This is a genomic window from Streptomyces sp. NPDC007905 (assembly GCF_042959345.1).
Classification (GTDB): domain Bacteria; phylum Actinomycetota; class Actinomycetes; order Streptomycetales; family Streptomycetaceae; genus Streptomyces.
This window is the reverse complement of the sequence record NZ_JBIBKS010000009.1, coordinates 113098-168028: the sequence shown is the minus strand read 5'-3', so window position 1 is coordinate 168028 and position 54931 is coordinate 113098. Positions and strand designations below refer to the sequence as shown.

The following is a 54931-nucleotide window of genomic DNA, read 5'->3' as shown; positions in this document are numbered from 1 at the left end:
GCGCTCTCCGCGTTCGGTGACGGCGTCGGCCACCTGCTCTCCCCCGCCAAGGCGGCGCAGGACGTGCCCGAGCTGCGCACCGAGAACCTCAGGGCCGTGGCCGTGTACGGCGACGACCAGATGAACGACGCGCGCATGGCGCTGATGACGGTCCGCGCGGCCGTCGAGTCGGGCGCGGTCGTCCTCAACCACGCCGAGGTCACCGGCCTGCGCTTCACCAAGGGCCGGGTCACCGGTGCCGACCTCAGGGACCGGACCTCCGGTGACGAGTTCGGCGTCAACGCCCGCCTGGTGCTGAACGCGACCGGCCCCTGGGTCGACCACCTGCGCCGGATGGAGGACCCGAACGCGGCTCCGTCCATCCGCCTGTCCAAGGGCGCGCACCTGGTCCTCAAGCGCACCTCTCCCTGGAGGGCCGCGCTGGCGACCCCGATCGACAAGTACCGCATCACCTTCGCCCTCCCCTGGGAGGACATGCTGCTGCTCGGCACCACCGACGAGGAGTACGAGGGCGATCCGGCGGACGTCGCGGTCAACGAGAAGGACATAGCCCAGATCCTGGACGAGGCCGCGTTCTCCGTCCGGGACCAGCAGCTGCAGCGCGACCTGATCACCTACGCCTTCGCCGGCCTGCGCGTACTGCCGGGCGGCCCCGGCGACACCGCCAAGGCCAAGCGCGAGACCGTCGTCACCGAGGGCAAGGGCGGCATGCTGTCCGTCGCGGGCGGCAAGTGGACCACCTTCCGGCACATCGGCCGCACGGTGATGCAGAAGCTGGAGGTGCTGCCGGGCCACCCGCTCGGCGACGACTTCGAGCCGATCTCCTCGCTGCCGAAGAAGCTCCCGCTGCCCGGTGTCGCCAACCCGCGCGCGGTCGCCCACCGCCTCCTGGTGGACCACCCGGCGCCCGGCCCGCGCATGGCCGCCGACACCGCCAAGCACCTGGCCACCCACTACGGCTCCCTGGCCTTCGACATCGCCCGCCTGGCGAACGAGAGCCCGGAGCTGGCCGAGCGCGTCCACCCGGACGCCCCGGAGATCTGGGCGCAGGTCGTGTGGGCCCGCGACCACGAGTGGGCCGAGACGACGGACGACGTGCTGCGCCGCCGTACGACGCTGACCATCCGGGGCCTCGCCACGGACGAGGTCCGCGCCAAGGTCCAGGACCTGCTCGACAAGAAGTAGGTCCCGGCCGGCCCCTTCCCCTGACCGGGGCCGGAACGGATGAGGGACGGCCCCTCCCGCACGAGGGGCCGGAGGAACGAGAGGGGCGGCTCCACGCCGATGGAGCCGCCCCTCTCGGGTGCTCGGCTGTCGGTGGCGGCTGATATCCATGGCCGTACGAACAACGATCACGCGTGTTCCAGTGCACTCGAGGCCCTGCGCGAGGTGTTCGGCGTCGACGACGGCGGTGCGTCGGCGCTCGGCCGGGAGACGGTGCGGGCACTGGTCCACCGATTACCGCTCCTCCTCGCCCGACAACCCCCTCGGCCTCCCCCCGCCAAGTCCTGCGCCCGCCGCCACTTCGGCTACCGCACCTACGAGGCGCCCGGCACCTTCAGTGCCAACAAGTCGCCTCGACAGCGCCCTGCACAAGGACCTCAAGGACGTCTGCAACACCTACGGCGGCGCCACGGGGACCGCCTGCAACAGCACGGCGTGGACGTACTACCAGGCCGTCAGGGCGTTCGGCTGACGAACCGTCACCTGCTGCGGCCGACCGGCCGGCCCGTGTGCTCCCCCGGATAATGTGCTGAGACATCGGATGTCTGAGCACATCATGCGGGCGACAGGGAGGCCGGTCATGGCAGTCACCGACGAGGCGATCGAAAAGATCAAGGACATGATCGTCTCCGGTGCCCTGCGCCCCGGCGACCGGCTGCCCAAGGAGAGCGAACTCGCCGCCGAACTGGGCCTGTCCCGCAACTCCCTGCGGGAGGCCGTACGGGCCCTGTCGCTGATCCGGATCCTGGACGTGCGGCAGGGCGACGGCACGTATGTCACCAGCCTCGATCCGCAGCTGCTGCTGGAGGCGTGAGCTTCGTCGTGGACTTCCACCGCGACGACACGGTGCTGGAATTCCTCGCCGTGCGCCGGATCCTGGAGCCGGCCGCGACGGCGATGGCGGCCTCGCGCATCGGCGAACCGCAACTGGACGCGCTGTCGGCCCAGTTGGACGCGCTCGGCGCCGAGCCGTCGGTGGAGGAACTGGTCGCCTGCGACCTGGAGTTCCACCGGGGCATCGTACAGAGCGCGGGCAACTCGGTGCTGTGCTCCCTGCTGGACGGTCTGTCGGGGCCGACCACCCGGGCCCGGATCTGGCGGGGGCTCACCCAGGAGGACGCGGTCAGCCGCACCCTGCGCGAGCACCAGGCGATCCTCGCCGCCCTGCGCGACCGGGACGCGGAGGCGGCCCGCTCCTGGGCCACCGTCCACATCGCGAGCGTGGAGCAGTGGCTGCGCAGCACGCTGTGAAGTGCCCGTGCCCGGCAGGCCGGCTCCCCGTGGAGGGTGGGTGTTCCGAGGTGGCGAACGGGGCAGTGATCCGGGCATCCCCGGGCAAGGGGGCTGCGGGCGCCCCCGTCGGACGCCGTAAGGTTGGGACGTCAGGCGAGGGCACGTCGGAAGGAGGCACTGGGTGATCGAGCTGGAGGGGGTTCCCGAGCTGATCGACCCAGTCATGGTGGCCGCGTTCGAGGGCTGGAACGATGCCGGCGACGCCGCCTCCACGGCGGTCGCGCACCTGGAACGCGAATGGAAGGGCGAGGTGTTCGCGGCGCTGGACGCCGAGGACTACTACGACTTCCAGGTGAACCGCCCCACGGTGTTCATGGACGGCGGAGTACGCAAGATCACATGGCCGACGACAAGGTTGTCGGTGGTCCGGGTCGGTGGCGAGAAGCCGCGTGACCTGGTGCTGGTCCGCGGCATCGAACCGTCCATGCGCTGGCGGTCGTTCTGCAACGAGCTGCTCGGCTTCGCGCACGAGCTGGGCGTGGAGCTGGTGGTCATCCTGGGCGCCCTGCTCGGGGACACCCCGCACACCCGTCCGGTGCCGGTCAGCGGGGTCACGTCCGACCCCGACCTGGCTCAGCGCATGGACCTGGAGGAGACCAAGTACGAAGGCCCGACGGGCATCGTCGGCGTCCTGCAGGAGGCATGCACGCACGCCGGCGTCCCGGCGGTGTCGCTGTGGGCGGCCGTACCGCACTACGTCTCCCAGCCGCCCAACCCCAAGGCCACGCTGGCGCTCCTCAACCGGCTGGAGGACCTGCTGGACCTGCGCATCCCGCAGGGGGAGCTGCCCGAGGACGCGCGCGCCTGGCAGGTGGGCGTGGACCAGCTGGCCGCCGAGGACAGCGAGGTCGCCGAGTACGTCCAGACGCTGGAGGAGGCCCGGGACACCGCCGAACTGCCGGAGGCGTCCGGCGAGGCGATCGCCCGCGAGTTCGAGCGGTATCTGCGACGCCGGGACGTCAGCCCGCCCGGCGGGCACGCGACGGCCGACGGCGGGGACGGCTCGTATCTGCGGGACAACCCCGGCGGCAGGAACCGGCCGCCCAAGCCGCCCAGGCCGGGAGCCTCCGGGCCCGCGGAAGGCTCCACGGAGGGACCCGCCGAGGGCTCGTCGGGTGGTTCCCCGGGCGGTTCCCCGGAGGGCTTCTCCGAGGGCGGCGACGAGGACACTCCGGACGACTGAGACGACCGGACGACCGCAACGACCGCAACGACCGCAACGACCGCAACGACCGCAACGACCGCAACGACCGCAACGACCAGAACGACTACGACGGCTGGAACGACTGGGGCAAGCCCGGACTGCTGGGACACCGGCCGACCGGGACGACGAACAAGGGGCGGTTCCCGCAGCGGGAACCGCCCCTTGCCGTCGGGGTGCCGGCGGGGCTACAGGGCCACGCCCAGCAGCGCGTCCACGGCGCGGGTCACGACACCGGGGGCACCGGTGTCGGTGCCGCCCTCCGCCTCCTGACGGGCCGCCCAGCGGTCCACCGCGGCCAGTGCGGCGGGCGCGTCCAGGTCCTCGGCCAGAGCCTCACGGATCTCCTCCACGAGGGCGTCGGCGGACGGGCCGTCGGGCCGGGAGACGGCCGCGCGCCAGCGGCCGAGGCGGTCGGTGGCGTCCTGCAGTACCTGGTCGGTCCACTCCCAGTCGGAGCGGTAGTGGTGGGCGAGCAGGGACAGCCGGATCGCGGCCGGGTCGACGCCGTCCCGGCGCAGCTGGGAGACGAAGACGAGGTTGCCCTTGGACTTGGACATCTTCTCGCCGTCCAGGGCGACCATGCCGGCGTGCACATAGGCCTTGGCCATCGGGAACTCGCCGGTGAGCACCTGGGCGTGCGAGGCACCCATCTCGTGGTGCGGGAAGGCCAGGTCGGAGCCGCCGCCCTGGACGTCGAACCCCATGCCGAGGTGGTCCAGGGCGATCGCCACGCACTCGATGTGCCAGCCGGGCCGGCCCCGGCCGAGCGAACCGCCGTCCCAGCTGGGCTCGCCCTCGCGGGCGGCCATCCAGAGCATCGGGTCGACCGGGTTCTTCTTGCCCGGACGGTCCGGGTCGCCGCCGCGCTCGGCGGACAGCAGCCGCATCGCGGCCGCGTCGAGGTTCGAGACCTGGCCGAAGTGCGGGTCGGACTCGACGGCGAAGTAGATGTCGCCCTCCAGCTCGTAGGCCGCGCCGAGGTCGCGCAGCCGCTCCACGAGCGGGACGATGCCGGGTATCGCCTCGACGGCGCCTATGTAGTGCTGGGGCGGGAGCATCCGCAGGGCGGTCATGTCCTCGCGGAAGAGGGCCGTCTCCTTCTCGGCGAGGGCGACCCAGTCGACGCCGTCCCGTTCCGCGCGCTCCAGCAGCGGATCGTCGACGTCGGTGACGTTCTGGACGTAGTGAACCTGCCGCTTGGTGTCGAGCCACACGCGCTGAACCAGGTCGAACGCGTTGTAGGTCGCCGCGTGACCCATGTGGGTCGCGTCGTACGGCGTGATGCCGCAGACGTAGATTCGGGCGACAGGACCGGGGTCGATGGTGACCGGACCGCCGGTCGCGGTGTCGTGGATCCTCAGGTCGCGGCCCTGACCAGGCAGGGCGGGGACCTCGGAAGCGGGCCAGGCATGCATGTACATGAGCCTAACCGGCCACGAGCTGCCTATACGAACGGGATCGCGTCGGATGGCCGGTCATGCGTTCTTGTGGATCGCTCCCGGACGTGCTCACACGGGTGGCCACGGGATCGCCGGCCACTCCCCGCCCGGTTCCGGGTGCCGGCCGGAGGCCAGCAACGCCTCGACCCGCGCGCGCGTGGCGTCGACTTCGGCAGCCGTGATCACTCCGGCCAGCCGCACGGCCAGCTCCCCGCCCTCGGCAAGAGTCTTCCTCAGCCCTTTGAGCACCTCGAGGGCCTCCGGGGTCAGCGGCTCCCCGCCCCAGCCCCACAGCAGCGTGCGCAGCTTGTTCTCGACGTTGAAGCTGACCCCGTGGTCGATGCCGTAGAGCCGGCCGTCCGTGGTGGGCAGCAGGTGGCCGCCCTTGCGGTCGGCGTTGTTGATCACCGCGTCGAGGACGGCGAGGCGGCGCAGCCGCTCGTCGTCGGCGTGCACCAGCAGCGCGGTGCGGCCCTCGCCGACCTCGGCGAACCCGATCGCCTTCCAGCCCGGTCCGGGCTCCTTGCCGTCGACCAGGGCGAGCAGCTCGGTGTCGCCGCCGACGTCGATCCACAGCTGGCACATGCCCTCGCCGTACGGGCCGTCACGCAGCACGGTCGGGGGTACGAGCCCCCAGCCGGTGGCCTCGGAGACCTCGTAGGCGGCCACCTCGCGGCCGGCCAGGGTGCCGTCGGGGAAGTCCCACAGCGGGCGCTCGCCGGCCACCGGCTTGTACACGCAGGTGGCTTCGCGGCCCTCGTACGCGACCGTGCAGAACAGCGCCGCGTTGGACGCCTCGCGGATCCGGCCGCGCACGGACAGCTCCCCGCGGGCGAGCAGCTCGGCGGCGTGCGGGTCGGCCGTCACGCTCCGCGGCGGTATCCGTTCTGGCGCGGACATACGTGTCCTTCCGGATCGAGCGGGAGGCTGCACAGCGGGCACGGCGGCCGCCCGGCGTTGACGACGTCGAGGGCGCGCTTGGCGAAGGCCCGGGCCTGCGCGCCGGTCAGCCGGACCCGCAGCATCGGGGGCCCGTTCTCCTCGTCCTGGAGCAGCCGCTCCTCGGCCTCGGCGAGGTCCTCCTCGGTGTCGGCGTCCAGCTCCACGAGGGCCTGCGCCTCCACGATCATGCGCTGTTCCTCGCCGTCCCAGGCCAGAGCCATGGTGCCGACCCGGAACTCCTCCTCGATGGGGGCTTCCAGCGGGGCGGTGTCGGCGATCTCCGTGGGCGCGACGGCGGGGACGGCCGCGTTGCCGCCACTGCGTCGTACGACCTCGTCGAGCAGTTCGTCCATGCGCTCGGCCAGCGCGGCGACCTGGGTCTTCTCCAGAGCCACGCTGGTCACCCGGGAGCCTGCGGTGGCCTGGAGGAAGAACGTACGGCGTCCGGGCAGTCCGACGGTGCCGGCCACGAAACGGTCCGGCGGATCGTAGAGGAACACCTGACGGGACACGTCCTGTCTCCATGGGATTCGAGGGTTGCTGCGGTGCGGGCCGTGGGTGAGGGCGACGGGGTGGATCGCTTCACCCTACTGCGGCCGACGATCACGGTGCGCCCGCACCGCCCCCGACCGGTGCGTCATCCCCGGGAGGTTCCTCGCGCGGGGCAAGGGAGGCGAAATCGCCGGTGTCGCCGAGGCGAACAAGAAACGGCCTGAGACGGGTGTAACGGATCGCGGTGATGGAACACGGTTCCACGGAGATCCGCTGGAAGAGGTCGAGATGGAGTCCGAGGGCGTCCGCGACGAGGGACTTGATGATGTCGCCGTGCGAGCACATGAGGTAGACGGCGTCGGCGCCGTGGTCGCGCTCCACGCGCGCGTTCCACTCGCGTACCGCCTCGGCGGCCCGGGTCTGCATGGCCCGCATGGACTCACCGCCCGGGAAAGCGGCGGCCGACGGGTGCGCCTGGACGACCTCCATCAGCGACTCGTCCTTCAGCTCCGCGAGCTTGCGGCCGGACCAGTCGCCGTACTGGCACTCCCCGATCCGTTCGTCGGTGTGGGCGCGCAGCCCCGGCCGGGCGTCGAGCAGTGGCCGTACGGTCTCCTGACAGCGCTGCAGGGGGCTTGCGACGACCTCGGAGATCGGCAGCCCCTCGAGGCGTCCGGGAAGCGCGGCGGCCTGTGCGGCTCCGCGCTCGTCCAGGGCGACGCCTGGCGTCCACCCCGCGAGCACGCCCGAGGTGTTGGCGGTTGACCGTCCGTGCCTGACGAGGATCAGCGTGGGCATGCGGCCCAGGGTAAGCGCATCACCACAGGCACTGATGGTCGGACGAAAGGAGAGTGCGTTCTGTGATCGTGGACTGCGCCGTCTACCGGCACGGGCACCGCAGCGAGGGTCCGGAGGATCTGTCCGACGCGCTGGCGGAGGCGCGGGCGGCGGGCGGGTTCGTGTGGATCGGGCTGCATGAGCCGTCGGAGCGGGAGTTCGAGCTGGTCACCCGAGAGTTCGGGCTTCATCCGCTGGCGGTCGAGGATGCCCTCAAGGCGCATCAGCGGCCCAAGCTGGAGGTGTACGACGACTCGCTCTTCATGGTCCTCAAGCCGGTGGTGTACGAGCCGGAGAGCGACACCGTCTCGGCCGGCGAGGTCATGATCTTCGTCGGCGACGCCTTCGTGGTGACCGTCCGGCACGGCGAGGGCGCGCCGCTCGCGGCCGTACGGCGCCGGCTGGAGGACGAGCCGGAGCTGCTGGGCAAGGGCCCGACCTCGGTGCTGTACGCGATCTCCGACGCCGTCGTCGACCACTACCTGGACGTGGCGACGGAGTTGCAGACGGACCTGGAGGAGCTGGAGACGGAGGTGTTCCAGCCGGACGGCGGCGGCTCGCGTCACACCGCGTCCCGGATCTACACCTTCAAGCGGCAGGTCCTGGAGTTCCGCCGGGCCACCGGTCCGCTCACGCCCCCGCTGACCCGGCTCGCCGGCACCGGTCAGTACGGGGGCGGGGTGCCGTTCGTCGACGACAAGGCGCGGCCCTTCTTCCGTGATGTGAACGACCACCTCGCGCGCGTGAACGAGTCCGTGGAGGCCCTGGACCGACTGGTGTCGGACATCCTCAACGCACATCTGGCGCAGATGAGCGTGCGGCAGAACGACGACATGCGGAAGATCTCCGCGTGGGCGGCGATGGCCGCGGTTCCCACGATGATCGCGGGGATCTACGGCATGAACTTCGACCACATGCCGGAGTTGCACTGGCTGTGGTCCTATCCGGCGGTGGTCCTGCTGATGGCGGTCCTGGAGGTGCTGCTGTACCGCCAGTTCAAGCGGCGCGGCTGGCTGTGAGCGCGGCTCAGGCGACCTCGGGGGCGGGGGCGGCGGGGGTGGCGGGGCCGCCGAGCGCGTTGCGGCGCTCGGGCGTGCGCAGGGCCACCATGCGGCGCCAGCCGCCCAGTCGCTCGTAGGCGTACAGGGCGTGGATGCCGGCAGCGAGCACCTGGGATCGGGCCCTGGACCAGCCGAGGATGCGGCCCATGTGGGCCATGACGGCGAGGCTGACGTCCCGGTGGACGCGGATCTCGGCGAGCGCGCACGCGCGCAGGGTGCGCTGGATGAGCCGGCCGTGCCCGGCGGCGGCGAGGCGCAGGAGTTCCTCGTGGGTGTAGGCGAGGTGGTTGGCCTCGTCGGCCGAGATCATGCGCACGGCGCGGCCGACCTCGGGGTGGCCGCCGAACCACTTGCGGAGCATCTCCATCTGGTCGGCGGCGCGCTGTTCGGTGACCCTGCTGTGCGCGAGGTAGACGATGATGTCCCGCCCGGTGAGCGGCTCGTCCCGGCTGAGCTTGTCGTGGGCGAGGCCGATGCCCTCGCGCTCCAGCAGCGTCGTGTAGTCGGTCTCGGGCGGGACGGGCACCGGGGTGAGGCCGCGCTTCCTCATCAGGGCGTCGAAGATGCGCCCGTGCTTGTCCTCGTCGGCGCCGTGGCGGGCGATCTTGGGGGCCAGAGCGCGTTCGCCGCGCGGTACCAGCGCGGCGATCCTGCCGTTCTCCCAGCCGCCCTGCGACTCCCCACGTGCGGCGATGGAGCAGAAGAGCCGGAACGACTCGTCGTTGTCGAGGATCTCCTGGAACACACTCTTGGCCGAAAGCATGGAAGACACCTCTCTGCAGGAATCCGCAAAGAACGAGTCAAATGCGGGCAGAGTGGAGCCGCAACAGCAGGACGGCGCGGATCTGCCGAAAGGGGGAGCGCCGGGGACGTAACCGCGCGGCGCCCGGCGCGTTGTTCCTCGTGACGGCCGTGGCGGGGAAGACCCCCGAGCCCCCACCACGGCCGCTGAAGCCTCCTACGCGAGTCCGGCGCGCTCCAGGGCCTCGCTGCCGGCCCGCAGGGAGGCGATCCGCTCATCGAGCGTGAAGCCGGCGGGGGCGAGGCTGAGGGTGGTGACCCCGGCGGCGGCGTAGGCCTTCATCCGGTCGGCGATGCGCTCCACCGAGCCCAGCAGCGTGGTCCGGTCGATGAGGTCCTGCGGGACCGCGGCCGCGGCGCCCTGCTTGTCCCCGGACAGGTACTTCTCCTGGATCTCGGCCGCCTCCTTCTCGTACCCCATGCGCCGGGCGAGCTGGTTGTAGAAGTTCTGCTTGAAGCTGCCCATGCCGCCGACGTAGAGGGCGGTGTAGGGGCGGAAGGTGTCGGCGAGCCGGGCCACGTCCTTGTCGTCGCCGACGGCCAGCGGCAGGGTCGGGCAGATGTCGAAGCCGTCGAGGGTCTTGCCGGCCTTCTCCCGCCCCGCGCGCAGGTACGTGATCGTGGTGTCCTCGAGGTGCTCCGCCGACGGGAAGATCAGCAGCGCGCCGTCGGCGATCTCGCCGGTCTGCTCGAGGTTCTTGGGGCCGATGGCGGCGATGTAGAGCGGGATGTGCTCGCGCTGCGGGTGCACGGTCAGCTTGATCGGCTTGCCCGGGCCGCCGGGCAGCGGCAGCGTCCAGTGCTCGCCCTCGAACGACAGCCGCTCGCGGGTCATCGCCCTGCGCACGATCTCCACGTACTCGCGCGTGCGCGACAGCGGCTTGTCGAACTTGACGCCGTACCAGCCCTCGGAGACCTGCGGCCCGGAGACGCCGAGGCCGAGCCGGAAGCGGCCCTTGGACAGCGAGTCCAGCGTCGCCGCGGTCATCGCGGTCATGGCCGGCTGCCGGGCCGGGATCTGGAAGATGGCCGAGCCGACGTCGATGCGCTCGGTCTGCGCGGCGACCCAGCTGAGCACCGTCGCCGCGTCGGAGCCGTACGCCTCGGCGGCCCAGCACACGGAGTAACCCAGCCGCTCGGCCTCCTGTGCCACGGCCAGATTGTCCGCGTCCATCCCGGCGCCCCAGTAGCCGAGGTTGATCCCGAGCTGCATGGCGGATTCCCCTTACCCATGAGTAACGTCCCTTGGGCGGAGACCTTAGCGCGCGGGCGGGGCCGACGGGCAGGGCACGCCCGGGTCAAGGGCCGACGGCCCCGGTCAGGCGCGGTCGATCGAGTTGTCCACAGGCAACCCACGGCACCAGTTCTGGCCAGTAATCTCGCGACATGGAGCAGAGGCATCTCGGCCGCACCGGCCTGCGCGTGTCCCGGATCGGACTCGGCACCCTCACCTGGGGCCGGGACACCGACGAGCACGACGCCGCGGACATGCTGAAGGCGTTCTGGGAGGCCGGCGGCACCCTCGTCGACACCGCGGACGTGTACGGCGACGGAGAGGCGGAGTATCTGCTCGGACGGCTCATGGACGGCCTGGTGCCGCGCCGGGACCTGGTGGTCTCGACCAAGGCGGGCAGCGTCCCGGATCCCGACCGCCGCTTCGACGGCTCCCGCGGCCATCTGCTCGCCGCCCTCGACGCCTCCCTGGCCCGCCTCGGCGCGGATTACGTCGACGTGTGGCACATCCACGCCTTCGACCCCGCCACCCCGCTGGAGGAGACGCTCCATGCCCTCGACCTGGCGGTGAGCAGCGGCCGCGCCCGGTACGCCGGCGTCTCCAACTTCTGCGGCTGGCAGCTCGCCAAGGCGGCTACCTGGCAACTCGCGGCACCGGGGGCACGGACCCGGCTGGCCAGCACGCAGATGGAGTACTCGCTGCTCCAACGCGGCGTCGAGCGCGAGGTGCTGCCCGCCGCCCTCGACCTGGGCGTCGGCCTGCTGCCCTCCTCCCCGCTGGGCCGTGGCGTCCTCACCGGCAAGTACCGGCACGCCACTCCCCCGGACTCGCGCGGCGCCTCGGAGCACCTCGCCCCGTTCGTCGAGCCGTACCTGGACGACACCGCGACGCGCATCGTGGACGCGGTGACGACAGCCGCCGACGGGCTCGCGGTCACCCCGCTCCAGGTGGCCCTCGCCTGGGTCCGGGACCGGCCCGGCGTGGCCGCGCCGATCGTGGGCGCGCGCAACGCGCAGCAGCTCACGGCGGCATTGTCAGTGGAGGCCCTTAGTCTTCCTGACGAGATCTGCCGGGCGCTCGACGATGTGTCGGCGCCCGTGCACCGCTATCCCGATCACGACTGGAGCACGCTGTGAGCACGGAGCCGGAGACCACGGAGGACACCGGGCCGGACACCCCGGACGCCCCGGAGAGCCCGGACACCCCGGAGCAGGACACGGCGGCGCAGGACACGGCCGCGAAGGACACGGCGGCCGACGAAAGCCGTGAGGGCGCCGGTGCCGGGACCACCGGTGCGCAGACCGCAGCGGGCGAAGCCTCGTCCGAGGTCTCCGCGGCGGAGGCGGAGCTGGCCGCGCAGCGGATCGAGCGCGAGCGGATCGAGCGGCGCAAGGCCGAGAAGAGGGGGCCCATCGAGAGCGGCACCAAGTTGAGCGGCACGGCGGCCGACCTGCTGGCCGCGGTCCGGGCGGTGGAGAGCGGTGAGAAGCCCGCCGCCCCGGTCTTCGCCGAGCCCGAGCCGGCCCCGCGCCGCCCCGCCCCCGCGCCCGTACGGCAGCCGCAGCCGACTGCGGCCGCGGCCCCGAGCGCGCCCGTCCCGGAGACCGTCGAGGCCGTACGGCGTGTGCTCGCCGAGGGCGGCGCGCCCGAGGCGCTCGCACCCCAGGTGGCGGCGGCCCTCGGCGAGGGCGCGGACGGCGCGCTCCGGGAGGACCCCTGGCAGCTGCTGCGGATCAGCGGCGTACGGCCGGAGCAGGCCGACGGGTTCGCGCGGGCCCTGCTCGGCGCGGCATGCGCCCCGGACGACGAGCGGCGGGGCCGCGCGACGACCGTGTGGCTGCTGGAGCAGGCGGCGCTGGCCGGACACACCGCCCTGGAACTGCCCGCGCTGACCGCGGCGCTCACCCAGCGTGCCGTCCCCGACGCGGACGCCGCCGTACAGGGCACGCTCGCCGAGGGCGAGGCGCTGGTCTTCCAGGACGCCCTGGAGGAGCCGGGCGCCCCGGCCCCGCGGGAAGAGGACGGCGAGGAGGAGCGTCCGGTCCGTGTCCTCGTCGGCCTGGAGCGGTACGCCCTCGCCGAGGAGAGCCTCGCCGACAGCCTGGGCCACCTGGTCAACTCCCCGCCCAAGGAAGCCGCCGAGCCGTGGGAAGCAGTCGTGGCCGGGACCTCGGGCGGTGCGGCCGACCTGGCCCGCGCGGTCGCCGGGCACGGCCTGGTGCTGCACACCGGCGGCGAGGCGGCCCGGGCGGAACCGGCCGCGCTGCTCGGCGCCGCCCGCGCCGCGGGGCTGCGGGCCTTCGCCGTCTGCCACTCCCCCGATGGCCGCCGCCGCCTCGCCGGGCCGCCGCGTGAGACGGGCGACTCCCTGCCGGTCGGCACGGTCGCCGGTGTCCTCTCCGGGGCCGAGGGCCCCGGCCGGGACGCGGACGGCGCGCTGGACGTGGATCTGCTGATCGTGCTGGACGCGCCCCAACTGGACGTGGAGAGCGCCGCGATGCTGGTCGAGTCGCTGCCCGACGGCGCCCGGCTGGTGCTGAGCGGCGACCCGGCGGTGCTGTGGTCCGCCGGGCCCGGGCGGGTCTTCGCCGACCTGCTCGCGGCCCGTGCCTGCCCGCAGATCGCCTCCCGCACCCCGGACCCCGGCCCGCTCGGCGAGCTGGTCTCCGGCATCGGCGTCGGCGAGCTGAACCAGGTCGACGCACCCGGCAAGGAGATCGTCATCGTGCCGGTGCGGGACGCGGGCGAGGCCGTGCACCGGACCGTGCAGCTGGTCGCGGACTCGGTGCCGCGGGCGATCGGCGTACCGCCCGAGCAGACGGTGGTGATCACCCCGGGCCACGGCGGCGCCGCCGGCACCCGGGCCCTCAACTCCGCCCTGAAGGAACGCCTCAACCCGGGCCCCGGCCGCTTCGGCGGCTTCGACCCCGGTGACCGGATCGCCTACTCCCCCGCCCCGGGCCGTACGGTGCCGGGCCGGGTGGTGAACGCGGACGCCGACGGGCTGCACCTGGAGTGCGCGGGCGCCCCCGTCGTCGTACCGCGGGAGCGGGTGGAGCAGTGTGTGCGGCACGGCTGGGCGCTGACCGCGCACCAGGCGGTGGGCGGCCGCTGGCCGGCCGCTGTGGTGGTCCTCCCCGGTGATGCCGCGCAGACGCTCAGCAGGCCGTGGGTGTACACGGCCTTCGGCCGGGCGGAACGCCACCTGTCGGTGGTCCACGGCGTGGAGCAGGCGCTGCCGCAGGCAGTGGCGGAGACCTCGGCCAAGCCCCGCACGACCCGCCTGCAGGCGCTGCTGCGCACGCAGGTCCCCTCGGCGGGCTGATCCGCTCTCCTTTCGTCGCGACGGCGGCGAGCCACGGCGACGGGCTCCGGCGGTGCCGTGACGGCCTCGGGCCCTACGGCACCGCCACCGGCCTCATCGCTCGGCGTCCAGCCGCTCCAGATCCCCGTCCTCGTCTCCGTCGAACTCGACATCGTCCTCCTCGTCGATGTCGTCGGAGACGTCCTCGTCGAACACCGCGCTCACGTCGAACCTGCACACCACCCGCTGGGAATCGACCTGTTCGAACGGCGCCTCAAGCCACTCACCGGGCTCGGCCGGCTCGTCGGCGGCGGTGACCCAGAGCGTGGAGTCGCCCTCCTCGAGACCGAACTCCTTGTGCCGGGAAGCGATCTCGTCCGGCTCGAACTCGCCGAACAGAATGCCCAGCGCCCCGGGGACCGTACCCGCTGCTTCCTCGTCCGCGCCGCCGCCGTCCCCGTACTCCGCCGCCTCGACCCGCTGGGCCTGGGCGAGCAGTCGCTGGGGTTCCGCCACGGCGTAGTCGCGGCGGATCAGCACACTGATCGCGTGAGGTTCCTCGGGGCCCGCGTACGGCGGCAGCGATTCTTCCGCACCGGGGATCTCGAAGGGCGTGACCTCGTCATAACGGTCGTAGAGCAGCTCGTCGTACACCTCGGCGGCCGCGGCCAGCTGGTTGAACGCCTCGTAGACGGCCGGGTCGTCATCCCCCGACCTGCGTTCGACCGCCGCCAGGTGGCGGTCGAGCGCGGTCTTGACCGCCTCGGCGGCGGCGCGTACCTCGGCAGCGGTGGGCTGCGCAGCATCAGACATAGTGCAGACGCTATCCGTACCAGGCACCAGCCCGCACAATAGATGCGATGCCGGAATACGAATTTGTCGACGTGTATGTACCTCGCGGGGTGTCCCGCAAGGACGCCACACGTCTGCTGACGGACCATGCCGAGTACGGACACTGGGAGTTGGACCGACTGAGCCTGCTCCGCGACGGCAGCCGCAGGGTGCGGTTGCGCCGGCGGATCATCCGCCAGGTGCGCGCCACGTGGTGAGGCAGGACGCATGAACGGAGCGGGCCCCGCCACAGCGGCGGGGCCCGCTCCGTTCTTCCGGTTTCCCCGGTTTCCCGTTCCTCCGGCCTGCCGTGCTACGCCGACGCCCGGGCCTTGCGGTACAGCACCGCGCCCGCGAGCAGCGCGCCCGCCCCCACCGGCACCGCGAGGCCCAACGGCACGTCACTGCCGGTGTGGGCGAGCTGGGCGGTACCCAGGGACGGGGCGGAGCGGCCGCCCTGCTGCTTGACCTGGGGCGAGCCGTGGGGAGCGTGGCCCCCCTTGGCGGGCGGGGTGCCCGGCGTTCCCGGGTGTCCCGGGGTTCCGGGCGTGCCCGGGTGTCCCGGAGTGCCGGGGTGGCCCGGAGTGCCGGGGTGGCCCGGCTGACCGGGGTGCCCCGGCGTCCCGGGCGGGTTCCCGGGCCCGCCACCGGGCGGCTGGCTGTGGTCCGCGCCGCCGTTGGCGCAGTCGTTGCCCGTGGTGGCGTTGCCGGCACCGACCACGTTGACGCTGTTGCCGCACACGTTGACCGGGACGTCGATCGGCGCCTGGACGGTGTTGCCGGAGCCGACACCGGGCGAGTCACCGGTGTGGCCGCCCGCGTGCGAGCCGCCGTGGCCGCTCGTGTCGCCCCCGGAACCGCCGCCCTTGTTGGCGCATGTGTTGCCCACGGACGGATTGAGGAGCCCGACGACGTTCACGGTGTTGCCGCAGACGTTGACCGGTGCGTGCACCGGCGCCTGCACCGTGTTGCCGGACAGTACGCCGGGCGAGCCGGCCGCGGCGCCGATCGCGCCCGAGTCGGCCTGGGCGTAGCCGCTCGCCGCGGCGATCACGCCGGTGGCGGCTGCCATGGTCATCAGGCCCTTGCGGGTACTCTGTCGCATTTCTGAATTCCCCCCTGCCTTCGGTTTTCTGTGCGTTCCCGCGAAAAGGAGTTCACGGGAAAAGACCGGTCGGCCTCGGAGCGCATGGCGCGCGCTCCGAGGCCGACGGCTCATAAAAGACGTCTCTCAGAGAGCCGACGTCAGTGGTTGACGCAGGTGTTGCCGAAGGCGGGGTTCAGGAGCCCGATCACGTTGATCGTGTTGCCGCACACGTTCACCGGGACGTGGACGGGGACCTGAACCACGTTGCCGGAAATGACGCCCGGCGAGTGCACGGCGGCACCCTGGGCACCCGAGTCGGCGACGGCCAGGCCCGCACCCGCGAGAACCAGACCACCGGTGGCGGCCGCAGCAGCGACGACCTTCTTGATCATTATTCCTCCTTGTTGGCAATGCGACCCCAAGGTGCGGGGCTCACATCACCTGTAACGAGGAGGGAGTAATGGAGCTACGAGCTTATGGTCGCATTCACTCTTCTCAGTCGATCTCGCACGGGTGCGCGATTGCCTGGGCCCAGGACTTCACGACGCGTCGATGAACCGGTCGAGAACCCGCACGCCGAACTTCAGCCCGTCCACCGGCACCCGCTCGTCCACGCCGTGGAACATGCCGGCGAAGTCCAGCTCGGGCGGCAGCTTCAGCGGGGCGAAGCCGAAGCCGCGGATCCCGAGGTCGTCGAAGGACTTGGCGTCGGTGCCACCGGAGAGCATGTAGGGGATCGCCTTGGCGGTCGGGTCCTCGGCCAGCAGCGCGGACTGCATGGCCTCTACGAGCGCCCCGTCGAAGCTGGTCTCGACCGCCTTGTCGGTGTGCACGTCCTCGCGGCGGACGTGGGGCCCGAGCAGCCGGTCCAGGTCGGTGAGGAACTCCTCCTCGTGGCCCGGCAGGAAGCGTCCGTCGATGTGCGCGGTGGCCTCGCCGGGGATGACGTTGACCTTGTAGCCGGCGTTCAGCTGGGTGGGGTTGGCGGTGTTGCTCAGGGTCGCGCCGATGAGCTTGGCGATGCCGCCGAGCCGGGCGAGGGTGGTCTCCATGTCCTCCGGGTCCAGCTCGGTGCCGAGCGCGTCGCCCAGTTCGTCGAGGAAGGCCCGCGTGGTCTTGGTGACCCGCACCGGGAACGTGTGCCGGCCGACGCGGGCGACGGCCTCGGACAGCTCGGTGATGGCGTTGTCCCGGTGGATCATCGACCCGTGCCCCGCGGTGCCGGCCACGGTCAGCTTCATCCAGTGCATGCCCTTCTCGGCCGTCTGGATCAGGTAGAGCCGCCGCTGCTCGTTCACCGTGAAGGAGAAGCCGCCGACCTCGCTGATCGCCTCGGTGACGCCCTCGAAGAGGTCGGGGTGGCGGTCGACCAGGTGACGGGCGCCGTAGGTGCCCCCGGCCTCCTCGTCGGCGAGGAAGGCGAGCACGATGTCCCGCGGCGGCCGGCGCCCGCTGCGCAGCCGGTCGCGCACGACCGCGAGGGTCATGGCGTCCATGTCCTTCATGTCGACGGCCCCGCGCCCCCACACGCACCCGTCGGTGACCTCGCCGGAGAAGGGGTGGTGGGTCCAGTCGCCGGCGTTGGCCGGTACGACGTCCAGGTGCCCGTGGATCAGCAGCGCGGGCCGGGACGGGTCCTCGCCCTCGATCCGGGCCACGGTGGAGGCGCGCCCCGGGTGGGACTCGAAGATCTTCGGCTCCAGCCCGACCTCCGCGAGCTTCCCGGCCACGTACTCGGCGGCCTCGCGCTCGCCCGGCCCCGAGTGGTCGCCGTAGTTGCTGGTGTCGAACCGGATCAGCTCGCGGCAGAGGTCCACGACCTCGTCCTCGCCGGTGACGCCCTTGGCCGTGTCCGTCTCGCTCACGCTGCTTCCTCCCGCTGTCTGCTGGTGGTCCTTCTCATCCTCTCTCCGGCCCGGCCCCGGGCCCAAGACCGATCCGGCCCCGTCACACGCCGTTCACGCGCGCCGGACCCCGGGGACGGGGTGTGATCAGCCACCCTGGAAAGCCTGGTAATGTTTCCTTCGTCGCCGCGGGGGAAGCCCCGCACGACCGACACCTTGTCCGGGTGGCGGAATGGCAGACGCGCTAGCTTGAGGTGCTAGTGCCCTTTATCGGGCGTGGGGGTTCAAGTCCCCCCTCGGACACCAAGCGAGGCCCCTGTTCAACAGGGGCCTTTTGCATGCGCCCGACGGACGGGGCTTCCTAGACTTGAGGGGTGACCCGGCCCAACGAAGAGGTCGAGGCACTCCTGCAGGAGTACGCGGACCTCATCACGATCACGGGAGGCGACGCCTTCAAGGCGCGCGCCTACGAGAAGGCCGCGCGTGCCATCGGCGGTCATCCCGCCGACATCTCCCGGCTCGACATCGACGGGCTGAGGGAGATCCCGAACGTGGGCAGGTCGATCGCCGAGAAGGTGATCGAGTATCTGCGCACGGGGAAGGTCACGGCGGTCGAAGAACGCCGGGCGGGGATACCCGCCGGAGTGCGGGAGCTGATCACCATCCCCACGCTCGGCCCGAAGAAGGCGCTGCGGCTCTACGAGGACCTGCACATCTCGTCGGTGAACGAGCTGGCCGCGGCCATCGAGGCGGACGCGCTGGCCGATCTGAAGGGGTTCGGCGAGAAGACGCAGGAGAACATCCTGCACGGGATCCGGCTGATGCAGCAGGCGGGTGACCGCATCCCCGTCCATCTGGCGCTGGACACCGCCGAGCAGATCGTCGCCGAACTGTCCGGCATCGCCGGCTGCAAGCGCTGCGCGTACGCCGGATCGCTGCGGCGGATGAGGGAGACCATCGGCGACATCGACGTCCTCGTCGCGGCGAACCGGTCGGCGCCCTTCATGGACGCACTCGCCTCGCTGCCGTCGACCGCGGAGGTGATCGCCCACGGAGAGAAGAAGACGTCGATCCGCACCGCCAAGGGGGTCCAGGTGGACCTGCGGGTGCTGCCGCCCGCGTCCTGGGGCGCCGGGCTGCAGTACTTCACCGGGTCCAAGGGGCACAACATCCGCACCCGCACCATCGCCGTCCACCAGGGTCTGAAGCTCTCCGAGTACGGCCTGTTCGACACGGAGAGCGGCCGGTCGCTCGCCTCCCGTACGGAGGAGGAGGTGTACGCACGGCTCGGCCTGCCGTGGATTCCGCCGGCGCTGCGGGAGGACCGCGGGGAGATCGAGGCCGCGCTGCGCGGCGAGCTGCCCGAGGTGGTGACCGAGCGGGACATCCGCGGTGACCTGCACACCCACACGGACCTCACGGACGGTCTCGCGCCGCTGGAGACGATGGTGGAGGAGGCCGCCGCACGCGGCTACGCGTACTACGCGGTCACCGACCACGCGCCCCATCTGTACATGCAGCGGATGACCGACGAGAAGATCCTCGCGCAGCGGGAGCGGCTGCGGGAGCTGGACGGCACCCGGCACCGGATGCGGCTGCTGCACGGCACGGAGCTGAACATCGGGCCCGACGGCGAGGTGGACTGGCCGGACGACTTCCTGGCCGGTTTCGATCTCTGCGTAGCCTCCCTGCACTCCCACTTCGACCAGGACCGCAAGGCGATGACCAGGCGGCTCGTGCGGGCCTGCGAGAACCCGTACATCCATGTCATCGGCCATCCGACGACCCGGCTGATCGGGAAGCGGCCGGGTGTCGACGCCGACTGGGACGAGGTGTTCGCGGCCTGTGCGCGCACCGGCACCGCGCTGGAGATCAACGCCCAGCCCGACCGCCTCGACCTGCGCGACGAGGACATCCTGCGGGCCCGGCGGCACGGGGTGAGGTTCGCGGTGAACACCGACGCCCACTCCGTCCTCCACCTCGGCCACCTGCGCTACGGCGTCGGTACCGCACAGCGCGGCTGGCTCACCAAGGACGACGTGATCAACACCTGGCCCCTGACCCGCCTGCGCCGGTTCCTGCGCAAGGGCGGGCGGGACTGAGGTTCCGGCTCACCGTGCCGGGCCCGGGCGCAGGGGCCGTACCGTGAGCGTGCCGTCGTCCCCGTGCTCGACCCGGGTGCCGAGGTCCCGGGAGCAGCGGTCGAGGGCGGTACGCAGCCACGCGGTGTCCTCGGCCGACGCGTGCTCCAGGCGCATCCTGCGCGCCTGGAGGGGCACCATCCGCAGGCCGGTCAGCCGGCCGCTGCCGGGCTCGAGCGAGACCAGGTGGAGCAGCCGCAGGTCGTCGCGGTAGCGCTCGTAGCCGCCGATGCCCTCGTAGTCGTCGACGAGGTCACCGCAGCCGTACAGGACGAGCCTGTCGCGGTACACCTCCAGCGGACGCGGGTGGTGGGAGGAGTGGCCGTGGACGACGTCCACCCCGGCTTCCACGAGCGCGTGGGCGAAGCGGACCTCGGCGCGGGAGACGGCGTATCCCCAGTTGGAGCCCCAGTGGACGGAGGCGACCACGAGGTCGCCCGGCCGCGCGACCTGGCGAAGGCGGTCGGCGAAGGCGGCGGCCGCGCCTTCGGTCGGCGCGGCGGTCAGGGCCACTCCGGCCCGCTCGCCGGTGGCGGCCCAGCTGTCCGGGATTCCGCTGGACGGCATCCCGAAGGAGAAGACCAGCACCCGTCCGCCCGCCGGCAGCGGGACGGTCGCCGGGCGGCGGGCCGCCACCATGTCCCGGCCCGCTCCCGCCGTGCGCAGCCCGGCCGCCGCCAGGCAGTCCAGCGTCTCGGCCAGGCCCGGCGGCCCGAAGTCGAGCACGTGGTTGTTGGCGAGGACGCACACGTCGGGGCGCGCCACGACGAGCGAGGGAAGATTGGCGGGATTCATCCGGTAGTGGACGGCCTTGCCGGCGGCGAAGTCGCCGTCCCGGGTGACGGCGGTCTCCAGGTTGATCACCCGTACGTCGGGCGCGGCACGGTCCAGGACGGGCAGCGCCTCGCCCCAGGGCCAGGACGGGTCGACCGGCCGCGGTATCGGGCCGTTCGCCGCCTCCGCCAGGGCGACGTAGTCGCGGGCGTCCCGTACGTAGTCCTCCCGCAGGGCGGGGTCGCCGGGGTGCGGGAGGATCTGGTCGACGCCCCGGCCGAGCATGACGTCACCGGCGAGGAACAGGGTGACGGCCCCCTCGTTCATGCTCCCCGCCTACACGTGCGCGGGGGCCATGTGGTCGGTGAACCAGTCGCGGGCCAGTTCGGTCACCCGCTCCAGCGTGCCGGGCTCCTCGAACAGGTGGGTGGCGCCGGGGACCACCTCGAGCCGGTTCTCGCAGCGCAGTCGGGCCTGTGCCTCCCGGTTGAGATCGAGCACCTGGGGGTCGGAGCCGCCCACGACGAGCAGCGTGGGGGCCGTCACCGCGGGCAGCCGCGGTCCGGCCAGGTCGGGCCGGCCCCCGCGGGAGACGACGGCGGCGGGGTGTGCCGACGGTTCGGTGGCGGCCCACAGGGCGGCGGCCGCGCCGGTGCTGGCCCCGAAGTAGCCGATGGCGAGCCCCTGGACGTCGGGTTCCTCGCGCAGCCAGCCGGTGGCGCCGGCCAGCCGTTCGGCGAGCAGCGCGATGTCGAACACGTTGGTCCGGTCGCGCTCCTCGTCCTCGGTGAGCAGGTCGAAGAGCAGAGTGCCGAGACCGGCCCGGTTCAGCCCCTCGGCCACGAACCGGTTGCGCGGACTGTGCCGGCTGCTGCCGCTGCCGTGGGCGAAGGCGACGACGCCGGTCGCGCCCGCGGGCAGGGTCAGCCGTCCCCGCAGCCGCAGCGCACCGAACGGGACCTCGACCTCGCGGTCCTCGGAGCCGGTACCGGCGAAGCGGTCGTGGCGGCCGGCCGCCTGCCGCAGACAGGCCGTGACCTCTTCGTCGCCGACCTGGGTGAAGTCGCCGTAGAACTGGCCGATCGCGAAGAAGCCGGCCGGGGTGTGCAGGCTTACCAGCTCGTCGGCTTCCTCGCCGAGCCGCCGGGTGAAGTCCCGTGGTGCGACGGGGACCGCCAGCACGACACGCGCCGCGCCCCGGGCCCGGGCGATCCGGCAGGCCGCGCGCGCGGTGGAGCCGGTCGCCACGCCGTCGTCGACGACCACGACGGTCCGCCCGGCGATGCCCACGGGAGCGTGGGCGCCCCGGTAGCGGGCGGCCCGCCGTTCCAGCACCTCGCGCTCGTGCGTCTCGACCCGGTCCAGATCCGCCCGGCCGACGCCGGTGTGGCGCAGCACCTCCTGGTTGATCACCCGCACGCCGTCCTCGCCGATCGCGCCCATGCCCAGTTCCGGCTGGTCGGGCACTCCCAGCTTGCGCACCAGGCAGATGTCCAGGGGGGCGTCGAGGGCTTCGGCGACGGCCGCGGCGACCGGTACCCCGCCGCGGGGCAGGCCCAGCACCACGACGTCCTGGCCCCTGAGGTACTCGAGGCGCTCGCCCAGCCGCCGTCCCGCTTCGCGTCGATCCGTGAGGAGCACGGTCCGGCTCCGTCATTCCTGGGTCTGCCACAGGGGCGCGGGCGTCTCCGTCTCGGTCGCCCCGATCGCCTTCATGTCACCGGCGGCCGCGCGCAGCAGCAGTCGGCCCATGGCCATCAGCGCCCGCCCGGCGGCGAGTTCGTCGCCGATCTCCGGTATCGCCGGGTCGTAGGGGCTCCGGCGGGCCTCCGCGTGGCTCTCCAGGACGTTGTCACCGGTGTCCAGGACGATCCGGGCCGTGGTCTCCGGGTCGTGTTCGGACAGGTAGAGGTTGAGCCGCCATTCCTTGACGGACGGAGGACGGCTGCTCACGGGTCGGGTCATCGTCCGTCTCTCCTCACTGCGTTGCGAGGCAACGGGACGCAGCGGCGCGTCACCCCTTCCACTGTGCACCGCACCGGCGGCCGGCGCCTCCCCGGGTGAGGGCAGAATGTCGGCCATGACCACGCGCTCCTGTCCCTGCGGCCGTCCCGAGTCCTACGACGCCTGCTGCGGCCGCTACCTCGCCCAGCCTCGAACAGGCTCGACGGGTGCCGCCGCGCCGACCGCCGAGGCGCTCATGCGGTCGCGGTACAGCGCGTTCGTGAAAGGGGACGCCGCGTATCTCCTGCGCACCTGGCATCCGCGCACCCGGCCGGAGCGGCTGGAGCTGGATCCCCGCGTGAGGTGGACGGGGCTGGAGATCCTCGGCGGCACCGAGGGGTCGGCCTTCCACAGCACGGGGACCGTGACCTTCCGCGCCTCGTACCAGGGCGGCTCGCTGCACGAGCGCAGCCGGTTCGAGCGGCTGGACGGGGCGTGGGTGTACGTGGACGGGGAGTTCCTCGACGAGTAGGCCGCTACGGCGCGAGGATCTCCAGTTCCTGGAGGGCGCCCACGGTGATCTGCCTGGTCAGCTGCTCGGCGCGGGTTCCGTCGCCGGCGCGGACCGCCTCCGCGACCTGGACGTGGAGGGTCACGGCGGCCGGGTCGGGGTCCTCGAACATCACCTCGTGGTGGGTGCGGCCGGCCAGCACCTCCGCGACGACGTCGCCGAGGCGGGCGAACATCTCGTTGCCCGACGCCATGAGGATGACCCGGTGGAAGGCGATGTCGTGGACCAGGTACTCCTCCAGCCGGTGGCCGCGTGAGTTGGCCACCATCCCGAGCGCGCACTCGGTGAGTTCGGCGCACTGCTCGGGCGTGGCGTGCCTGGCGGCGAGACCGGCCGCCACCGGCTCGATCGCCGAGCGCAGCACGGTCAGCGAGCGCAGCTGGTGCGGGCGGTCGGCGCCGGCCAGGCGCCAGCGGATGACCTGCGGGTCGTAGACGTTCCACTCGGCCTTGGGGCGCACCGTCACGCCCACCCGGCGGCGGGACTCGACCAGATGCATGGACTCCAGTACACGGACCGCCTCGCGCATCACGGAGCGTGACACCTCGAAGTCCTGTGCGAGTTCGTCCGTGCGCAGAACGCTGCCCGGCGGGTACTCGCCCGCCGTGATCGCGGGGCCGAGGGTGTCCAGTACGCGGCCGTGCAGCCCCCGTGTGCTCATGGACTCAGCGTACGGCGTGGATCACCGAGACAAAAAGTCAGACTTATACATCACAGGCTCTTGAATTCGTCGTACCTAATGGGTTTCAGTGTGGCGACGCCGATGCGGCGTCGGATGTCGAGGAAGACAGCGAGGCACCATGCGCACCCCCCAGGTCGTCGTCGTGATGGGCGTCGCCGGGACGGGCAAGACCACGATCGGTCCCCTGCTCGCCGCCCGGCTGGGCGTCCCGTACGCCGAGGGCGACGACTTCCACCCGAAGGCCAACATCGACAAGATGTCGGCCGGGATCCCGCTCCAGGACACCGACAGGTGGCCGTGGCTCGAGGCCATCGGCCACTGGGCGCACGGGCGGGCCGGGCTGGGCGGGGTGGTCAGCAGCTCGGCGCTGAAGCGGGCGTACCGCGACCGGCTCAGGGCCGTCGCTCCCGGGGTCGTGTTCGTGCACCTCACGGGCGACCGGAAGCTCATCGAGGACCGGATGTCCCACCGGCAGGGTCACTTCATGCCGACCGCGCTGCTGGACTCCCAGTTCGCCACGCTCCAGCCGCTGGAGCCGGACGAGCCCGGAGTCGCCGTGGACGTCAGCGGCAGCCCCCAGGAGATCACCGAACGCGCGGTGAAGGCACTCGACGCGCTTCCCGACACCCTCGCGTAACACCACACCCCGTCCCCCGTACCTGCAAGGGAACCCCCGTGACCAGACTCAGTGTCGAGATGCTGGCAGCGGACACGCCTGCGCCGATCACCTCGGCCGGCCATGCCCAGCTCGCAATCGCCGTCCTGGCGGGCATCGCCGTCATCGTCCTGCTCATCACCAAGTTCAAGCTCCATGCCTTCCTGGCGCTGACCATCGGGTCGCTGGCGCTCGGGGCGGTCGCCGGGGCACCGCTCGACAAGACCATCACCAGCTTCACCACCGGGCTCGGCACCACGGTGGCCGGCGTGGGCGTCCTGATCGCGCTCGGGGCGATCCTGGGCAAGCTCCTCGCCGACTCCGGCGGCGCCGACCAGATCGTCGACACGATCCTCGCCAAGGCCGGAGGCCGGGCGATGCCGTGGGCGATGGTGCTGATCGCCTCCGTCATCGGCCTGCCGCTGTTCTTCGAGGTCGGCATCGTGCTGCTGATCCCGGTCGTGCTGATGGTCGCCAAGCGCGGCAACTACTCGCTGATGCGCATCGGCATTCCGGCGCTGGCCGGTCTGTCCGTGATGCACGGCCTGATCCCGCCGCACCCCGGCCCGCTGATCGCGATCGACGCGCTCGGGGCCAACCTGGGCGTGACCCTGGCGCTCGGCATCCTCGTCGCCATACCGACGGTGATCATCGCCGGTCCGGTGTTCTCCCGGTTCGCCGCCCGCTGGGTGGACGTCCCGGCCCCCGACCGGATGCTGCCGCAGCGCCCCTCGCAGGAGCTGGAGCGCCGTCCGGGCTTCGCCGCGACGCTGGCGACCGTGCTGCTGCCGGTAGTGCTGATGCTGGTCAAGGCGCTGGTGGACATCGTCGTGGACGACACCGCGAACACCACCCAGCGGGTCTTCGACATCATCGGCTCCCCGCTGATCGCGCTGCTCGCCGCCGTGATCGTCGGCTTCTTCACGCTGGGCCGGCCCGCCGGGTTCAGCAAGGAGCGGCTGCAGCAGACCGTCGAGAAGGGCCTGATGCCCATCGCCGGCATCCTGCTGATCGTCGGCGCGGGCGGTGGCTTCAAGCAGACGCTGATCGACTGCGGGGTGGGCCAGATGATCCTGGACGTCTCCAAGGACTGGTCGATCCCCGCGCTGCTGCTCGGCTGGCTGATCGCGGTGGTGATCCGGCTGGCCACCGGCTCGGCGACGGTGGCGACGGTCTCGGCGGCCGGCCTGGTGGCGCCGCTCGCGGCCGACATGTCGACCACCCACACCGCCCTGCTGGTCCTCGCCATCGGCGCCGGCTCGCTCTTCTTCAGCTTCGTCAACGACGCCGGCTTCTGGCTGGTGAAGGAGTACTTCGGGCTGAGCGTCGGGCAGACCGTCAAGACCTGGTCGGTGATGGAGACGATCATCTCGGTCTTCGCCGGCGGTCTGGTCCTGCTGTTGTCCCTGGTCATCTAGGAGCGGTACGACGATGACGGCTCACCCTCTCTTCGACGTCAGCGGCCGTACGGCTCTGGTCACCGGCTCCAGCCGGGGCATCGGACTCGCACTGGCCCGGGGCCTGGCGGAGGCCGGCTGCACGGTGGTCCTGAACGGGCGCGACGGCGACCGGCTCACCAAGGCGGCCGCCGGACTCCCCGGTGCCGTCCACACGTCGGTGTTCGACGTGACCGACGGCCCCCGCGTGGCCGCCGGGATCGCGGACGTCGAGGAGCGGGTGGGCCCGCTCGACATCCTCGTCAACAACGCGGGCATGCAACTGCGTGCCCCGCTGCTGGAGTTCACCGACTCCGACTGGCACCGGATCCTCGACACCAACCTCACCAGCGCGTTCCTCGTCGGCCGGGAGGCCGCCCGGCGGATGACGGCACGCGGCCGCGGAAAGATCATCAACATCTGCTCGCTGCAGAGCGAGGTGGTACGGGCCGTATCGCGCCCTACGCGGCCACCAAGGGCGCGCTGAAGATGCTCACCAAGGGCATGTGCGCGGACTGGGGCCCGTACGGCGTCCAGGTCAACGGCCTGGGGCCCGGCTACATCGAGACCGAGCTGACCCAACCCCTGGTCGACGACGAGGACTTCAGCGCCTGGGTGCGCGGGCGCACCCCGGCCGGCCGCTGGGGCCGTACCGAGGACCTGGTGGGCGGCGTCCTCTTCCTCGCCTCGCCCGCGGCGGACTTCGTCGGCGGGCAGGTCCTGTACGTCGACGGCGGCATGACGAGCGTGTTGTGAAAGGGGCGGCGGGCAGCATGCTGGGTTGTGTGATCCACGGCGCGGGAGAACTGCGGGTGGAGGAGCTGCCGGCCCCCGAACCGGGGCCGGGCCAGGCCCTGGTGGCCGTCCGCTACGGCGGTGTCTGCGGGTCCGACCTGCACTACTGGCGGCACGGCGGGGTCGGCGACTTCCGGCTCAGGGAGCCGATGCTGCTCGGTCACGAGGTGGTGGGCACCGTGGTCTCCTACGGTGCCGGCGCCAGTGGTCCCGTCCCGGGTACGGCGGTCGCCGTGCACCCCGCCACCCCCTGCGGGCGGTGCCCGGAGTGCGTGGACGGCCGGGCGAACGTGTGCCGGGACACCCGCTACCTCGGCAGCGCGGCCCGCTTTCCCCACGTACAGGGCGGGTTCGCCGGGCGAGTGGTCGTGCCGGCCGGGCAGTTGAGGGCGCTGCCGGACGGGCTCGGGCTGCGGCGGGCGGCGCTCGCCGAGCCGCTCGCGGTCGCGCTGCACGCGGTGCGGCGGGCCGGGGAGGTGTCCGGCAGTCATGTGCTGGTGACCGGGGCCGGGCCGATCGGGTGCCTGGTGGTCGCGGCGGCGAAGGCGGCGGGCGCGGCGCGGGTGACGGCGACCGACCTGCTGCCCGAGGCGCTCGGCCACGCGGCCGTCGCCGGGGCCGACACGCTCGTACGGGCCGATGATCCGGACGACACCGGGTGGCCGACCGAGGTGGACGTGGCCGTCGAGGCCTCGGGGGTGGCGGCCGGCCTCGACACCTGTCTGCGGCTGGTGCGGCGCGGGGGTGTGGTCGTGCAGCTCGGAATGCTGCCGCCGGGGCAGACTCCGTTCGCCGGGAACCTGGCGGTGAGCCGGGAGATCGAGCTGCGGGGCGCGTTCCGCTTCGACACCGAGTTCGACGAGGCGCTGGAGCTGCTGGCTGCCCGGGGGGAGCTCGAGGGGCTGATCAGTGCGGTCGTTCCAGTGCGGGCGGCCGAGTCGGCGTTCGCGCTGGCCGCTGATCGGGGGCGGTCGTGCAAGGTGCTGCTGGCGTTCGAGCCCTGAGGATCAGTGAGCCTACGGAGACTTACTGAGGTCTACTGGGGACTACCGGGGCCCACTGACGACCAAGGGCGCCACAGCGGGTGTTCCCGCTTGGCCCACTCCCTGCTCACCGCCCCCGTCCGCAGACCCCGCCGCGCCTCCGGATCGCCCAGTGCCATGCCGATGTGGCCCGCCAGGACCACGCCGATCGTCAGGGCCAGCCAGTCGTGGACGAAGGTCGCCGAGGTGCGCCACATCAGCGGGGTCAGGTGGGTGAACCACATCATCAGGCCGGTGCCGAGCATGACCAGGGTGGCCCCGGCGATCCAGGCCGCGTAGACCTTCTGGCCCGCGTTGAACTTGCCCGCCGGCCGGGAGGAGTGCCGCTTGTCGCGCACGAGCGCGGCGCGCAGCCAGACGCGGTCGTGCGGGCCGAAGCGGTTGAGGAAGCGCAGGTCGGCACGGAAGGCACGGGAGGCGAGACCCAGCAGGACGGGGACGGGCAGGGCGAGTCCGGCGGACTCGTGGATACGGACGACCAGTTCGCGGCGCCCGACCAGCACGGCCAGTTGCGGGATGTAGAGGCAGGCCGCCGTCACCACGCACACGCCCATCAGCACCGCCGTGGTGCGGTGCACCCACCGTTCGGCCCGGCTGAAGCGGCGGATGCGGGCGCTCGGCGGCGCCGGGGTCTCAGCTCGTAGGCTCATCGGTCCGTCCGTTCGACCGGCCCACCCAGGCGTCGACGTCGTAGCCGAGGTCCTCCCAGTATCCGGGCCGGACGTGGTCGGTCACGGTGATGCCGGAGAGCCATTTGGCGGACTTGTAGAAGTACATGGGCGCGACGTAGAGACGGACCGGCCCGCCGTGGTCGTGTCCGATGTCCTTGTCCTGCATGCGCAGGGCGGCCAGGACGTCCGGGCGGCGGGCCTGGTCGAGGGTGAGGCTCTCGGTGTAGGTGCCGTCGAAGCAGGTGAAGCGGATGGCCCTGCCCGCAGACCTGACGCCCGCCGCGTCCAGCAGGTGAGAGAGCCGTACGCCCTCGAACGGGGTGCCGGGGACGCGCCACCCGGTGACGCACTGCACGTCCTTGACCAGCCGGGTCTGCGGCAGGGCGCGCAGGTCGGCCAGGGTGTAGGTGTGCGGGTGGTCGACCAGGCCGTCGACGGTGAGCCGGTAGTCGGCCGGGCTCTTGTGCGGGACGGACGCGGCGACCGAGTAGTAGCGGAAGCCGCCACCGTTGGGCAGCAGCCCGGTCAGGCCCGTCGGGTCCTTGCCGGAGACGCTGCCCAGGAAGCCCTCCATGCCGCGTTGCAGCGCGGGTGCGGCGGCGACGCCGAGGGCGCCCAGGCCCAGGGTGCCGAGGAAGACGCGGCGGCCGATGGGCCTGCCCTGTGCGCCGGGGTCCTCGGTCGGTTCAGGGTTCACGTACTCATTCGAGCACTTCGGGTCCCGGTGAGGCCAGGAGGTCCGGCCATCGGTCAGAGTTCCGTAATGACTTCCCGCGCGCTCCCCCGCCCAGCGCGCGGGAGCGGGCCGTGTGGAAGGCCTGCCACGCGTCGCGGTGCGGGTAGGACCAGGGGGCCTTGGTGGCGTGCCGGCCGATGCGCCGGAAGAGTGCCGCCGCCTCGGCCGGGCGGCCGGCGCAGGACATGGCGAACGCCAGGTGGTTGAGGTCGGCGTAATGGCGGGGGTGCTCGTCGGGCTCCCACTCCAGCCACCAGTCGAAGGCAGCGCGCAGGATCCGGCGGGCCCGGGGGCCCGACCAGTGCCCGGAGGCGGTCGGGTCGGCGGGGGCCAGGCCGGTGGCGGCCAGGACCCGGTAGCGCTCGGCATACGCGACCACCGGCAGAACGGCCAGCGGGGAGTCGGCTGGGGCCTCGGCGGCGGCACGCTCGGCGAGGTCGTACACCTCGTGGGACTCGGACCGGCCGGTCCGAGGCCGCTCGGCGAGGCGGGCGACCAGCAGGTGGTGGCCGTGGTGGTGCTCGGGGTGACGCTCGCGGAGTTCCGCGAAGGTCCGCAGCACTTCGGGTTCCGGGTCCAGGGTGCGGGCCAGCAGGAGCAGGCCCAGCCAGGGGGTGGGGTCGGCGGGGGTGCGGGCGGCGGCGGTGCGGCAGGCCTCCCGGGCCCGGTCGGCGTCCTCCTTGCCGCGCAGGGCGCGCTGGACCAGGGCCAGGGCGTGCAGGGTGGTGGCGTCGGCGGACCCGGGCTCGGCGAGCAGCCAGTCGCGGGCCCAGGCGGCGGCGTACGGCTCCCCGGCGAGCACGGTGATCCGGTGGCCCCGGCGGTCCCAGTCGTCGCCGGTGTGCAGCAGCAGCGAGCGCGCGGCCTGCCGGCGGCCCTGGGCCAACGCGGCCCGGGCGGCCCGGAGTTCTGCGTCGTCGAGGGCGTCGTCGAAGGCACCGCCGGCGGCGCTCGGTAAGGCGCCGGAGTCGTCCGGGGCGCTGTCGCCGGACGGGTCCGTGGGGGCCCGGCGAGCGCCGAGCAGGGGCGGGAGTGGGGGCACCGCAGGACTTCCTGATTCTCGGGCTGTCATCGACCGATCACACACAGCAAACCCTCAGCCAAGAATTGCGTCAAGCGGAACCGGGATGTTGCTGCTTTCAACCAGATTGCCGTGGGGGGCACTTGGGACACGAGCGCCCTGATTGCCGTAGCGCGAGGGCCGGATGCGGGGGGATTCCTGTGGCGTACGCCATGGCGCCGGACGTCCGAGCGGCACACCATGGCCGGACGGTCCCACCGCCTTGGGTCAACCCCGCGCGCGGCCGGGCACCGTGACCGGGTCGACTGCCCGGTTCCGGGTACTCTCCGGGTCGACGTCGCCCCGGGAGCGCTACAGTCGGCCCCTACGCGTCCGTGGTCCGGCCGGATGATCGAGGTACGCAGCGTGTCCGTTCTGGTTCTCCTTCTCGCCGTGAGTGCGTCCTGTTGCCTGGGCTTCGGGTTCGTGCTCCAGCAGAACGCCGCCCAGAAGGCACCGCTCGGCGACTTCCTGTCGTTCCGGCTGCTGCTCGATCTGATGCGGGTGCCGCGCTGGCTGGGCGGCATCGCCCTGATGGTGGCCGGCATGGTGCTGGGTGCCGTCGCCCTCGGCAAGGGCGAGATCTCCCTGGTCGAGCCCCTGCTCGCCACGAACCTGCTGTTCGCGCTCGCCCTGTCCCGGCACCAGACCAGGCAGCCCCTGGGCCGCCAGGGCTGGACCGGCCTCGCGCTGCTCGCGGGCGGCGTGACCACGTTCATCGTCGCGGGCGAACCGCGCGCCGGCAGCGCCGTCACCGACCCGGTGCGGCACTGGCTGATCATCGGCGGGATGGTCGGCGCGGCCCTGCTGCTCACCACGTACGCCAAGCGGTCCCGACTGAACTGGGGTCCGGTGCTGCTGGCCACCGCCGCAGGGCTGCTCTACGGCGTGCAGGACGCGCTGACCCGGGTGAGCGGCACCCGTTTCTCCGCCGGCGGTTTCGCCGAACTGGTCACCGGCTGGCAGCCGTACGGCGTGCTCGCGCTGGGCGTCACCGGTCTCGTCCTGGTGCAGAGCGCCTTCGAGACGGCCGAGCTGCGCATGTCGCTGCCCGCGCTCACCGCGGCGCAGCCGCTGGCCGGCATCCTGTGCGGGGTGGGCTTCCTCGGCGACCGGCTGCGCACCGACACCGGGGCGCTGGCCTGGGAGGCGGCGGGTCTCGCCGCGATCGTCGCGGGCATCGTACTGCTCGGGCTGCACCCGGCGATGCCGTGCGGCGCGGCGGACGCGGAGCCCGCCCGGGACCTCCAGCCACACTGAGTCCGCCCGCCGGGGTCCTGCTTGGATACGGGCATGAACCCTGCTGACGAGATCCTCGACATCGTCGACGAGCACGACCGGGTCGTCGCCCGGGTCCCGCGCGGCGAGGCGTACGCCCGGGGCCTGCGCCACCGGTGCGTCTTCATCCAGGCCCGAGACGCGGCCGGACGGCTCTTCGTCCACCGCCGCACCGCGACCAAGCTGGTCTTCCCCTCCCTGTACGACGTGTTCGTCGGCGGAGTCGTGGGAGCGGGCGAGTCCTACGACGAGGCGGCCCTGCGGGAGGCGGAGGAGGAGCTGGGGGTGACCGGTCTGCCCCGGCCGGCGTATCTCTTCAAGTTCCTGTACGACGACGGGGCCGGTCACAGCTGGTGGTCGGCGGTGTACGAGGTGCGCTGCGAGCTTCCGGTACAGCCCCAGGTGGAGGAGGTCCAGTGGCACGACTTCCTGCCCGAGGACGAGGTGGAGCGGCGACTGGGCGAGTGGGAGTGGGTGCCGGACGGGCTGGCGGCGTACGAGAGGCTGAGGGCGTTCCGGTCGGCCCGGTGACACCCCGGTAGGGTCCTGCGCGTGATCGAATTCGCGCGAAACGTCCGGCTCTGGTTCGCCCCGGAACAGGTACGGGAAGAGGGCAGCACTCCCGACTACCGGTTCTCGCTGGCCAACGAGCGCACGTTCCTGGCCTGGCTGCGGACCGCGCTCGCGCTGATCGGCGGCGGATTCGCGGTGGACCAGTTCCTGCCGGACCTGCGCTGGGCCTGGCGGGCCGGTCTCGCGCTCGCGCTGCTCGGCGCCGGTGTGCTGTGCTCGCTGCGCGCGGTGAACCACTGGGTGCGCTGCGAGCGTGCGATGCGGCGGGGCGAGGACCTGCCGGCGTCCCGGTTCCCGGCGGTGCTGAGCCTGGTGGTCGCGGTGGTGGCCGTCGCGATGGTCGTGGTGGTGCTGGTCGGATGGGCGGGGTGAGCGCGGGCGGGGCGGCCGCGGACCGGGATCCGGGGCTGCAGCCTGAGCGGACCCGGCTGGCCTGGCGCCGTACGACGTTGTCGAGCACCGTGGCCGCCGTGCTGGCCGTCAGGACGGGCCTGCACGCCGGGGTCTCGGCCGCCGGCGTCGTCGTGTGCGCGCTGTGCTGTGCGCTCTGGCTGGGGTTCCTGTGGGTGGCCCACCACCGGATCCGGGCCCTGGCGTCCGGCGCCCGGCCACCCGCACTCGCACCCCGGCACGCGACGGGCGCGGTGCTGTGCACGGTGGCCATGGCCGTCTGTGCGGCCGTACTGGTCATTTAGTGCTGTGACCGGAAAGGCTTGCCGGAAACTCGCGGCGTCCGGTGCTGGGGGCACCTCTCACGCCGTTCAGGCAGTGGGAGAGCCTCGCCAGGCGGAGCATCGCCCGCGTACTGGATGTACTCGGGTGATGCGACAACGCGGCGAGGTGCCGTGCCGGGCATCGCGAGTCGGTGAACCTTTCCGGCCACAGCACTGGACCGGCGGGCAGTCCAGTGTTCCGCCAGGGCCGGGCAGCCACCAGCTGCCCGGCCGTCAGGCAGCCCACCCGCCGGCGGTGGCGGGCTCTGTTCACCACCCGGCGGGATCACCTGCGCGCTCCTCGGTGACGTACCTGGGGCCCCGCCGGATGGCGGGGCCCCAGGTGGTTTCTGCTGCATTCAGGGCGTGAGGTCCAGCACGCGGACCGGCTCACCTGCCCACCGATGCGGGGCGGTGGTGGCGATGATCGCGCCGTCGGGACGGTCCGGGGTGGGCTGGGCCGCGTACTGGCTGTGCGCGGCGGCCCAGGTCTCCTGGCGCGCGACCGCCAGGGCGGCAGCCAGATCCAGATCGAGGACGGTGATACCGGGCATGGAGGCCAGATGCTCGGCCGTGCCGGGCCGGGCACGGTCGGCTTCCACTAATGCGCACGCCGGGGCGTACAGGAACCAGCCCGATTCGACGTGAGCGCGGTGGATCAGGCGGGAAGCAAGGACGTTGCCTTGGCCGGCTGCTGCCATCGCGGTGTCGTCCAGGATGATATGCCTGACGTCGCTCACCGGGCGGTCACCTGGGCCAGGCGACGGTCCAGCTCGCTGTCCAGATCCTGCTCCTGGGCAGCGGTCGGGGCGTAGCCGTTCCACTCCTTCAACGCCGCCCGGGCCTTCTCCGCCCGCTCGGCCCGCTCCGCCGGAGTCAGCAGCGTTTCAGCGAGACGGGCCAGATACGCGCGCAGCGACAGCCCCTCAGCGGCAGCTATAGCGGCCAGCCGGTCCTTGGCTTCCTCAGGAATACGGACATTGGCATCAGACATGTCGTTACTCCTTCCCGCTCCAAGGGTACGGGTACGTACCCGTACCCGTCACGCAGTCGATTTCCAGGCGAAGGCCCCCTGGCCCCGTCCGTGTGCCGGCACCTGGGCGGGGCTGCGCCGCGCCGTCCCTCCCGGCCTCCCCACCGGAGCTGCTCGGCATTCGGCTGCTGGATGAGCCGTACGTGACCCGGTACTGGGCTGACATGCTGCTTCTCCGTTCGATCGCGGACGACAGCAGTGCCCCCCAACCTCGTCTCAGGTGTAGCCGGGCTCCGCTATCACCTCGAGCGAGGCGGCATCCGCCTGTACGCCCGGGAACGCCGACCCGCATCCTGCTCACCGTAGGGGGAAGGGCCGCTTCGACCCAGGTGTGACGGCCCTTCCCGGGTAGACGCCTCCGTGCCTGGACCAGTGGGCGCTCCTGGGCGTCGAGGAGACCGGTGAGATCACAGTCCAGCGGTAACCGGAGTTTGAACGGGGTGGTGGGGGACGTGGGCTTGCCTCTGCGGCACGGAGCGGGCTTCCTCGAGGCCGGACGGCGTTCCTCTCCCATGTGGTCCTGGAAGGAACGCCGGCCCAGCCGCTAATGCTCTTCGACCAGGTACCTGACGAAGTCCACGAGGAATTCGCCGTACCGGAGAGCCGACCCGATGGCCTGCAGTCTCGTGTACTGCTCGGAGGACAGCGAGGCATCGGGGGCACATCTGATCGCTCTCAGCAACACCCGGAACGCCACGTCCGGGGTGCAGCGGCGCGCGCAGTCGGTGAGCACCGCACGCACCTCGGCCTCCAGGAACTGTGCGCCCTCGATTTCGGCGACGACCATGTCGAGGCAGGCCATGCCGTCCTCGGTGTCCACCCCCGTGAGCGGGCGCACCCCCGCTTCTCCGACAGCCGCGCGTCACACACGCCGACGACCGTCCGCGTCCCCAGCCGTGTCCCCGTCGTGGATCCAGTCCTGATGAAAGAAACCCATCACCCACGACACACCGAAATCGAACGGCGTAAAACGTGGCTCGTGCCTCACCTTCGCCTCATCGGCCAACAGCCTCCGCGTCACCCCCACCCTCCCGCATCACAGCCGCTCAGCCTGATCAACCCGGCAAACGTGCCCGGTCACAGCACCAGCGGACGCCCACGCGGACCGGGCGGGACGCCCACGCGGACCAAGCGGACGCCCACATGCACCAGGCACGACGCCCACATGCACCAATCGGGACGCCCTCGTGGTCTAGAAGGCGTCCTCCTCTGCTTCCTCGGCCTCCTCGGTGTCCCAGTCCACCGTCACCACGATCTTCCCGCGGGTGCGCCCCTCCTGGCTCAGCCGGTGCGCGTCGGCCGTCCGCTCCAGCGGGAACGTCTCCTGGACGTGCACGGACACGGCGCCCTGTTCCGCCAGCCCGGCCAGCTTCGTCAGGTCCTCGGCGTCGGGGCGCACGAAGTGGTAGCGGCCGCCGTAGCTCACCACGTCCGGGTCGGCGATGGACACCAGCCGGCCCTCGGGGGCGAGCAGGTTGGCGGAGGTCTTCAGGGTGTCGCCGCCGATGGTGTCGAAGGCCGCGTCCACGCCCTCGGGAGCGAGCCCGCGCACGCGATCGGCCAGTCCCTCGCCGTAGGCCACCGGCTGGCCGCCGAGGCTGCGGACGAAGTCGTGGTTGTGCTCGCTCGCCGTGCCGATCACCCGGGCACCGAGGTGGGCGCCGATCTGGACGGCCAGCGAGCCGACCCCGCCCGCCGCCGCGTGCACCAGCACCGTCTCGCCGCGCTTGACCTCCAGCAGCTTGACGAGCACCTGATAGGCGGTGAGGCCCGCCAGAGGCAGGCCCGCGGCCTCCTCGAAGGACCGGTTGCGGGGCTTGCGGGCGAGCGTGCGCACGGGCGCGGCGACGTACTCCGCGAAGGTGCCCCGGGACAGGAAGTCCTCGCGGACGTACCCGATCACCTCGTCGCCGACGGAGAACTCCGTCACCGCGGCACCGGGCTGCACCACCACCCCGCTCACGTCCCAGCCGGGGACCACCGGGAAGACGGCGTCCAGGACGCCGTCGAGGTAGCCCTCGCGGCACTTCCAGTCGACCGGGTTGACCGCCGCCGCGCGCACCTTGACCAGCACCTGGTCGGGGCCCACCTTCGGGTCGCGCAGGTCGCCGTACTCCAGCACCTCGGGTCCGCCGTAGCGGCTGTAGTTGATGCCTTTCATGCCCTCGACCCTCCGGGGTAGTCGTGCGCCACGCAACCGGGATGCCCCGATATGTGCGCTTCGCGTGACAGCCTGTCCGTCGTCAACACCCCGTACCCCGAAGGTGAGCACCATGACCACCCTTCACCAGGAACACACCGAGCACTGCGCGCACAGCCACGGTCCGGGCTGCGGGCACGCCGCCGTGCCGCACGGCGACCACGTCGACTACGCGCACGACGGACACCTGCACCGCGAGCACGGCGACCACTGGGACGAGTGCGAGCCGGCCGGGCACGCCGCGCACGACGGGCACGAGCACGTGCACCACGAGGAGTGCGGGCACGCGCGCGTACGGCACGGCGACCACGTCGACTACCTGCACGACGGACACCGGCACGCCGAGCACGGGGACCACTGGGACGACCACTGACCCACCGCGGCAGGATCCGACGGCTCCCCGGGACAGTGCGCCGGGGAGCCGTCGGCCTATGGTGGCTCCGGTCACGTTTCCCGCCAGGTTGGCCCCTTGCACTGGACGGCATACCGACCGGTCGGCATCATGAGTCGCGATCCTGTTCACCCGTTCGTAGGAGTGATGTATGAGCGCCGACCACCCGCCCGGACTCGATCTCGACCGGCTGCGCGGGCTGCTCGACCGTGAGCGGCCCGGTCTGGTGAACGGCCCGCTGACCGGCCGGCTGATCGAGGGCGGACGGTCGAACCTCACCTACGCGCTCTCCGACGGCACCTCGAAGTGGGTCGTCCGGAGACCGCCGCTCGGCCATGTGCTGGCCACCGCGCACGACATGAAGCGCGAGCACCGGGTGATCAGCGCGCTGCACCCGACGGACGTGCCGGTCCCCCGCCCGGTGCTGCTGTGCGAGGACGATGAGGTGCTCGGGGCGCCGTTCTATGTCATGGAGTTCGTGGACGGCACCCCGTACCGCACCGCCCAGCAGCTCGCCCGGCTCGGCGAGGAGCGCACCCGGAACGCGGTGCTGTCGCTGGTGGACACGCTGGTCGAGCTGCACGCGGTGGACCCCGCCGACGTGGGCCTGGAGGACTTCGGCCGCCCGGAGGGCTTCCTGGACCGGCAGCTGCGCCGCTGGGGCAAGCAGCTGGACGCGTCCCGCAACCGCGAGCTGTCCGGCATCGACGAACTGCACGCGGCCCTCGGGCGTGCGCTGCCCGCCTCCCCCGCCCCGGCCGTCGTGCACGGCGACTACCGGCTGGACAACGTCCTGATCGGTGACGACGACACGATCAAGGCGATCCTCGACTGGGAGATGTCCACGCTCGGCGACCCGCTCACCGACCTGGGCCTGCTGGTGATGTACAGCCGGCCGCTGGGCACGCCCGACTCGCCCGTCTCCACCACCGCCGAGGCGCCGGGACACCCGTCCCCGCAGGAGCTGATCGAGCGGTACGCCGCGCGCTCGGGGCGTGATGTCTCGGCCGTCTCCTGGTACACGGCCTTCGCCTGGTTCAAGCTCGCCGTGATCCTGGAGGGCATCCACTACCGCTACACGCTCGGCCAGACGGTCGGGCAGGGCTTCGACCGCATCGGTGACCTCGTGCCCGTGTTCATCGACCACGGACTGACCACTCTTCAAGAAGGCTGACCGGACATGGACTTCGCGTTCGACGCGCGCACCGAAGAACTGCGCGCCAAGCTCCTCGCCTTCATGGACGAGCACGTGTACCCGGCCGAGGCGGTCGCCGAGGAACAGCGGGCCGCGCTGGACTCCCCGTGGGACACCCCGGCCGTGGTCGAGGACCTGAAGGCCGAGGCACGCAGAAAGGGCCTGTGGAACCTCTTCCTGCCGGACGCCGCGTACGGCGCCGGGCTGACGAACCTCCAGTACGCGCCGCTCGCCGAGATCACCGGCCGCTCCCCGCAGCTCGCGCCCACGGCCCTCAACTGCGCGGCCCCGGACACCGGCAACATGGAGGTGCTCGCGCAGTTCGGCAACGAGCAGCAGAAGAAGCAGTGGCTGGAGCCGCTGCTCGCCGGCGAGATCCGTTCGGCGTTCGCGATGACCGAACCGGATGTCGCCTCCTCGGACGCCACCAACATCACCACGCACATCGAACGGGCCTCCGACGGCACGGACGAGTACGTCGTCACCGGCCGCAAGTGGTACATCTCCGGGGCGATGAACCCCGACTGCAAGATCTTCATCGTGATGGGCAAGACCGACCCGGACGGGGCGGACATCCGCCGTCAGCAGTCGATGATCCTCGTCCCGCGCGACACCCCGGGCGTCACCGTCAGCCGTGCGATGCAGGTCTTCGGTTACGAGGACCACTACCACGGCGGCCACGCCGAGGTGATCTTCGACCACGCGCGCGTGCCGGTGGCGAACCTGATCGGCGAGGAGGGCGGCGGTTTCGCGATCGCCCAGGCCCGGCTCGGCCCCGGCCGCATCCACCACTGCATGCGGCTGATCGGCATGGCCGAGCGGGCGATCGAGCTGATGTGCAGGCGCGCGGTGTCCCGCACGGCCTTCGGAAAGGCGCTCGCCCAGCAGGGTGTGGTCCACAACTGGATCGCCGACGCCCGGGTGACGGTGGAGCAGCTGCGGCTGCTGGTGCTGAAGACGGCCTGGCTGATGGACACCGTCGGCAACCGGGGCGCCCACACGGAGATCCAGGCCATCAAGATCGCCACGCCTCGCGCGGTGGTCGACATCATCGACCGCGCGATCCAGCTGCACGGCGCGGGCGGGGTGAGCCAGGACTTCCCGCTGGCCGAGCTGTACGCGGCGGCACGCACCCTGATGATCGCCGACGGACCGGACGAGGTGCACCAGCGGTCGCTGGCGCGGCGGGAGTTGAAGAAGTACCTGTGATCGCACGGCCGGTGCGGCACGGCAACGGGACCCGAGCACCCGGCTCGGGTCCCGCTGCCGTGCCGCACCGGCTCCCCCGCGCCCGGCCCGGGCGGACCGCTTCCGCACCGCACGGGCCGCTCCGCCCTCCCGTGCCGGCGGCGCCCGGTGCTTCTTCCGTGTTCCGGTGCACCGTTGAGTGCGCGGCCGGACTGTGGTGTCGTACCTCTGCCGGGACCGGCCGCCGGGCCGGCGGAGCGGCGAGTGGGGGGAAGCGTGACGGACCTGCGGGACCACCCGGAGTGGAGCAGGGCCACGGAGTCCCGGGTGACCCTGGAGCGGCTGTTGTCCGTCGTGGGCTCGGGAGTCCTGGAACTGGACACGGCACCGGCCGGACTGGAGGTGCCCGTCAGCGGCGTCGGCGTACTGGACCCGTTGGACCCCGAGATCAGGCCGGGGGTGCTGTTGCTCGCCGTCGGCGTGGACGCCGGATCGGCCCAGGCGCTGGACGTCGTGCGCCGGGCCGGGGCAGCGGGAGCCACCGGAGTGGTGTTCGGCCCCGACCGCCCCGACCGGGCCGCCGGTGCGCTGCGGTCGGTCGCCGAAGAGGCGGGTGCGGCGGTGCTGTTCCGCACCGCCTGGTGTCTGTGGGACCAGTTGGTGGGCGTGCTGCGGGCCGGGCTGGCCTCGGCGGGAATGCCGCCGGTGCCCGCGGTTCCCGGCCCGGCCCTGGGGGATCTCGACGGACTGGCCGACGCGGTGGCCGCCCTGGTCGGCGGCTCGGTCACCATCGAGGACACGGAGTCCCGGGTCCTCGCGCACTCGTCGACCGAGGAGGACGTGGACGAGATGCGCCGGCTGACCATCCTGGGGCGGCGCGTTCCGCCCCGGCGGGTGGCCGCCATGCGGGAGGCGGGGCTCTTCCGCGCCCTGTGGACGACGGACGACGTGCTGCACCGGCCCGCCCAGGGGGACAACCCCGAGCGCCTGGTGTGTGCCGTCCGCGCGGGCGGCGAGGTGCTCGGGTCCGTCTGGGTGGCCGCGGTCGCCGGCCGGCCCCTGGCTCCGCACGCGGCGGAGTCCCTGCGCACCGCGTCCCGGGCGGCCGCCGCCCACCTGCTCCACCACCGCACGCGCGGCGGCGAAAGCCGCCTGGTGGAGGACGCGGCACGTGCACTGCTGGAGGGGCGTGGGTCAGCCGTACTGCTGGCCGAGCGCATGTCGCTGTCGGCGCAGGAGCCCTGCGCGGTGCTGGCGGTGGGCGTCGGCACCGGATCCCCCGAGCAGGCGCCGACCGAGGACCCGTCGAGGATGTACGCCCTGCTCAGCCTGCACTGCGCCGTGCTCGGCCACCGGCTGGTGGTCGTGCCGGCGGGCGGCAGGGCCCTGGTCCTGGTGGGCGCGCTGGACCGGGACGTGCACAAGGCCCGTGAGCAGGTGACGAACCTCGGGAAGTCGCTGGCCGCGCAGCTGTCCGGCGCGACCGCCAGGCAGGTGGGAGTCGGACTGGGCGAGGTGGTCCCGGCGCTGGCCGCGGCGGCCGAGTCGCGCCGTGACGCCGAGCTGGCTCTGCGGGCTCTCAGTTGCCCGGGGGGTGCCCGTACCGTGGCACGGGTCGAGGACGTGGCGGACACCATCGGCATCCTGCAGGTGGTCGAGGCGCTGCGCGAGGTGCGGCTGCCGCCGGGAACGTCGGTGGAGCGGCTGGCCGCGTGCGACGCCGAGCAGGGCGGAAGTCTCGTGGAGACGTTGCGGGCCTACCTCGACCACTTCGGTGACGTGTCCGCCGCCGCACGCCGCCTCTCGCTCCATCCCAACACCCTGCGCTACCGGCTGGGCCGGATCGCCAAGGTGTCGGGGCTCGACCTCGACAGCCCGGACGCCCGCCTGCTGGCCCAGCTGCAACTACGGCTGGAAGAACCCGGCTCGGGCCGGAGAACGCCACCGCCGGAACGCCCGTGACGCCCGTGCCGACCGGTCCGTCCTTCGTCCGCCCGCACCAAGGAGGGGCGCCGTCCTCGTGGGCGCGCACAACGGTCCGGGCCGCGGGGCGCGGTGCAGCGGTCCGGCGCCCGGCACGGGAGAGGCGCCTTGGCCGAACGGACGAAGACGGCCGACGGGCCCGACGACGAGCCTGGGACTGCGCCCGGGGACCGCTCCCCCGGGCCCCGCGATCCCGACATCGGAAGGCTCACCATGACCGCTGTGACCCCCGCCGCCGCGCGGCGTGAACGCATCCTGCAGGAGGCCGTACGGCAGGGACTGCTGGACCCGGAGGGGGCCCTGCTGGCCGCCTTCGTCGATCTCGACGGGGTCGCGGCCACGGTCGGGACCCTGCACGACGCCTTCCCCGGCCCGCCGGAACTGCCCGGCGTGCTGCACACGTTCGCCGCGAAGGCCAACTGCCTCGTGCCCGTGCTGGCCGGGCTGGAGCGGCTCGGCATGGGCTGCGAGGTCGCGACCGCGGGCGAGCTGGCCCGGGCGCTGGCGGCCGGCTTCCCCGCCGAGCGGATCGTCTTCGACGCTCCCGCCAAGACCCGGGCCGAGCTGGAGCGGGCCCTGGCCCTCGGAGTGGCCGTCAACGCGGACAACTTCCAGGAACTGGAGCGGATCGAGGGCCTGCTCGCGCACCGCGCCTCGACGTCGCGGATCGGGGTGCGCCTCAACTGCCAGGTCGGCGGCGGCGCCATCGCCGCGATGAGCACGGCCACGAGCACCTCGAAGTTCGGCGTCCCGCTGACCGACCCGGGCACCCGGGAGCGGCTGGTGCGGGCGTTCGGCCAGTATCCGTGGCTGACCTGGGTGCACACGCACACCGGATCCCAGGGCTGCCCCCTCGACCTCATGGCTCGCGGGGTGGCACAGGCGGTGGAGTTCGCCGACCGGGTGGAGGCGGCTTTCGGGCCGGGCCGGGTCACGGGCATCGACATCGGCGGCGGGCTCCCGGTCAACTTCGCCGACGACGAGGTGACGCCCACGTTCGCGACGTACGTCGAGCAGCTGCGGGTCCACGCCCCGAAGCTCTTCGAGGGCAGGTACCGGGTCGTCACCGAGTTCGGCCGTTCGCTCCTCGCCAAGAACGGCTTCCTGGCCGCTTACGTCGAGTACACCAAGAGCGCCGGGGGCCGGCCGATCGCCGTCACCCACGCGGGCGTCCAGGTCGCCACCAGGACCGTGTTCAGCCCCGAGGCCTGGCCGCTGCGGATCGAGGCGCACGAGGGGTGCGGCACGGCCAAGCGGGGGCGGCTCGTACGCCAGGACGTCGCGGGGCCCGCCTGCTTCGCCGGCGACCTGCTGGCCCGCGACCGCGCGCTGCCGTCGCTCCGGCCCGGCGACCTGGTCGTCGTCCCGGACACCGGCGCCTACTACTTCTCGACGCCGTTCCACTACAACAGCCTGCCCGCACCGGCGGTGCACGGCGTCCGCGTCCTTGCGGACGGCCGGGTCGACTTCACGCTCATCCGCCCCGCCCAGGACCCGTGGCGGCTGTCGGACCAGGACGGCGTGAGCACACTGCCCCCGGAACCGGTGGGCGCTGCCGTCCACGGCGCCAGGTGAGGAGTCCGACGGTGTCCCAGCCCGACCGTGGGCGGCCCGACCGGGACGGCCCGCTGCTCACTCAGCGCGCCGCCATCGTGTTCCTGCTCGCCGCGCTGGCCGGCGTCGGCGCCACCGTCCTGGCGGCCCTGGCCGGCAATGCGTGGCCGGTCGCGGTGAGCGTGGGAGGCGGCGCCGCGGCCTCGGCCGTGCTGTTCTTCAAGGAGATCATCGGCTGAACGGCGCCCGTCCGTCCTACGGCCGCAGTGCCCGCAGCAGCAGGTCGGCCAGGTGGTCGGCGACCTGCTGGGGGGTGAGGGGGCCTCCGGGGCGGTACCAGGTCGACAGGTGGTGGACCGAGCCGAAGTGGTAGTCCACGACCAGGTCGGCGGGGGTGGCCGTGGAGAAGACGCCCTCGCGCTGGCCCTCCTCGACGAGCGCGCGGAAGCGCTCGTGGTAGCGCCGGCGCTCGGCGCGCACCTGCTTGTTCTTCTCCGGGCTGAGATGGTGCATGGAGCGGAAGAAGATCATCGCGTCGTCGAGGTTGTCGATCGTCGTGACCACGACGTCAGCGGCCGCTGCCCTGAGCCGTTTCTCGATCGGCTCGTCCGCGTCCGCGAACGCGTCGAGCCGCTCCTGCTGGACGCGCAGCACGCGCGCGTACACCTCGTGCAGAAGGTCGTCCTTGGAGCCGAAGTAGTGGTACAGCGCCCCTTTGGTGACGCCGGCCGCCTCCACGATCTCCTGCACCGAGGTGCGGTCGTAGCCCTGCTCGGCGAAGAGGCGGGTGGCGGCGTCGAGCAGCCGCTGCGGGACGGGCGTCCCGTCTCCGTCCGTCGTCCTGGGCACTGCCGCCACCTGCCTTTCCGTCGTGTCTACTGACTGTCGGCGCCGCTGTCCTGGGCGCGGGAGCGCAGCTCCCGCCGGAGGATCTTCCCACTTGCCGTCTTGGGCAGGTCGGGCAGGATCTCCACCTGGCGCGGGTACTTGTACGCGGCCAGTCTCTCCTTGCAGTACACCGCGAGTTCGTCCGGGTCCGCCGCGGCGCCCGGGCGGAGGCTGATGTAGGCCCTGACGGTCTCCCCGCGGTAGCCGTCGGGGACGCCGACCACGGCCGCCTCGCGCACCGCCGGATGGGTGTAGAGGACGTCCTCGACCTCGCGCGGCCACACCTTGAAGCCGGACGCGTTGATCATGTCCTTCTTGCGGTCCACGACGTAGAGCCAGCCCTGTGCGTCCATGAACCCGATGTCGCCGGTGCGCAGCTCGCCGTCCGGGAAGGTCTCGGCGGTGGCCTCGGGGCGCCGCCAGTAGCCGGGCACCACCTGGGGGCCCCGTACGACGATCTCGCCCTGTTCGCCGAGGAGGACCTCTTCGCCCCGGTCGTCCACGATGCGCACGAGCGTGTCGGCGCCGGGCAGGCCGACCGACAGCGTTCCGGACACGGGGTCGACGGGCGCCTCCAGGCCGGGCGGGACGGAGGCGCAGGGGGCGGTGCACTCGGTGAGGCCGTAGCCGACGCGGATGTACGGCCCGAAGCGCTCGCGGAACCTCTCCACCAGGGCCGGCGGCACGGGGGCGCCGCCCGAGGAGATGTTCACGAAGGAGGTGAAGTGCTCGCGGGTGACGTCCGGGTGGGCGGCCAGCGCCATGTAGGCGGTGGACGGGCCGACCGTGTAGTGCGGACGGTGCTCGGCGAACGCCTCCAGGACGACACCGGGCTCGAAGCGGTAGGTGAGCACCAGGGTGCCCGCGCTGGCCACGCAGGCGCCGAACTGGCACACCATCCCGGTGATGTGGAACAGGGGGGCGAGCGCGTAGTAGACGGGCGCCTCGGGCAGTGCGAGCCCCGTCCGCTGACGCTCGGCGTTGTGCATGATGTTGCCGTGCGTGTTCGTGGCGCCCTTCGGGGTGCCGCTGGTGCCGGAGGTGTAGCTGATCAGGGCGATGTCCTCGGGGCGCGGCTCGCGGCCCTCGGGTGCCCGGCCGCCCTGCCGGGCGACGGCCAGGAGGTCGTCGGCGTCGGGAGCCTTCGGCAGCCGCTCGAAGGTGAGCACGCGCGTGTCGCCGCGCGTCTGGAAGTCCAGCTCGCACCCGGTGAGCACGATCCGCACCGGCGAATCGGCGGCGGTGTCCCGCAGGTACGACTCCCAGGCCCGGTCGGAGCAGATCAGCGCGGCCACCTCGCCGTCCCGCAGGACATGGGCGACCTCGCCCGACTTGTACATGGGATTGACGGGTACGACGGTCGCGCCCGCCTTCCAGGCGCCGAGGAGGGCCAGGACGAAGTGCGGGGAGTTCTGCAGCAGGACGGCGACCCGGTCGCCCCGCTCCAGACCGCGCTCGGCGAGGTGGGCGGCCACCGCGTCGCTCAGCTCGTCCACCTCGCGGTAGCTGAGCCGGGCGTCGAAGTAGGCGAGGAAGGTGCGGTCGGGTGCCTCGGCCACCGCGCCGCGCAGGGCGTGCACGAGGGAGTCGGCGGGGTGGACCGGGGCGCGCTGGGCGTCGTTGAGGAGGGCCAGCCAGGGCCGGGCCGCGTACGGGGAGTCGCTCACCGGCCGGCCTCCCACTTCTGCTGGATGTGGTTCATGCCGGCCAGCCAGCGGTCGGGGGCGGCGGCCCGCGCCTGGTAGTACTCGGCGACCTCGGGGTGCGGCAGGATCAGGAAGCGGTCCTCCTCGATGCCCCGGAACAGGGCGTCGGCGACGGCCTCCGGGTCGATCGCGGTCGGCCGCAGCACCAGGTCGCCCGCGCTGCCGGTGGCGGCCAGCATGTCGGTGCGGACGCCCTGGGGACAGATGGCGTGCACCTTCACCCCCCGGTGGCGGTAGGTGAGCGACAGCCACTCGGCGAAGGCCAGCGCGCCGTGCTTGGTGACGCTGTAGGAGGGGGCTCCGATCATGGTGAGGAGCCCGGCGGCCGAGACGGTGGAGACGAACCGGCCGCGACCGCGCTCCAGCCAGTCGGGCAGCAGCGCATGGGCCGCGCGGACGTGGGCCATCACGTTGACGTCCCAGGACAGCGCCCAGGACCGCTCGTCGAGCGGCTCGCCGGCAGCCGCGTCCTCGAAGGCGACGCCCGCGTTGGCGCAGTAGACGTCCACGGTGCCGCCGAGCGCGTCACGGGCGTCGCCGACGATCGCGGAGGCATCGCCCGGCACGGCGATCCCGCCGATCTCCTCGGCGACCGCCTTCGCCTTGCCGGCGTCCAGGTCGTTGACGACCACCCGGGCGCCCTCGGCGGCGAACCTGCGGGCCAGCGCGGCCCCGATCCCACCGCCCGCTCCGGTGACGACCACTCCCGCATCCTGCACGGCTTCCACCATCGGTCTCCTTCGACACGACTTCGCGCGGCGCGCGTCGGCTCTGGCGCCGCCAGACTAACCAGTCGGTATGTGACTAGGGAAGGGCCGTCCCGCCAGGGGCGCGGGGAACTGCACGACAAGCCCCATCCGGTCCGCAGGCTGCCACACTGCCCGCGGGAGCGCTCACCGTGGAGGTCACTCACATGCGCCTGTCCAGAAGAGCCCTACTCGCCACGGCCACAGCCACGGCCTCACTCGCGGCAACACCCGCGGTCGCAGCCGACCACCGCCTCCGCACGGGCTTCGAAAGCCTCGCAGCCGACGGATACCGCCTTCTGTCCGGCCAGAAGGTCGGCATGGTCACCAACCCCACCGGCATCACACGAGACGCCCGCCACATCGTCGACGTCATGCACGCCGACGCCCGCGTCACGCTGACGGCAGTCTTCGGCCCCGAACACGGCTTCCGCGGCACCGCCCAGGCCGGCGGCTCCGAGGGCCGCTACGACGACCCGGCCACCGGCCTGCCGGTCTACGACACCTACCTGAAGAGCGGCGGGCCGCTGGCCGACGTCTTCACCGCCTCCGGCGTCGACACGGTCGTCTTCGACATCCAGGACGTGGGGGCACGCTTCTACACGTACATCTGGACGCTGTACGACTGCATGGAGGCGGCCCAGCTCGCGGGCAAGCGGTTCGTCGTACTCGACCGGCCGAACCCGATCACCGGCCGCTCGGCCCAAGGGCCCGTACTCCACAAGGAGTTCGCCACGTTCGTGGGCCGGCAGCCGATCGCGCAGGCGCACGGCATGACGGTCGCCGAGCTGGCCCGGCTGTTCAACGAGGAGTTCCTGGCCGTGGCCGTCCCGCTGGAGACCGTAGTGATGACGGGCTGGAAGCGCACGCGGTTCTACGACGCCTCCGGCCTGCCCTGGGTGCCGCCGAGCCCGAACATGCCGACTCCGGACACCGCGCTGGTGTACCCGGGCACCTGCATGTTCGAGGGGACCAACCTCTCCGAGGGGCGGGGCACGACACGGCCCTTCGAACTCCTCGGCGCCGATGGCATCGACGGGCGGTGGGCCGCCGCCGTCAACGAACTCGGGCTGCCCGGTGCGCGGTTCCGGGAGGCGTACTTCGCCCCCACCTTCTCCAAGTTCCAGGGCAAGACCGTCGGGGGCGTGCAGATCCATGTGCACGACCGGGCGGCCTACGACCCCGTGCGCACCGGGGTCGCGCTGCTGGTGACCGCCAGGAAGGTCTGGGACGGCTTCGCCTGGCGCCCGGACAACTGGATCGACAAGCTCACCGGCTCCACCCGGGTGCGGACGATGATCGACGCCGGGGCCGGCCCGGAGGAGGTGGTCGGCGCCTGGCAGGAGGAGCTGGCGGCGTTCCGGACGGTCCGGGAGGAATATCTGCTCTACAAGTGACCCGCACGGTATGGCCAACTCTGCCCCACCGCAGGACGATACGCCCACATCGCATCGTTTCGGGGGGACGAGGGAGCCTGGCATGGCGGATCCGGGGATGAGCGTGACTCCCTACTGGGAGCTGACCTTCGACGCGGACGGGGACGTGGACGGCCCCGAACGCGACCGGCTGCTGACGCAGGTCACGGACCAGGGCGTCCGTGACCTGATCGTCTTCGCACACGGCTGGAACAACGACCGTTCGGGCGCCACCGCGCTGTACCGCGGCTTCTTCGACCCGATCCCGAAGCTCGCCCCGAAGGCGCGGATCGGGTACGTGGGCGTGATCTGGCCGTCGATGCGGTTCTGCGACGAGCCGATCCCTGACTTCCCCAGGTCCGTGGCGGCGGTGGCGGCGGAGGCGGTACCCGGCCCGGCGCTGGACAAGGGCACCCGGCGCGCCCTGCTCGAGGCCTTCCCGGGCCGGGCCACCGTGCTCGACCAGCTGGCCCGGATGCTGGACGAACAGCCCCGAGAGGACGAGAAGCTGGCGGAGTTCGGGCGGCTGGTACGGCTGCTGGTCGACGCCCCCGGGCCGCTCGCCGTCAGTGACACGTCGCAGGAGGGTGAGCCCGTGGTGTTTCGCGGGGACACGAACGCCGCCTGCGAGGAGTTCGCCCGGGTCCTGACCGGGCTCGGCGCACCGGAAGCCGGGGAGGAGTTCGCCCTGCCGAACCCCTGGGACGGCGCCAAGGAACTGCTGCGGCAGGCGGCGTACTACACAATGAAACGGCGGGCGGGAACCGTGGGCGAGCATGGACTCGGGCCCGTCATCGGTCAGCTGGCGGGTGCGGCCGCTCAGGTGCGGGTGCATCTGGTCGGGCACAGTTTCGGCGGGCGGCTGGTGGCGTTCGCGCTGCGTGGGCTGCCCGACACAGTGCGCACAGTGAAGTCGGTGACCCTGCTCCAAGGGGCCTTCTCCCACTATGCGTTCGCCGCCCGGCTGCCGCACGACGCGGACACGGCGGGCGCGCTCAAGGACCGGCAGAAGCGGATCGACGGGCCCCTGGTGTGCTGCTACTCGCACTTCGACGCGGCGCTCGGCACCTTCTACCCGATGGCCTCCCGGATGTCGGACGACGACCGGTCGGTCGCCGGGTCCGACCTCGGGAGGATGCTGGGCGCGCGGTGGGGAGCCATGGGCCACGACGGGGTCAAGGCGGTGCCGGGCACCGTCGGCCTCGACCTCGCCGCGGCCCTGCGCGGGCCCTTGCCCGCATCGGGCTGCGTGAACGTCGACGCGGCCGCGGTCGTCCACCGCGGGGGCCCGCCGGCCGGGGCGCACAGCGACATCGTGCATCCGGAGCTGGCGCGGGTGGTGCTGGCGGCGGGCCGTATCACCTGACCCGCCGCCGGCGTCACCTCACCGGTGCGAGGTGTACTCCACGACCTGCTGGAAGGTCGGCCGGTTCTGCCAGCTGATCCTGCCGTGCTTGATGCCGCCCAGGGTGCGCTGGACGATCGAGTCGGCGCACCACTGGTCGCCGGCCGAGCACTGGTCGTCGCCCGGATAGACCTGGGCGGCGGTCAGGCCGACCGCCTGCTTCAGGGTGCTGACCAGGACGTCCCGGCAGGAGCCGAGGCTGCCCCCGCCGCAGTACTTCTGCGCGAGGCCGCCCTGCACGGACTCACCGAGCACCGCCCGGATGTCCTTGTCGACATAGCTCCACCAGCCGTACTGGAAGGAGCTTCCGGCGTGCGAGCCGGTCGGGCCGTGACCGGCGGACGGGGCCTCGTCCACGGGCAGGTTGCCGGTGAGCGCGGTGTACAGGTCGCTGCCGAGGCCCGGTTCGAACTCCGCCTTCACCAGCAGCGGCCACCAGGCGTCCAGGATGCGTATCGCGTCGGCGCCTGCGTACGTCTTCGAACCCGCCGAGGTCTCCGTGCGCTTGGCGCCCGCCGTCACCCACGCCTGGAGCCTGCTCACCGCGGCGGCGGCCGTGGAGTCGGTCACCGGGGAGGAGTCGATCACCTTCAGCAGCTTCGGCAGCACGTCCTCGGCGCGCAGATCGGTGAGGGCCGCGTCCGCCATGGCCTGCACCAGCTTCGTGCGGGTCACCCCGCCGGCCGCGACCAGCTTCTTCACCCGGTCGTCGAGCAGGTTGCCGCGGTGCACGGACCCGTCGCCCCAGGACGCGGTCGTGTAGTCCTTGGCCTGCTTGTTGTTCCAGGAGACGTAGTAGTCCTGATCGACGGAGTTGGGGTGCGCGGAGGCCGGCGTGTAGTCGGCCGTGTTGGTGACCGGGTCCCAGTCGCGCCACTCGTACGCAGGCTGCGCCCAGACCGGGAACTCGGCGTCGACGCCGCTCGCCCGGGCCGGGTTGTCACCGCTGTTGTAGTACGCGGTGTGCTGGGAGTCGGCGTAGAACCAGTTGAAGGTGTAGTTGATGTGCTGGGCCGCGCTCTGGAAGTCCTTCGGGCCCTTCACGCAGTCGGGGTCGTTCAGCATCTGGAAGCCGATGATCGAGTCGGCCTCGTGCAGGTAGGAGGAGCGCAGGGTGGTGTAGGCGACCTTCTTGCCGCCGATGGTGGCGCGGTACTCCACCGGTCCGTACTTCGTGCGCCACACCCGCATCGTGTACGAGCCCGCCGCCGTGCCGTCGGCCACGGTCGGCGACCAGGCGTTCTTCTGCTCGATCTTGTCCATGGCCGTACAGGTGCCGTGGTACAGGTAGTGGTAGTCGTCCTGGCACAGCTCGACGGCGTAGGTGTCGATGATGTCCTGGCCCGACGTGGTCGCGCTCCAGGAGTAGTCCTGGCCGCGGCCCAGTTCGACGTACATGCTCAGGCCCGCGAAGGAGGCGCCGCGCGCGCTGATCCCCGGGCCCTGGATCTCCTGGAGCATGAGCAGCTGCGGGGCGAAGTAGCCGGTCTGCGGCCCGAAGACGGCGATCGGGTGGCCGCTCGCCGTGTACGTGCCGCTGACCACGAGGGCGTTGGACATGCCGCGCCTGGCGGAGCTGAGGGTGGCGTTCGCGGCGGTGGTCGAGGCGCTCCTGGCGTCGGCGGTGGCCGCGCTGCCGGTGCGGTCGTGGACGAGCGGCTCCTGGGTCACCGAGCCGGCGTCGGGCAGCGCCTCGCCCTTGGGGTCGCCGGGCTCGGTGGCGTAGGGGAAGCTCTCGCCGTTGTGCACCGTGAGGTCGGCCTCGGGGTCGTTGCGCTCGCGGAAGGACTCCCAGACCCCGGTGCCCTGTGCCACGCCGTACTTGGACTGGGCGGCGATCAGCGAGAGGGCGTTGTTGACCTCGCCACCGCCGCCGGAGCCGAACAGGGAGCCGATGACGGAGGCCAGCGCCACCATGTCGGTGATCTTGAAGTGGTCTATGGTGCCGGCGTTGGTGATCGAGTCCTTGTGTCCGGTCAGGACGTACTCGCCGGGGAAGTAACGGCCGCTGTCGGAGGCGTCGATGTAGGCGTTGACGCCGTCCAGGTAGGCGTTGGCGTCGGCGAGGGCCTGCCGGCCGCGGGCGCCGTTGCGGGCGACGGCGTTGTCGATCTGGGCCTGCAGGTCGGCCTCGGTGTACGGCGCGTTGCGGTAGAACTCCTGCTCAAGGCCCTGGTTGGCGGTCGCGCCGCCCGCGAAGGAGGTCAGCTGTCCGCGGCCCACGTGCCGGAAGACGTCCATCAGCCACAGCCGGTCCTCGGCGGCCGCGTACCCGGCGCCGAACTCGGTGCCGTACCGGGTGGTGCCCGTGATGTGCGGCACACCGGCCTTCTTGTCGCGGACGATCGTCACGTCGCCGCGGCCGGCGGGCTTCTCGGTGGAGGCGACCTGGTCGGAAGGGACGCCGAAGGAGGCGTCGTTGAAGAACGTGTTGATCTTGGCGTCGGTGAGTCCCGAGTAGCCGGTCGCCAGGTTGGCGTAGGGGCCGAGCTGGTCCTCGGCGTGCGAGGGCTGGGTGCCGAAGGCCTGGTTGAGCAGGATCTGGGCGAGCGTCGCGTTGCCGTTCTCGCCGGGCGGCAGGATGTCCGAGCACTGGCCGCCGCAGTAGTCGTTCGAAGCCGTGGCGCCCTCGGCCGCCGCCCGGGTGAGCGGGGAGAGAAGACCTGCGATGAGGACGCATACGGATGCCGTCTTCAGGAACCCGGTGAGCGTGCGGGGAGTTCTCCGTTTGTCGAACAACACGTTGCGTGGGGTGCGCCGTGGCATGGCAGCTCCTCCCGACGGGGGTGGGCCGGACGTTACCGCCGGTATCCCCGGGATGGAAGATGAACGTGCGTCAACTATTGGAGTCGTTGGGGCCGATGCCAAGCGGTCAACCCGGGGCGCCTTATGGGAGGGCATCGGAAATCGGATGGAGCCGAATTCCGTGTCGACACGTCTACTCGGCGACGTCGCGCGGAACCCGTACGGCGACGCCGAAGTGACCGAAGTGCGGACGCAGGTGTGACGGAGGTGCAGGGCAATGGCCGGATTCCGAAGTCTCGCGAGACAGGTGCGAGATCCGCGGTGCGATCTGGCGCTGCGGCGCTACTCACTGCGCAAGTGCCTGGAGCGGTTCGCTCCTTACGGGCACCGTGCGACCTGGGACCATCTGTGCTCCCGGGCCGGTTTCGGTCCGGAGGACCGGTCCCCCGATCCGGTGCGGCTCGTGGCCGCACTGGAGGAGCTGGAGGAGGCGCGGGCGGTGTGGCTCGGCTATGAGGGCGAGTTCGCCGAGCGCCGCAAGAAGGAGAAGCACGACGGGCTGCGCCGGCCGGGCAGCGTGGACGACTGGCACCGGCTGACCTGGGGCGGTTTCGGGGTCGCCTGGTGCGACGACCCGCGCGTCCACCCGGACGAGCCCCTGGCCGAGGTGCTGCGCCGGCTGATCGCCGCACTCAACCGCGAACCGGGCTCGGCCTGCCCGGTGTGCGGCGGTGAGCACCTCGTGTGGAAGTACGGCCTGGACCACGAGCCCTCGTCCGGTCCGGTCTGCACGGACTGCGGGATCCTGGTGCCCCGGCCCGTGCTCACGCCCCAGGCGCTGGCGTACGCCAGGCATGGACGGCTGCTCATGTCGGCCTGATCGACAAGGGGGTGGAACCGGGGGGTGCGCCGGGGATGCCGCACCCCCTGCGAGGTCCTGCCGGGGGCACTGTCAGTGGTGACTGGCACCATCGAGACATGGTGCAGGTCTGTCTCAACGGCCGCCGCTCGGCCGCCGACGGAGCAGTGGTGCCGCTGTCCCCGCGGGAGTTGGCGCGGGCCGCGGCGGAGGCCGTCACGGCCGGGGCCACGGAGGTCCATGTCCACCCGAAGACGCCGTGCGGCCACGACAGTCTGTCCCCCCGGGTCCTCGCACCCACGCTCGAGGCGATCCGGGAGCGGGTCACGGTGCCGGTCGGGGTGACCACCGGCGCCTGGGCCGAGCCCGACCCGGCCGCACGGCTGGACCGGGTGCGCGGCTGGTCGGTGCTGCCCGACTTCGCCTCCGTCAACTGGCATGAGCCGGGCGCCGAGGAGGTCGCCGGGCAACTCCTGGCCATGGGCATCGGGGTCGAGGCGGGCGTCTGGTCCGGCACCGACGGAGCCGCCCGGTTCGCCGCCTCGCCGCTCGGGCCGAGGGTCCTGCGGGTCCTCGCGGAGGTCACCGACCCGGACCCGGCGACCGCCGAGGCCTCGGCGCACGCCCTGCTGACCGGCCTCGGCGGGGCACACGGCCGCCCGGTCCTGCTGCACGGGGAGGAGGGCGGCACCTGGCCGGTGCTGAGACTGGCCGGGCGCCTTGGCCTCGCCACCCGGATCGGCCTGGAGGACACGCTGTTGTTGCCGGACGGTGAACGGGCCGCGGACAGCGCTCAGTTGGTGACGGAGGGTCTGCTCCAGTACGGGTCGTTCCAGCGCTCCTCGTAGGGCAGGCCGACGAGCCGGGCACGGATCGCCAGGTCCTCCTCGCCCTGGGCGCGCAACCGGTAGGACGCGTGCCGGGCGAGCCAGGACTGCAGCTCCGCGACGCCCGAGGCCTCGTCGTCCCGGATCCACCAGGTGAACGGCCAGTGGTCGGTGACCAGGTCGTACAGCCACGAGTCCGCACAGCCGGCGAGATGGGTGTCGGCGACGGGATGCGCCTCCCAGCGGTCGAGCAGCGGGGCCATCGCGCGCAGGATCGAGCCGCACGTCTCGAACACGTCCTGGACGGGGTACGGCGGCTCGGGCGTGGTGAGCACGTCCTGCCACCAGGCGAGCACGAACGCCTCGACGGCCGTGGCCTGCTCCGTGGGCCAGGAGGGCCAGTCCACCCGGCTCAGGCCGTGCGGCTCCCAGCCGACGCCGTCCGGGCTGCCGTCGGCCATCGCCCGGGCGCACTGGGGCAGCAGGCGACGCATCACGGCGGCGTGGTCCTCGAAGTGGTCGGGCACCTTGTGGACGAAGCGGCGCAGCAGGTCGGGCGGGAGGCGGGTGTACGGCGTGCGCAGACAGGCCGTCTCCTCGGGTGCGAGGCAGCGCTCGCAGCCGGTCTCGGTGGGACTGGCGAACCCGTTGAAGACGGTGTCGATGTCCGCGAGGGCGGCGGCAAGGTCCGGTGTGGGCATGGAAGTTGATCCCGTTCGGTACTCCGGGCCCGGCGTCGCCGCCGACCGAAGATCGTGACGTTAGCAGCCTCAAATCCGTTCGCTCCACCCGTTTCGCGTCCGGACAGTGGGAGGCGATGAAACCGAGCTGAGGAACCGAGGAATCCCCCATGTCGACGCTGCGCGTCACCGCCGAAGTGCTGACCGTCCACGAACACCCGAACGCCGACGCGCTCGAGCTGGCCCAGGTGGGCCTGTACCGGGCCGTCGTCGCCAAGGGTGCGTACCGCACCGGCGAAGCCGCCGTCTACATCCCCGAGCAGTCCGTGCTTCCGTCCGGGCTGATCGAGGAGCTGGGGCTGACCGGGCGGCTGGCGGGCGGCGACGCCAACCGGGTCAAGGCGGTGCGGCTGCGGGGTGAGCTGTCGCAGGGCATCGTGTGCCGGCCGAAGGCGCTGGCCGACGTCGATCTGGCGCGGGCCGCGGCCGACGGGACCGACTTCGCCGAGCGGCTGGGCATCACCAAGTGGGTGCCGCCGATCCCGCCGACGATGAACGGGGAGGTGGAGTCGGCGCCGGACCTCCTGCCCTGGGTCGACATCGAGAACATCCAGCGCTACCCGGACATCTTCGCTCCGGGTGAGCCGGTCGTCCTGACGGAGAAGCTGCACGGTTCGGCGTGCCTGCTGACCTATGTGGCCGGAGAGATGGGGGTCTCCCCTGCTGGAGCGGGGGCGCGAGCTCGGGGGAGGGTGTTCGTGTCCTCCAAGGGCTTCGGGGCGAAGTCCCTGGCGCTGCGGGAGGATCCGCGGAACCTGTACTGGCGGGCGGTGCGCGGGCACGGGGTCGCCGAGTCGGCGGCCCGGCTGGCCGAGCGGCTCGGGGCACGCCGGATCGGCGTCTTCGGGGAGGTGTACGGCGCCGGGGTGCAGGACCTGGCGTACGGGGCCGACGGGCGGCGGGAGACGCTGGGCTACGCGGTGTTCGACGTGTCCGCGGAGATCGACGGGGCGCTGCGCTGGCTGGACCCGGCCGAGGTGCTGGAGGGGGAGCTGCCCTTGGTGCCCCGGCTGTACTCCGGGCCGTACGACATCGGAAGGGTGCTGGAGTTCGCGAGCGGACGGGAGACCGTGTCCGGGCGGGGGCTGCATCTGCGGGAGGGCGTGGTGATACGGCCTGCGGTGGAGCGGTACAGCCCGGTGACCGGGGGGCGGGCGATCGCCAAGGCGGTGAGTCCCGCGTACCTGACGCGGAAGGGCGGGACCGAGTTCGAGTAGGCCGAGGCGCCCGCGGACTCACCCGGAGGGCGGACGGAGGCAGCCCCTACCTCCGCTCCGCCATCAGCCTCGATCCGGCCTGCCGCTCCCCGAAGACGTCGTCCGGGTTGGACAGCACACACGTGTCCAGGGACAGGCACCCGCATCCGATGCAGTCCGTGAGGTGGTCCCGGA

53 protein-coding genes, 1 tRNA gene and 3 pseudogenes (2 of these 57 running past the window's edge) are annotated in these 54931 nt (G+C 72.2%); 30 read left to right on the top strand and 27 right to left on the bottom strand.

Features of this window, described 5'->3' with window-relative positions; translation table 11 throughout:
- The 4 genes and pseudogenes from ACFZDC_RS18055 to ACFZDC_RS18040 form a co-directional block, all read left to right on the top strand.
- Positions 1–1185: the 3' portion of an FAD-dependent oxidoreductase gene (locus ACFZDC_RS18055; RefSeq protein ID WP_391324832.1), read on the top strand. It extends 432 nt beyond the left edge of the window; only the last 1185 of its 1617 coding nucleotides appear in the window; its start codon lies off the left edge, out of view; it ends in the stop codon at positions 1183–1185.
- Between the two features lie 262 nt (positions 1186–1447).
- Positions 1448–1696: pseudogene (locus tag ACFZDC_RS18050) on the top strand (phospholipase A2); the annotation flags it as partial.
- 108 nt (positions 1697–1804) lie between these two features.
- Positions 1805–2475: pseudogene (locus ACFZDC_RS18045) on the top strand (FadR/GntR family transcriptional regulator).
- 163 nt (positions 2476–2638) lie between these two features.
- Positions 2639–3700, top strand: coding sequence for a PAC2 family protein (locus ACFZDC_RS18040; protein ID WP_391324829.1), 1062 nt, complete (start codon positions 2639–2641; stop codon positions 3698–3700).
- A 206-nt stretch (positions 3701–3906) separates the two neighbouring features.
- Here the strand turns inward: ACFZDC_RS18040 and mshC are convergent, their stop codons facing one another.
- The 4 genes from mshC to ACFZDC_RS18020 all read right to left on the bottom strand — a co-directional run bounded on the left by mshC (position 3907) and on the right by ACFZDC_RS18020 (position 7392).
- Positions 3907–5136 carry a cysteine--1-D-myo-inosityl 2-amino-2-deoxy-alpha-D-glucopyranoside ligase gene (gene mshC, locus ACFZDC_RS18035; protein ID WP_391324827.1) on the bottom strand — a complete coding sequence of 410 codons (1230 nt, stop codon included), beginning with the start codon at positions 5134–5136 and terminating at the stop codon, positions 3907–3909.
- 93 nt (positions 5137–5229) lie between these two features.
- The gene (locus ACFZDC_RS18030) at positions 5230–6060 is read right to left on the bottom strand and encodes an SCO1664 family protein (protein ID WP_391324826.1); all 831 of its coding nucleotides are present in this window, start codon (positions 6058–6060) and stop codon (positions 5230–5232) included.
- Positions 6024–6614, bottom strand: coding sequence for a DUF3090 family protein (locus ACFZDC_RS18025; protein WP_391324824.1), 591 nt, complete (start codon positions 6612–6614; stop codon positions 6024–6026). The genes ACFZDC_RS18030 and ACFZDC_RS18025 overlap by 37 nt, the downstream gene beginning before the upstream one ends.
- 91 nt (positions 6615–6705) lie before the next feature.
- Positions 6706–7392, bottom strand: a complete 687-nt coding sequence (locus ACFZDC_RS18020) for an MSMEG_4193 family putative phosphomutase (protein ID WP_391324822.1) — start codon at positions 7390–7392, stop codon at positions 6706–6708.
- Between the two features lie 62 nt (positions 7393–7454).
- Here ACFZDC_RS18020 and corA point away from each other — a divergent pair, with 62 nt between their 5' ends.
- Complete coding sequence (corA, locus tag ACFZDC_RS18015) at positions 7455–8450, top strand: magnesium/cobalt transporter CorA (RefSeq protein WP_391325103.1); 996 nt, start codon at positions 7455–7457, stop codon at positions 8448–8450.
- A gap of 7 nt (positions 8451–8457) precedes the next feature.
- On the opposite strand, the gene ACFZDC_RS18010 is transcribed toward corA, so the two are convergent.
- On the bottom strand, positions 8458–9255 hold the full coding sequence (locus ACFZDC_RS18010) for a ferritin-like domain-containing protein (RefSeq protein ID WP_391324820.1): 798 nt from the start codon (positions 9253–9255) through the stop codon (positions 8458–8460).
- Positions 9256–9450: 195 nt separating this feature from the next.
- Complete coding sequence (locus tag ACFZDC_RS18005) at positions 9451–10506, bottom strand: LLM class F420-dependent oxidoreductase (RefSeq protein ID WP_391324818.1); 1056 nt, start codon at positions 10504–10506, stop codon at positions 9451–9453.
- A gap of 173 nt (positions 10507–10679) precedes the next feature.
- Here ACFZDC_RS18005 and ACFZDC_RS18000 point away from each other — a divergent pair, with 173 nt between their 5' ends.
- Together ACFZDC_RS18000 and ACFZDC_RS17995 are read left to right on the top strand one after the other, a co-directional pair.
- Positions 10680–11663, top strand: a complete 984-nt coding sequence (locus tag ACFZDC_RS18000; protein WP_391324816.1) for an aldo/keto reductase — start codon at positions 10680–10682, stop codon at positions 11661–11663.
- Positions 11660–13852, top strand: coding sequence for a helix-hairpin-helix domain-containing protein (locus ACFZDC_RS17995; protein ID WP_391324814.1), 2193 nt, complete (start codon positions 11660–11662; stop codon positions 13850–13852). Before ACFZDC_RS18000 ends, ACFZDC_RS17995 begins: the two co-directional genes overlap by 4 nt.
- A gap of 93 nt (positions 13853–13945) precedes the next feature.
- On the opposite strand, the gene ACFZDC_RS17990 is transcribed toward ACFZDC_RS17995, so the two are convergent.
- Positions 13946–14644 carry a hypothetical protein gene (locus ACFZDC_RS17990; RefSeq protein ID WP_391324812.1) on the bottom strand — a complete coding sequence of 233 codons (699 nt, stop codon included), beginning with the start codon at positions 14642–14644 and terminating at the stop codon, positions 13946–13948.
- A 47-nt stretch (positions 14645–14691) separates the two neighbouring features.
- Here ACFZDC_RS17990 and ACFZDC_RS17985 point away from each other — a divergent pair, with 47 nt between their 5' ends.
- The gene (locus ACFZDC_RS17985; RefSeq protein WP_005485166.1) at positions 14692–14880 is read left to right on the top strand and encodes a DUF5703 family protein; all 189 of its coding nucleotides are present in this window, start codon (positions 14692–14694) and stop codon (positions 14878–14880) included.
- Between the two features lie 95 nt (positions 14881–14975).
- On the opposite strand, the gene ACFZDC_RS17980 is transcribed toward ACFZDC_RS17985, so the two are convergent.
- The 3 genes from ACFZDC_RS17980 to ACFZDC_RS17970 all read right to left on the bottom strand — a co-directional run bounded on the left by ACFZDC_RS17980 (position 14976) and on the right by ACFZDC_RS17970 (position 17614).
- Positions 14976–15767 (bottom strand): chaplin family protein, encoded by a 792-nt coding sequence (locus ACFZDC_RS17980; protein WP_391324811.1) that lies wholly within the window; start codon positions 15765–15767, stop codon positions 14976–14978.
- 140 nt (positions 15768–15907) lie between these two features.
- Positions 15908–16141, bottom strand: coding sequence for a chaplin ChpH (gene chpH / locus ACFZDC_RS17975; RefSeq protein WP_391324809.1), 234 nt, complete (start codon positions 16139–16141; stop codon positions 15908–15910).
- 147 nt (positions 16142–16288) lie between these two features.
- On the bottom strand, positions 16289–17614 hold the full coding sequence (locus ACFZDC_RS17970; RefSeq protein WP_391324807.1) for a M20/M25/M40 family metallo-hydrolase: 1326 nt from the start codon (positions 17612–17614) through the stop codon (positions 16289–16291).
- Positions 17615–17811: 197 nt separating this feature from the next.
- Between ACFZDC_RS17970 and ACFZDC_RS17965 the strand changes: the two genes are divergently transcribed.
- Positions 17812–17899: transfer RNA gene (locus tag ACFZDC_RS17965), tRNA-Leu, on the top strand.
- Between the two features lie 68 nt (positions 17900–17967).
- Positions 17968–19695 (top strand): DNA polymerase/3'-5' exonuclease PolX, encoded by a 1728-nt coding sequence (gene polX / locus ACFZDC_RS17960; protein ID WP_391324805.1) that lies wholly within the window; start codon positions 17968–17970, stop codon positions 19693–19695.
- A gap of 9 nt (positions 19696–19704) precedes the next feature.
- On the opposite strand, the gene ACFZDC_RS17955 is transcribed toward polX, so the two are convergent.
- The 3 genes from ACFZDC_RS17955 to ACFZDC_RS17945 are packed head-to-tail and all read right to left on the bottom strand — an operon-like array spanning position 19705 to position 22473.
- Positions 19705–20835 carry a CapA family protein gene (locus tag ACFZDC_RS17955; RefSeq protein WP_391324803.1) on the bottom strand — a complete coding sequence of 377 codons (1131 nt, stop codon included), beginning with the start codon at positions 20833–20835 and terminating at the stop codon, positions 19705–19707.
- 9 nt (positions 20836–20844) lie between these two features.
- Positions 20845–22149, bottom strand: coding sequence for a phosphoribosyltransferase family protein (locus ACFZDC_RS17950; protein WP_391324801.1), 1305 nt, complete (start codon positions 22147–22149; stop codon positions 20845–20847).
- A gap of 12 nt (positions 22150–22161) precedes the next feature.
- Positions 22162–22473 (bottom strand): dsRBD fold-containing protein, encoded by a 312-nt coding sequence (locus ACFZDC_RS17945; protein WP_391324799.1) that lies wholly within the window; start codon positions 22471–22473, stop codon positions 22162–22164.
- A gap of 106 nt (positions 22474–22579) precedes the next feature.
- Between ACFZDC_RS17945 and ACFZDC_RS17940 the strand changes: the two genes are divergently transcribed.
- Positions 22580–22984, top strand: a complete 405-nt coding sequence (locus ACFZDC_RS17940) for a YchJ family metal-binding protein (RefSeq protein WP_391324797.1) — start codon at positions 22580–22582, stop codon at positions 22982–22984.
- 4 nt (positions 22985–22988) lie between these two features.
- On the opposite strand, the gene ACFZDC_RS17935 is transcribed toward ACFZDC_RS17940, so the two are convergent.
- Entirely contained in the window at positions 22989–23684 is a 696-nt protein-coding gene (locus ACFZDC_RS17935; RefSeq protein ID WP_391324795.1) for an FCD domain-containing protein, read from the bottom strand.
- Positions 23685–23823: 139 nt separating this feature from the next.
- On the opposite strand from ACFZDC_RS17935, the gene ACFZDC_RS17930 reads away from it, so the two are divergent.
- The 4 genes and pseudogenes from ACFZDC_RS17930 (at position 23824) to ACFZDC_RS17915 (ending at position 27595) form a co-directional block, all read left to right on the top strand.
- Positions 23824–24342, top strand: coding sequence for a gluconokinase, GntK/IdnK-type (locus tag ACFZDC_RS17930; protein ID WP_391324794.1), 519 nt, complete (start codon positions 23824–23826; stop codon positions 24340–24342).
- Positions 24343–24380: 38 nt separating this feature from the next.
- Positions 24381–25778 (top strand): gluconate:H+ symporter, encoded by a 1398-nt coding sequence (locus tag ACFZDC_RS17925; protein WP_391324792.1) that lies wholly within the window; start codon positions 24381–24383, stop codon positions 25776–25778.
- Positions 25779–25791: 13 nt separating this feature from the next.
- Positions 25792–26552, top strand: a pseudogene (locus tag ACFZDC_RS17920) (SDR family oxidoreductase).
- A gap of 17 nt (positions 26553–26569) precedes the next feature.
- On the top strand, positions 26570–27595 hold the full coding sequence (locus ACFZDC_RS17915) for an alcohol dehydrogenase catalytic domain-containing protein (protein ID WP_391324790.1): 1026 nt from the start codon (positions 26570–26572) through the stop codon (positions 27593–27595).
- Positions 27596–27627: 32 nt separating this feature from the next.
- Here ACFZDC_RS17915 and ACFZDC_RS17910 read toward each other — a convergent pair whose 3' ends face one another.
- The 3 genes from ACFZDC_RS17910 to ACFZDC_RS17900 are packed head-to-tail and all read right to left on the bottom strand — an operon-like array spanning position 27628 to position 30083.
- Positions 27628–28284: a cytochrome b/b6 domain-containing protein gene (locus ACFZDC_RS17910; RefSeq protein ID WP_391324788.1), complete on the bottom strand. Its 657-nt coding sequence runs from the start codon at positions 28282–28284 to the stop codon at positions 27628–27630.
- The gene (locus ACFZDC_RS17905) at positions 28268–29002 is read right to left on the bottom strand and encodes a molybdopterin-dependent oxidoreductase (protein WP_391324786.1); all 735 of its coding nucleotides are present in this window, start codon (positions 29000–29002) and stop codon (positions 28268–28270) included. The genes ACFZDC_RS17910 and ACFZDC_RS17905 overlap by 17 nt, the downstream gene beginning before the upstream one ends.
- Before the next feature lie 4 nt (positions 29003–29006).
- Positions 29007–30083 (bottom strand): hypothetical protein, encoded by a 1077-nt coding sequence (locus ACFZDC_RS17900; protein WP_391324785.1) that lies wholly within the window; start codon positions 30081–30083, stop codon positions 29007–29009.
- A 366-nt stretch (positions 30084–30449) separates the two neighbouring features.
- Here ACFZDC_RS17900 and ACFZDC_RS17895 point away from each other — a divergent pair, with 366 nt between their 5' ends.
- Genes ACFZDC_RS17895 through ACFZDC_RS17880 form a run of 4 tightly spaced genes read left to right on the top strand, consistent with a single transcriptional unit; the run spans position 30450 to position 32647 of the window.
- Positions 30450–31361 (top strand): DMT family transporter, encoded by a 912-nt coding sequence (locus ACFZDC_RS17895; RefSeq protein WP_391324783.1) that lies wholly within the window; start codon positions 30450–30452, stop codon positions 31359–31361.
- Positions 31362–31394: 33 nt separating this feature from the next.
- Entirely contained in the window at positions 31395–31910 is a 516-nt protein-coding gene (locus ACFZDC_RS17890; protein ID WP_391324781.1) for an NUDIX domain-containing protein, read from the top strand.
- Positions 31911–31931: 21 nt separating this feature from the next.
- The gene (locus ACFZDC_RS17885; RefSeq protein WP_391324779.1) at positions 31932–32324 is read left to right on the top strand and encodes a DUF202 domain-containing protein; all 393 of its coding nucleotides are present in this window, start codon (positions 31932–31934) and stop codon (positions 32322–32324) included.
- A complete protein-coding gene (locus ACFZDC_RS17880; RefSeq protein ID WP_391324777.1) occupies positions 32312–32647 on the top strand; it encodes a DUF202 domain-containing protein in 336 nt (111 codons plus the stop codon). Before ACFZDC_RS17885 ends, ACFZDC_RS17880 begins: the two co-directional genes overlap by 13 nt.
- A 377-nt stretch (positions 32648–33024) precedes the next feature.
- Here ACFZDC_RS17880 and ACFZDC_RS17875 read toward each other — a convergent pair whose 3' ends face one another.
- From ACFZDC_RS17875 to ACFZDC_RS17860, 4 genes are all read right to left on the bottom strand, one after another.
- On the bottom strand, positions 33025–33405 hold the full coding sequence (locus ACFZDC_RS17875) for a hypothetical protein (protein ID WP_391324775.1): 381 nt from the start codon (positions 33403–33405) through the stop codon (positions 33025–33027).
- A complete protein-coding gene (locus ACFZDC_RS17870) occupies positions 33402–33659 on the bottom strand; it encodes a hypothetical protein (protein WP_391324773.1) in 258 nt (85 codons plus the stop codon). Before ACFZDC_RS17870 ends, ACFZDC_RS17875 begins: the two co-directional genes overlap by 4 nt.
- 583 nt (positions 33660–34242) lie before the next feature.
- On the bottom strand, positions 34243–34536 hold the full coding sequence (locus ACFZDC_RS17865; RefSeq protein ID WP_391324771.1) for a hypothetical protein: 294 nt from the start codon (positions 34534–34536) through the stop codon (positions 34243–34245).
- A 354-nt stretch (positions 34537–34890) separates the two neighbouring features.
- On the bottom strand, positions 34891–35859 hold the full coding sequence (locus ACFZDC_RS17860; RefSeq protein WP_391324769.1) for a zinc-binding dehydrogenase: 969 nt from the start codon (positions 35857–35859) through the stop codon (positions 34891–34893).
- A gap of 112 nt (positions 35860–35971) precedes the next feature.
- Here ACFZDC_RS17860 and ACFZDC_RS17855 point away from each other — a divergent pair, with 112 nt between their 5' ends.
- From ACFZDC_RS17855 to ACFZDC_RS17830, 6 genes are all read left to right on the top strand, one after another.
- On the top strand, positions 35972–36271 hold the full coding sequence (locus ACFZDC_RS17855; RefSeq protein ID WP_391324767.1) for a hypothetical protein: 300 nt from the start codon (positions 35972–35974) through the stop codon (positions 36269–36271).
- A gap of 169 nt (positions 36272–36440) precedes the next feature.
- On the top strand, positions 36441–37463 hold the full coding sequence (locus ACFZDC_RS17850) for a phosphotransferase (protein WP_391324765.1): 1023 nt from the start codon (positions 36441–36443) through the stop codon (positions 37461–37463).
- A 6-nt stretch (positions 37464–37469) separates the two neighbouring features.
- Complete coding sequence (locus ACFZDC_RS17845) at positions 37470–38693, top strand: acyl-CoA dehydrogenase family protein (RefSeq protein ID WP_391324764.1); 1224 nt, start codon at positions 37470–37472, stop codon at positions 38691–38693.
- 255 nt (positions 38694–38948) lie between these two features.
- Positions 38949–40634 (top strand): helix-turn-helix domain-containing protein, encoded by a 1686-nt coding sequence (locus ACFZDC_RS17840; protein ID WP_391324762.1) that lies wholly within the window; start codon positions 38949–38951, stop codon positions 40632–40634.
- A 234-nt stretch (positions 40635–40868) separates the two neighbouring features.
- On the top strand, positions 40869–42230 hold the full coding sequence (locus ACFZDC_RS17835; protein ID WP_391324760.1) for a diaminopimelate decarboxylase: 1362 nt from the start codon (positions 40869–40871) through the stop codon (positions 42228–42230).
- Positions 42231–42241: 11 nt separating this feature from the next.
- Entirely contained in the window at positions 42242–42448 is a 207-nt protein-coding gene (locus tag ACFZDC_RS17830) for a hypothetical protein (protein ID WP_391324758.1), read from the top strand.
- A gap of 16 nt (positions 42449–42464) precedes the next feature.
- Here the strand turns inward: ACFZDC_RS17830 and ACFZDC_RS17825 are convergent, their stop codons facing one another.
- The 3 genes from ACFZDC_RS17825 to ACFZDC_RS17815 are packed head-to-tail and all read right to left on the bottom strand — an operon-like array spanning position 42465 to position 45534.
- Entirely contained in the window at positions 42465–43058 is a 594-nt protein-coding gene (locus tag ACFZDC_RS17825) for a TetR family transcriptional regulator (protein ID WP_391324757.1), read from the bottom strand.
- Positions 43059–43084: 26 nt separating this feature from the next.
- Entirely contained in the window at positions 43085–44764 is a 1680-nt protein-coding gene (locus ACFZDC_RS17820) for an AMP-binding protein (RefSeq protein WP_391324755.1), read from the bottom strand.
- The gene (locus ACFZDC_RS17815; protein ID WP_391324754.1) at positions 44761–45534 is read right to left on the bottom strand and encodes an SDR family NAD(P)-dependent oxidoreductase; all 774 of its coding nucleotides are present in this window, start codon (positions 45532–45534) and stop codon (positions 44761–44763) included. The genes ACFZDC_RS17820 and ACFZDC_RS17815 overlap by 4 nt, the downstream gene beginning before the upstream one ends.
- Before the next feature lie 182 nt (positions 45535–45716).
- Between ACFZDC_RS17815 and ACFZDC_RS17810 the strand changes: the two genes are divergently transcribed.
- Together ACFZDC_RS17810 and ACFZDC_RS17805 are read left to right on the top strand one after the other, a co-directional pair.
- Entirely contained in the window at positions 45717–46946 is a 1230-nt protein-coding gene (locus ACFZDC_RS17810; protein WP_391325101.1) for an exo-beta-N-acetylmuramidase NamZ domain-containing protein, read from the top strand.
- A gap of 82 nt (positions 46947–47028) precedes the next feature.
- Positions 47029–48330, top strand: coding sequence for a serine-threonine protein kinase (locus ACFZDC_RS17805; protein WP_391324751.1), 1302 nt, complete (start codon positions 47029–47031; stop codon positions 48328–48330).
- Between the two features lie 18 nt (positions 48331–48348).
- Here the strand turns inward: ACFZDC_RS17805 and ACFZDC_RS17800 are convergent, their stop codons facing one another.
- Positions 48349–51135: a penicillin acylase family protein gene (locus ACFZDC_RS17800; RefSeq protein WP_391324750.1), complete on the bottom strand. Its 2787-nt coding sequence runs from the start codon at positions 51133–51135 to the stop codon at positions 48349–48351.
- A 256-nt stretch (positions 51136–51391) separates the two neighbouring features.
- Here ACFZDC_RS17800 and ACFZDC_RS17795 point away from each other — a divergent pair, with 256 nt between their 5' ends.
- On the top strand, positions 51392–51994 hold the full coding sequence (locus ACFZDC_RS17795; protein WP_391324749.1) for a hypothetical protein: 603 nt from the start codon (positions 51392–51394) through the stop codon (positions 51992–51994).
- Positions 51995–52092: 98 nt separating this feature from the next.
- Positions 52093–52821, top strand: coding sequence for a 3-keto-5-aminohexanoate cleavage protein (locus ACFZDC_RS17790; RefSeq protein ID WP_391324748.1), 729 nt, complete (start codon positions 52093–52095; stop codon positions 52819–52821).
- Here ACFZDC_RS17790 and ACFZDC_RS17785 read toward each other — a convergent pair.
- Positions 52767–53501: a hypothetical protein gene (locus ACFZDC_RS17785; protein WP_391324747.1), complete on the bottom strand. Its 735-nt coding sequence runs from the start codon at positions 53499–53501 to the stop codon at positions 52767–52769. The genes ACFZDC_RS17790 and ACFZDC_RS17785 overlap by 55 nt on opposite strands.
- Before the next feature lie 149 nt (positions 53502–53650).
- Between ACFZDC_RS17785 and ACFZDC_RS17780 the strand changes: the two genes are divergently transcribed.
- Positions 53651–54757: an RNA ligase (ATP) gene (locus tag ACFZDC_RS17780; RefSeq protein WP_391324746.1), complete on the top strand. Its 1107-nt coding sequence runs from the start codon at positions 53651–53653 to the stop codon at positions 54755–54757.
- Between the two features lie 46 nt (positions 54758–54803).
- Here ACFZDC_RS17780 and soxR read toward each other — a convergent pair whose 3' ends face one another.
- Positions 54804–54931, bottom strand: the final stretch of a protein-coding gene (soxR, locus tag ACFZDC_RS17775) for a redox-sensitive transcriptional activator SoxR (protein WP_391324744.1). The gene runs 331 nt beyond the window's last position; only the last 128 of its 459 coding nucleotides appear in the window; its start codon lies beyond the right edge, outside the window; the stop codon is at positions 54804–54806.

Excerpts from the sequence above, each read along its gene's own strand:
- ACFZDC_RS17850 (WP_391324765.1), top strand. The coding sequence starts at position 36,441 with ATGAGCGCCGACCACCCGCCCGGACTCGATCTCGACCGGCTGCGCGGG.
- mshC (WP_391324827.1), bottom strand. The coding sequence starts at position 5,136 with ATGCATGCCTGGCCCGCTTCCGAGGTCCCCGCCCTGCCTGGTCAGGGC.
- ACFZDC_RS17985 (WP_005485166.1), top strand. The coding sequence starts at position 14,692 with ATGCCGGAATACGAATTTGTCGACGTGTATGTACCTCGCGGGGTGTCC.
- ACFZDC_RS17815 (WP_391324754.1), bottom strand. The coding sequence starts at position 45,534 with ATGGTGGAAGCCGTGCAGGATGCGGGAGTGGTCGTCACCGGAGCGGGC.
- ACFZDC_RS18030 (WP_391324826.1), bottom strand. The coding sequence starts at position 6,060 with ATGTCCGCGCCAGAACGGATACCGCCGCGGAGCGTGACGGCCGACCCG.
- ACFZDC_RS17910 (WP_391324788.1), bottom strand. The coding sequence starts at position 28,284 with ATGAGCCTACGAGCTGAGACCCCGGCGCCGCCGAGCGCCCGCATCCGC.
- ACFZDC_RS17940 (WP_391324797.1), top strand. The coding sequence starts at position 22,580 with ATGTCGGCCATGACCACGCGCTCCTGTCCCTGCGGCCGTCCCGAGTCC.
- ACFZDC_RS18010 (WP_391324820.1), bottom strand. The coding sequence starts at position 9,255 with ATGCTTTCGGCCAAGAGTGTGTTCCAGGAGATCCTCGACAACGACGAG.
- ACFZDC_RS17895 (WP_391324783.1), top strand. The coding sequence starts at position 30,450 with ATGATCGAGGTACGCAGCGTGTCCGTTCTGGTTCTCCTTCTCGCCGTG.
- ACFZDC_RS17785 (WP_391324747.1), bottom strand. The coding sequence starts at position 53,501 with ATGCCCACACCGGACCTTGCCGCCGCCCTCGCGGACATCGACACCGTC.
- ACFZDC_RS17915 (WP_391324790.1), top strand. The coding sequence starts at position 26,570 with ATGCTGGGTTGTGTGATCCACGGCGCGGGAGAACTGCGGGTGGAGGAG.
- ACFZDC_RS17810 (WP_391325101.1), top strand. The coding sequence starts at position 45,717 with ATGCGCCTGTCCAGAAGAGCCCTACTCGCCACGGCCACAGCCACGGCC.
- ACFZDC_RS17945 (WP_391324799.1), bottom strand. The coding sequence starts at position 22,473 with ATGACCCGACCCGTGAGCAGCCGTCCTCCGTCCGTCAAGGAATGGCGG.
- ACFZDC_RS17955 (WP_391324803.1), bottom strand. The coding sequence starts at position 20,835 with ATGAACGAGGGGGCCGTCACCCTGTTCCTCGCCGGTGACGTCATGCTC.
- ACFZDC_RS17855 (WP_391324767.1), top strand. The coding sequence starts at position 35,972 with ATGACCACCCTTCACCAGGAACACACCGAGCACTGCGCGCACAGCCAC.
- ACFZDC_RS17860 (WP_391324769.1), bottom strand. The coding sequence starts at position 35,859 with ATGAAAGGCATCAACTACAGCCGCTACGGCGGACCCGAGGTGCTGGAG.
- ACFZDC_RS17990 (WP_391324812.1), bottom strand. The coding sequence starts at position 14,644 with ATGTCTGATGCTGCGCAGCCCACCGCTGCCGAGGTACGCGCCGCCGCC.
- chpH (WP_391324809.1), bottom strand. The coding sequence starts at position 16,141 with ATGATCAAGAAGGTCGTCGCTGCTGCGGCCGCCACCGGTGGTCTGGTT.
- ACFZDC_RS17805 (WP_391324751.1), top strand. The coding sequence starts at position 47,029 with ATGGCGGATCCGGGGATGAGCGTGACTCCCTACTGGGAGCTGACCTTC.
- ACFZDC_RS17980 (WP_391324811.1), bottom strand. The coding sequence starts at position 15,767 with ATGCGACAGAGTACCCGCAAGGGCCTGATGACCATGGCAGCCGCCACC.
- ACFZDC_RS17870 (WP_391324773.1), bottom strand. The coding sequence starts at position 33,659 with ATGTCTGATGCCAATGTCCGTATTCCTGAGGAAGCCAAGGACCGGCTG.
- ACFZDC_RS17930 (WP_391324794.1), top strand. The coding sequence starts at position 23,824 with ATGCGCACCCCCCAGGTCGTCGTCGTGATGGGCGTCGCCGGGACGGGC.
- ACFZDC_RS17845 (WP_391324764.1), top strand. The coding sequence starts at position 37,470 with ATGGACTTCGCGTTCGACGCGCGCACCGAAGAACTGCGCGCCAAGCTC.
- ACFZDC_RS17890 (WP_391324781.1), top strand. The coding sequence starts at position 31,395 with ATGAACCCTGCTGACGAGATCCTCGACATCGTCGACGAGCACGACCGG.
- ACFZDC_RS18000 (WP_391324816.1), top strand. The coding sequence starts at position 10,680 with ATGGAGCAGAGGCATCTCGGCCGCACCGGCCTGCGCGTGTCCCGGATC.
- ACFZDC_RS17935 (WP_391324795.1), bottom strand. The coding sequence starts at position 23,684 with ATGAGCACACGGGGGCTGCACGGCCGCGTACTGGACACCCTCGGCCCC.
- ACFZDC_RS17800 (WP_391324750.1), bottom strand. The coding sequence starts at position 51,135 with ATGCCACGGCGCACCCCACGCAACGTGTTGTTCGACAAACGGAGAACT.
- ACFZDC_RS17795 (WP_391324749.1), top strand. The coding sequence starts at position 51,392 with ATGGCCGGATTCCGAAGTCTCGCGAGACAGGTGCGAGATCCGCGGTGC.
- ACFZDC_RS17780 (WP_391324746.1), top strand. The coding sequence starts at position 53,651 with ATGTCGACGCTGCGCGTCACCGCCGAAGTGCTGACCGTCCACGAACAC.
- ACFZDC_RS17790 (WP_391324748.1), top strand. The coding sequence starts at position 52,093 with ATGGTGCAGGTCTGTCTCAACGGCCGCCGCTCGGCCGCCGACGGAGCA.
- ACFZDC_RS17835 (WP_391324760.1), top strand. The coding sequence starts at position 40,869 with ATGACCGCTGTGACCCCCGCCGCCGCGCGGCGTGAACGCATCCTGCAG.
- ACFZDC_RS17880 (WP_391324777.1), top strand. The coding sequence starts at position 32,312 with ATGGGCGGGGTGAGCGCGGGCGGGGCGGCCGCGGACCGGGATCCGGGG.
- ACFZDC_RS18020 (WP_391324822.1), bottom strand. The coding sequence starts at position 7,392 with ATGCCCACGCTGATCCTCGTCAGGCACGGACGGTCAACCGCCAACACC.
- ACFZDC_RS18005 (WP_391324818.1), bottom strand. The coding sequence starts at position 10,506 with ATGCAGCTCGGGATCAACCTCGGCTACTGGGGCGCCGGGATGGACGCG.